The organism is Loktanella sp. SALINAS62 (assembly GCF_018263905.1).
GTDB lineage: Bacteria > Pseudomonadota > Alphaproteobacteria > Rhodobacterales > Rhodobacteraceae > Loktanella.
Genome location: NZ_JAAFZU010000028.1, coordinates 47,731 through 103,413, shown reverse-complemented (window position 1 = coordinate 103,413; position 55,683 = coordinate 47,731). Strand labels below are relative to the sequence as shown.

Below are 55,683 nucleotides of genomic sequence, written 5' to 3'. Positions count from 1 at the left end.
AGCGTGTATCCGCAGCTTGCACGGGATTTCACGCCCTTTCCAATCGTGGCGACAGGCCTGCAGCTGTGGCACTATCGCGGTGGGCCTTGGGTCCATGATCGGACCATCACATTTACTGGACCCTAGACCGAAATCCGCGCCGGCGGGCTGTCCATCAGATCACGCAGTTGCACCATGGCCTGCGCGAATTGGGCGTGCTGGATCATGCCGTTGACCGCGATGCGCACGGCATGCACGGCCCGGCTGTCACGGTGCAGAAAGCTTTCAGACGGCTTAAGGTGAATGCCGCGCGCCTTTGCGCCTTCGACAAAAGCGTTGACCCGCCAGCTTGCTGGCAATGGCAGCCACAGGAACGGCACGCCCGGCACATGGCCGGGGTGACAGTCGGCAAACGTCGCGGCGGCAACTCCGATATCCTGATCGATCCGGCCCCGCACCCGCGCCAAAACGCCAGGCAATTCGGGCGACCGTAAAAGTGCGGCGTATAGATCCGTCAGCATGGGTGATACGCCAAACGACTGGCCCGCCGCCGTGCGCACCAGATCGGCGGTTGACGGTTTTGGCGCGACAACAAAACCGATCCGCAACGCCGGAGAAATCGTTTTGGACGGGCTGGCGACATGCCACCCCAGCGTTGGTAGCAGCGCGCGGTAACTGGGCCCCGTGCGGACGATCCGCGCATAGCAATCATCATCGATCACATGCAGGCCGTGGCGCACCGCAATGTCTGCGATAATGCGCCGCCGGGCGGGGCTGGTGGCCTGCCCGGTCGGATTGTTCACCTCTGATGCGGTGCAATAGACTTGGGCGCCATGCTGGCGCAGCAGCGCTTCGAACATGCGCGGGTCGGGGCCTTCGGCATCCCAAGGCACAGGGATCAGTTCGGCACGGCACAGATCGGCCGCACTGCGAAACCCGTTATAGCTGATCGCGTCCCCCAAGATCACCGGATTTGGCCCACGCAGAATGGCCTGCAGGATCATCACGATCCCGTTCTGCCCCCCGTTGGACAGCACCACGTCTTCGACGTCCGCAGGCCCGATGTCCGGGGACAACGTCGCGTGAAACGCGACGCGGGCGGCATGGTCCGATGTCCGGCTGGGATAGCGCATCAAACGGCTGGACGGCATCGCCGCCATGACCTGCGCCAGACAACGCGCCATCAGGGCCGATTGTCCGACCTCTGGCATGCGGGGTCCGATCAGGTTGACCTCTTCGGGGCCATCGGGTCCGGAATCGGCGGTCAGCACGGCATCGGGCACCGCTGCCAGTTGCGCCACATAGGTGCCGCGCCCCACACCTGCGGTCAGCACACCTGCGTCGATCAGCAGACGGTACGCGCGCGCCGCCGTGCCGGGCGTCACCCCCACCTTCCACGCCAGATCGCGGACCGGGGGCAGCTTTTGCCCCGTTGCCAGATCGCCAGAGGCAATTCCATCGCGGATCGCGCCCGCCAGACGGTCGTACTTTGGCCGTCGGTCTTGCCCATCCGGCAGCGACGGACTCCACTTTGTATCGGTCACAATGTTTCTCTGGCGAATAGGATTTACGGATTGTATCCACTCAATAGGCAATTACGCCGATTGTGTCAATACAATAGGAAGGCACCCCATGTCACACGCCCTTCATCCCGCACAACTTGCATGGCTTGACGGCCAGGCCGTCCTGCCAAAGGCCGCCCAGATTTGCGTGGCGCTGGCGGTGATCCTGACCGTGTGGGATTTGCGTCGCCGCACCCGAAAGCATTTGCAGACACTAGAGCCCGCGCAACTGCGCGACGTGGGCCTGACACAGGGTCAGGCCGAAAAAGAGGCTGCAAAGCCGTTCTATCAAACCTGATTTAGCGCGCGGGCGGGATCGCATAGGTCAAGGTCGCCCGTGCCACCGGGGCATCCATGCCTTTGGAAAACAGCAGCGCGTCACCGACGGCCAGTGACCTGCCCAGCTTTAGCAGCCGGGTCTGGCACAAAAGGTCGACGCCCGCCGCTGGCTTGCGCATGAAATCGATGGAACAATTCGTTGTCACCGCCAGCGCCACGGGTCCAAGCCGTGACAGCACGGCCAGATAAACGGACACATCCGCAAGCGCAAACATCGACGGCCCCGATACCGTGCCACCGGGCCGCAAGTGTCGTTCAGCCACTTTCAGCCGGACCGTCAGTTCAGCGTCGGACAAGGCGTCGATGGCAAAATCCGTGCCGACCTGTGGAAATTCCCGGATCAGAAAACCCTCCAGATCCTGTTTCGTCATCCGCAGTGTCATGCTGACAGCCCTTCCTCGTGATCGACACAGGGAACCACGCGGCATGCGACGTGACAATCGCAAACGCAGGCACAGGACAAAGTCGACGCCGGGGCAACTGCAAACAAGCGCACAGAAAAAATGATTTTCGCAAGTCCGGCCCTAAGTGGCTGTCAATCGAGACATAAAGGACGACACAATGCACGCGCTTGCAAAACGCCTTGGGCTTCGCACCGATCCGGTTATCTTTTTCATAGCGGCTGGACTGATGGTGTTCTTCGTGGCGGCATTGGCCATCGCGCCCGGCCCTATTGGCGCTGCGTTTGCCGTGGCGCGCGACTGGATCGTGCGGAATCTGGGCTGGTTCTTTATTCTGGGCGTCAACCTGTGGCTTGGCTTTTTGCTGTTCGCGGCTTTTTCAGCCTATGGTCATATCCGCCTGGGCGAACCGGACTCGCGGCCCGAATATACCAACCTAAGCTGGTTCACGATGCTGTTTGCGGGCGGCATCGGCACGGTTTTGATGTTCTGGGGCGTGGCGGAACCGATTTCGCACTTTTCCAACCCCCCCCTGCCGGGTGTCGCGCCCTATTCACCCGATGCCGCACGCGATGCCATCGCCATATCCAACTATCATCTGGCGCTGCACACCTGGACGATTTTTGCGCTGCCCGGTCTGGCGTTCGCCTATTTCATCTATCGCTACCACCTGCCGGTGCGGGTCAGTTCGGTGTTTTGGCCGCTGCTGGGCGACCGTATCCATGGTCCCATCGGCAAGACCATCGACATCTTCGCCATACTTGGCACCGTTTTCGGTGTTGCGGTATCGCTGGGGCTGGGCACCAGCCAGATCGCGGCAGGCCTGCAAGAGCTGTTCGGCTGGACCGACGCCCTCCCCCTGCGACTTGGCATCCTGTTTGTGCTGACTTGTGTGGCGGTGCTTTCGATCGTGGCCGGGCTGGATAACGGGGTGAAACTGCTGTCGAACATCAACATCGGGCTTGCCGTCGGCCTGATGCTGTTCGTGCTGGCGACGGGATCGACCCTGTTTCTGCTGCGCGGGATCGTTGAAACCTTTGGTATCTATCTGTCGAACCTGCCGCGTCTCGCGTTCTGGAACGACATGATGGCCAGCTACCGCCCGGATACCGAAGATTGGGGCTGGCAAGGATCGTGGACCGTCTTTTACTGGGCGTGGACGGTGACGTGGTCGCCGTTCATCGGGCTGTTCGTCGCGCGCATATCCAAGGGGCGCACGATCCGCGAATTCGTATTGGGCGTGCTGTTTGCGCCGTCGCTGTTCACGGTGGTCTGGTTCGCCATTTTCGGCTGGGCCGCAATGGGTATCGACGGGATCGGGGATGCCGCGCGTGCGGAACTGGGCGATCAGGCCGGACGCATTTCCGACGCCGTGGCGCAAAGCGTGCCGCTGGCCATGTTCGCATTCTTTGAAAGCTTTCCGTTCACAACGCTCGTTCAGGGGCTGGCAGTAGTGATTGTGGCGATCTTTTTTGCCACCTCATCGGATTCGGCGTCACTGGTCGTCGATATGCTGTGTTCCGGCCAGACAGAGGCGGGGCCGGTGCGGCAACGCGCCTTTTGGGGCATATCCGAAGGGGCGGTAGCCGCATCCCTGATGATCCTTGCGGGGGATCAGGCGCTGAACGCGTTGCAACAGGTCATCACCGTGATCGGCCTGCCGATTTTCGTAATGGTCTGCATGATGGTCGTGTCGATGATCGTGGCGTTCAGCCGCGAGACCATCGATCAGGTCGAAATCCACGACCCAAAGCGACCTGACCCCAAGACACAAGATCCCGGCAATACGGTTTAGATCCCGTAGATGTCCCCGAACTTGCGGTCCAGATAGGCCAGCAGCGGCGCCTCGTCAGGCACAGCGCCGGTCGCCCGCGTGATCAGGTCGATGGGTTCGAACAATCCACCGTGCTGCTGGACATGCTGCCGCAGCCAGCCGGTCGCCGCAGAAGGATCGCCCCGCGCCAGATCATCGTCCAGTGCAGGCAGGTCGCGGCGCAACGCGTCGTGCAGACATCCCGCATAAACGTTGCCCAGCGAATAGGTCGGAAAGTAGCCGAACAGACCTTCGGACCAGTGCACATCCTGCAACACCCCGTTCGACGGCCGATCGACGGCAAATCCGAAATCGGCTGCAAAGCGGTCGTTCCACGCGGCTTCCAGATCGTTGACGCCCAGATCGCCGGATACCAGCGCGCGTTCCAGATCGAACCGCAGCAGCACGTGCAGATTGTATTGCACCTCGTCCGCCTCTGTCCGGATGAACCCGGACCGCACGCTGTTCACGCAGGCGAAAAAGTCGCGTTCGTTCGCGATGCCGATATCGCCAAAAATGTCGCGCATCTGACCATATAGCCAGCCTGTGAACGGCTCTGACCGGCCAAGCTGATTTTCGTAGATCCGGCTTTGGCTTTCGTGCACGCCAATCGACACGCCCCCGCCCACAGGGGTCAGCAGATAGGCGCGGTCGATGCCCTGTTCGTAACAGGCATGACCGACCTCGTGCACGGTGGAATAGAAACAGTTGAACGGATCGTCCGCCGCCGTGCGCGTGGTGATCCGCACATCAAGGCCTGAACCGGACGAAAACGGATGCACGGCCTTGTCGATGCGGCCCTGTGATAAATCGTAACCGAATGCCAGCGCCAGTGTCCGGCTTAGCGCCAGTTGACCAGCCTCTGGGAAATTGCCCTGTAACGCAGGCGGCGCCGGACGGTCCAGAATGGCCGCGCGCAGGGCAGACAGCCGGGGTCGCAACGCGCCGAACATCGCGGATAACTGCGCGCCGGTGGCCCCCGGTTCGTAATCGTTCAACAGTGCATCATAGGGGTCGGCATCCCCCGCGATGCAGGCCGCTTCTTCGCGGCGCAGGTCCAGCACGCGCGACAGCGCTGGCAGAAATGCAGCGACATCTTCGTCCGCGCGTGCGCGCGCCCAGATGCGATGTGCACGCGATGTTTCACGCGCCAGTGCGGTGGCCAGTTGTGCTGGCACTTTGGCCGTCCGGTCGAAACTGCGCTGGATCAGCCGTAGCTGGGCATCGCCCACGGCGTCCGGCGCTGTTGCGGTTTGCAACCATTCACCGATGCGCGGGTCAATGCGCCGGGCGTGCAGCACGGCCGCCATCGCCCCGTGTTCCTCGGCGCGCTGTTCGGTGGCTCCGTCGGGCATCATGGTTTCCTGATCCCAGCCCAGCCTGCCAGCCACCTGTGACAGCGCCTCTGTCTCGCGCTGGTGGTCCATCAGATCATCAAAGGGGGTGGTCATGCGCGCGCGCCTCTGACGGATTGGGTAAATGGATATTGCGCCACGAACCGCGCCCGCAGGACCAGCGCCCACAGGACCACGGCCCCGAACTGATGGGTGATCGCGATATAGGGTTCCGCCATGGTCATGACGGTCCAGATCCCGATCAGCATCTGCACCACCAGCATCCCCATCACAAAGACATACGCGCGGCGGGTGCGCAGATTGGCGCTTTGACGGCTGCGCCACCAGACGAACAAGCCATAGGCAAACAGGATATAGCCGCTGACGCGGTGAATGAACTGCACGGTGCCGTTGTTTTCAAACAGGTTGCGCCAGACCGGCGTCAGCCCCCACATATCGGGCGGGAAAAAACCCCCTGCCATCAACGGCCAGTCCGGATAGGCGCGGCCCGCGTCGATGCCTGCGACAAGCGCGCCCAGAATGATCTGAACGAACGTCAGCGCAACCAGCACGGTGGTCAGCGTCACCAGCCGCGCATCGCCCGCGCGCCGTGCTGTCAGCAGATCCGCACTGCGACGGCCAATCCTGAGGATAAACCACGTGATGAAACCAAAAATGACGAACGCCAGCCCCAGATGCGTGGCCAACCGGTAGGACGCGACATCCACCCGATTGTCGGTCAGGCCGCTGGCGACCATCCACCAACCGATTGCCCCCTGCAAACCGCCAAGTGCGCCGATGAACAACAGACGCCCCGTCCAGCCCTTTGGAATTTTTCGCATGACCAGAAACCCGAAAAATCCGATGGCCCAGACCAGACCGATCACGCGGCCCAACTGTCGGTGGCCCCATTCCCACCAATAGATCTGCTTGAATTCGGCCATGCTCATGCCGACGTTCTGCAACTGGTATTCGGGGATTTGGCGGTACGCATCAAATTCGGCCTGCCAGTCCGCCGCATTCAACGGAGGAATGGCACCGGATAATGGCGCCCAGACGGTGATGGCCAGACCGGAATCGGTCAGCCGGGTCAGCCCGCCAACCGCGATCATCACCACCAGCAGCGCAAACAACAGCATCAGCCAGAGGCGGATTGCACCGCGTGCGCCCTGGCCTTTGGAATCGATGCCACCGGGCGTCGCTGTCTGCTTTTGCGTGGTCCCGACGTCTTCGAAAATGCTGCGCGTTTTGGTCGGCATGTGGGGTCTCCTGTCGCTTGCGCGCAACCTATGCCCGGCATCGGTGCGCCGCAAGCGTCAGGGTGTCACGGGCCGACCGATCCCTATTTGACAGTCAACACCGCACAAGGGGCCAGATGCCCGATCTTCAGCGACGTCGATCCCATCATCAGGCTACCGAACCCGCCACGCCCGCGCCGTCCGACCACGATCAGGTCCGCCTTCATTTCGTCGGCAAGCGCGATCGTATCTTCTGCCGCACTGCCGGGGCTGATCCGCGTGGTGGTGGGTGTGATGCCGCATTCCTTGGATTTGGCGACAGCCGCTTCCATTGTGTCGGCGCCGGTTTCCTGCACCATCTCGGGCGTAGGATAGGACACGAACGCCCCTGCACCCACCGCCATGGCGTCGGGCGGAATTTGCGGTGCGTGCAGCAGATGCAGCTTGCTGTTGTATGTCTTGGCCAGTTTGCAGGCCGTTTCGATGGCATGCATAGCATGGGTCGACCGGTCGACCGCGACAACGATATTTTCAAACATGATCAGAATCCTTGTGCCTGTTGCGATAACCCAAGGGTGCCACTACTGGCAGGGTTCCGCGTTGACACAGATCAACGGGGTGCGTTTTTTTCAGTCACGCCCACGGATCAACTGCCGCAGCATGCCGTGCAACATCCGCACGTCATGGGCCGTCAGCGGCATCCTGCTCCACATGTTGCGCAGGTTCAGCTTCATGCTTTCGGCCTTGTGGTCGGGGTAAAAGAACCCCGCTTCGTCCAGCCGGTCTTCGTAATGGCGGGCCAGTGCTGCAATGTCCTGACCTGTGGCCTGCGACGGCTGCACAAAGGCGTCGCGCAACGGATCACCCTTTGCAAGTTGCCATTCATAGGCCGTCAGCAACACGCATTGCGCCAGATTAAGCGACGCGAACTGCGGGTTCACCGGGACAGATATGATCGCGTTCGCCTGCGCGATATCACTGTTTTCCAGCCCGGCACGTTCGGGGCCGAACATCACGGCAACACGTTCGCCGCGCGACAACCGGGCATGGGCGTCGGCCATCGCTTCGTGCGGGGTCAGCACCGGTTTGGTCAGCTCGCGCGGGCGGGCGGTCGTGGCATAGGTATAGTGGCAATCGTCCAACGCGGCCTCTGTCGTGTCAAAGACACGCGCCGCATCCAGCAGGCGGCCCGCACCCGACGCCATCGCATTGGCAGCCGGGTTGGGCCAGCCGTCGCGCGGCGCGGTCAGACGCATCCGATCCAGTCCGAAATTCCACATCGCACGGGCGGCAGCACCTATGTTTTCACCCATTTGCGGGCGGATCAGCACAAAGGCGGGTTGCAGGTCGGTCATGGCGGTCTTTCATCAGTGTCGCGCCGATGTAGAATAAGCGGACCGCCGGAACAAGACGACGGACGCCGCGACACCCGATGTCCTGCGACAGCCGCCCCGAAAGTACGGTGGCACCATGGACAGACCCCTGCGATTGGCCCTAAGTGTGGCCGATATCCGCAAGGGACGCTGAACATGGACGACGCCGACGACATTCCGCAGATCTATCTGATCTCACCGACTGATTTCGATCTGACGATCTTTCCCGACCAGCTTGCTGCCTGTCTGGATGCGGTGCCGGTCGCCTGTCTGCGCATGGCGCTTGCTACACGGGACGAAGACCGTCTGGGCCGTGCCGCCGATGCGTTGCGCGGTGTGACCGAGCAACGCGATGTGGCATTGGTCATTGAACGGCATACCGGGCTGGTCACACGCCATGGGCTGGACGGCGTGCATCTGCTGGACGGCTCGCGCGGGGTCGCCGCCGCGCGCAAAGCGTTGGGCGAAGACGCCATCGTCGGCACCTATTGCGCCCAATCCCGCCACGACGGCATGACCGCCGGAGAGGTCAATGCCGATTACGTCAGTTTTGGCCCCGTCGGACAAACCGCGCTGGACGACGGCGCACAGGCCAATCTGGAATTGTTCGACTGGTGGAGCCAGATGATCGAAGTCCCGGTCGTGGCCGAAGGCGCGCTGGACGCGGACCTGATCCAGCAGATCGCTCCGCATACCGATTTTTTCGGCATCGGTGACGAAATCTGGTCCAGCGATGATCCCGCCGCAGCACTGCAATCCTTACGCGCTGCGTTCAGCTGACGAAACCGTCGCGCACTGTCGTTTCGATCGTGCGTGCCAGCGTTTTGCGGTCTGAACCGGGGCCAGCCTGCACGGGCGGATGATAGTTAACCACCACGCGGCCCTGCCGCTGCAGGGCCAGTGTTGCGAGCAGATGCGGCGCAAAATCCATATCGCCCCACCAACCATAGGTGCGCGGGTCTGTGCCTGCCGGGGGGTAAAATTGCACGGTGACCGGTTGCAACAGCGCCGCCGACCCGATGAACGGCGCAAACAGCGTCGGTTTGAACGGCAGCACGCGTCGCCCGTCGCTGGACGTGCCTTCGGGAAAGAATACAAGCGTTTGATCGTGCTGCAACCGCTGCCCGATGGCGTCGACGTGATGGCGCGCCTGGCCCCGGTTCCGCGCGATGAACAACGTGCCTGTCGCACGGGCCAACCAACCGATACCGGGCCAATCGGCGACCTCTGACTTGGCAATGAAGGTCACGCAGCTACCGGCGTTCAGGGCAAAGATATCAAGCCAGCTTGCATGATTTGCCACGATGGCCCCCGCACCCGTCAATGGCGTACCGTGCTGTTCACGGCGCAAGCCCATCAGGGCAAGCGCCATGATGCAAACGATCCGCGTGATATGCGGTGTCCATGGGCGGTTTTGTTTGAACAGCGGTTTTTCGATCACCCGAACGACCAACAGCAAGGCCAGACCGCCAAAGACGACAATCACCATCGGCACAGCACGTCGGATCACGCGCAAGCGGTCAGACCATGTCAGGCCGCGGATCGGCGGCGCGGGCTCAGCCGACCAGGTCATGACACTGCCCGAATTGCCGCGCAAGATCGGGACGCATGCGCGCCACATCCAGAATCATACAGACGTCCGTAGTACCGAAATCGGCATCGACACAGGCACCCTGCCCCACAACACCACCCAGACGCAGATACGCCTTGATCAGCGCGGGAATGGCCCGCAGCGTGGCCTTGCGGTCGGCGCCCGCGTCCGGCGTCACGTCGACGGCACCCGGACCCCGGGCTTGCGTCCGCAGGTCGGGCGGTGCCAGATGTTGTGCCATCAACAGCCCCAATGGTGCGCGCAATGCGGCACTGTCGGTCCCGGCAAAGGATGCCGCACCGAACAACACCTCTGCTCCGGTGCGGCGCAGATGGCTGGCCAATCCTGACCACAGCATATGCATCGCCTGCCCGCCCCTGTAATCAGCACGCACACAGGATCGGCCGACCTCGATCACCGGGCGGCCACTGTTCAGCAGTGGTGCCAGATCAAATTCGGCCGCCGCCGAAAACCCGCCAGCGGCCTGTGCCTGCGCGCGGTCCATCAAACGGTAAACCCCGGCAAGCTGGCGCTGGCCATGTGCATCATGTTCCAGCATCAGATGACTGGCAAAGATGTCAAAGACATCCGATTCCCGCCCCGTTGCATGGTCGACAGAGGGGCCGCCAGCCCCCATTTCCTTGACGAAAACGTCGTAACGCAAGCTTTGCACTGACCGCAGATCGCTGTCGCTGCGGGCAAATCGCGCTGTAAAACCAGGGGCAATGGCAAGCATCCGGTCGGGTCAATCCTAGAATTCAAGTCAGGCGCAAAGCTATACGCGAGGCTTAATCAGTTTGAAACCAATTGCCCGCAACGTGTGGGTGGCAGGTTTGACGCATTGGTACACCCTGCTATGAAAGATTGATTATTCAAACACGGGGATCAGCATGACCTGTCGCGCGTCGATGACAACCTTGCCTTCCTCGCGGAAATTCACCGTGACCTTGCCGCCAATATTGGATTGCACCTGTCCCGTTCCCCAATGCGGGGCGTCCGGATTTTGGACCAGCATTCCCGGTTCAAGCATATCGTTCATGTCATGGGGCATGTTCGGCGGTCCTGTCTGGGGGGGAATGCGCCGTGGCTGATAATCTTGCAGCGCTGGTTGCATCCCGCATTTGCCATGACCTTATCAGTCCAATCGGCGCAATCGGCAATGGGGTCGAATTGCTGGCGATGTCCGGCGGCAGTGGATCGCAGGAAATGAAACTGATCACCGGATCGGTCGGCAGTGCCAGCGCACGCATCCGCTTTTTCCGGATCGCATATGGATCGGCACGGCCAGATCAGTGGCTGGTCAACGCCGATATCGTATCCGTGCTGGCAGACTTGGCTGATGGCGGGCGCATCACGTACGATTGGACAATCACGGGCGAAATCACGCGGCCGCTGGCGCAGATCGCCCTGCTGGCGGCGCAATGCATGGAATCGGCCCTGCCAACGGGTGGTGCCGTCGCGTTCCATCAGGTCGGTGACATTTTGCAGATCACCGCCCGATCGGATCGGATTGCCGCCGATCCCATCATCTGGGGGGCATTGATGGCCGACGCCCCGCCGCCGGATTGCACGGCATCGCAGGTCCAGTTTGCGCTACTGGTGCGCGCATTGAAAGATGCGCATTGCAACCTGTCCTGCCAGATCGAACCGACGCTGATTGCCATCCGTGTGACGGCTGAATCGGTCTGACGTCAGTCGCGGATCGTGCCGTTGCCGGTCACAAGGTATTTGAAACTGGTCAGCTGGGTCGCGCCGACAGGACCGCGCGCATGCAGTTTGCCCGTCGCGATACCGATCTCTGCCCCCATCCCGAATTCGCCGCCGTCGGCAAACTGGGTCGATGCGTTGCGCATCAGGATCGCGCTATCCAATCCGCGAAAGAACGCATCTGCCGTTGCGTCGTCTTCGGTCAGGATCGCGTCTGTATGGCCCGACCCGTAGCGGCGGATATGATCCATCGCACCCTGCACGCCGTCCACGATGCGCGCGGCGATTACCATGTCCAGAAATTCCTTGCCAAAATCATCGGGCTGCGCCGCTACGGTTCCGGCAAGGGCCGCATCGCCATCGGCACGCACCTCTACCCCGGCATCCAGCAATGCCTGGATCAGATCGGGACCATGTGCGTCCCAATACGTCCGATCAATCAGCACACATTCCGCAGATCCACAGATACCTGTGCGCCGCGTTTTCGCGTTCAGCAGCACGTTGCGCGCCTTGACCGGATCAGCCGCGCCATCCACGTAGACATGGCAGATACCTTCAAGGTGGGCGAACACGGGAACGCGCGCATCCTTTTGCACCAAGCCCACCAACCCCTTGCCGCCGCGCGGCACGATCACATCGATGTGGTCGACAGCCTGCAACATCGCTGAAACAGCCGCACGGTCCCGCGTTGGCACAAGCTGGATGGCAGTATCCGGCAGCCCGGCTCCGCGCAATATGACCGCATTGCCGGATTTCAGGCACAGCGCGCCAGCATCCGCCGTCACATTGGGTCGCGATTCATAAATCACGCCGATGACACCGATCGGGGTCCGAACCCGGCGGATATGCAGGCCAGTCGGCTGGTCCCATTCTTCGATCACCTGACCGACAGGATCGGCCTGCCCGGCTACGGCACGCAGGCCCGTAACGATGCTGTCTATGCGGTCTTCGTCCAGCATCAGCCGGTCCAGCATCGCGTCCGACAGCCCCTTGCCCCGGCCGAAATCCATATCCTTGGCGTTCGCGGCCATGATATTCGCGCGCCGTGACCAGACTGCATCTGCGGCTGCGTTCAACGCGGTTTGCTTTGCTGCGCTGCTGGCCATGGAGAGCGTTTGCGCCGCAGCACGGGCCGCTGTGCCGATACGGGTCATCATGGCGGCTGCGTCGTCGGTCATGTCGTTCCCCTGTCGGATAGCACCATATCATCGCGGTGGATCAAGGCGGGCCTGCCCTTGTAGCCAAGCAGTTCAGCGATATCCCCGCTGCGGTGCCCCGCAATCGTCCGCGCCTCTGTCGATGGGTAGCCGGCAAGGCCGATCCCCAGATGCGCACCTGCTGCATTCGCGATCTGCACCGGATCGCCGCGTTCGAAATCGCCCAATACCGCCGTGACGCCCGCCGGTAACAGGCTTTTGCCTTGGGTCAGTGCCTGCACTGCCCCCGCATCCACGCCCAGAACCCCGCGCGGTTTCATCGCCGCGATCCAGCTTTTGCGCGCGGCCTGCGGTGTAATCTGCGCTGTGAACCACGTGCAGCGCGCGCCTTCTTCCAGCTTAGCCAATGGGTTCAGCCGCGACCCTAATGTGATTGCAAGCGCGCAGCCTGCTTCTGTCGCAACACGCGCGGCCATCACTTTGGTCTTCATCCCGCCTTTGGACAGGCCAGAGACAGCATCGCCCGCCATCGCAAGGATTTCCGCAGTCAATGTATCGACGGTCGGGATATGGCGTGCATCCGGATCGGTATTCGGATTAGCCGTATAGAGCCCGTCAACATCCGAAAGCAGCACAAGTTGATCGGCACCCACGGTCACGGCAACCTGTGCGGCCAGACGGTCATTGTCGCCATAACGGATTTCATCGGTCGCGATCGTATCGTTTTCATTCACAATGGGTACAACACCCAGCGACAACATCGTCGCCATCGTCGCGCGGGAATTCAGATATCGCCGCCGATCACTGCTGTCGTCGAGCGTCACAAGCACCTGCCCGGTCGTGATCCCAAGCGGCCCCAAGGCGTCCTGATAGGCCCGTGCCAGCTGGATCTGCCCGACTGCCGCCGCCGCCTGGCTTTGCTCCAGCGGCAAATCACCCTTTGGCAGCCCCAAGACCCCCCGCCCAAGTGCGATGGACCCCGACGACACAAGGATCACATCGGTGCCGCGCGCGCGCAGCCGGGCCACATCCTGTGCGAGTGAAGTCAGCCAGTCGGACCGCAGCGCGCCAGTGTCACGATCCACCAACAGGGCAGACCCGATCTTGACCACCAGCCGCTTGGCATCGGTCAGGGTTGCCACTGCGCGTCCTCTTCGGGGGCGGCTTCTTCGATTTTATGGCGCAGACGGCCATCGTCAATCTGGGTCCGTAGCGCGCGCAGCACGTCCACGACGCCTTCGCCCGTGACGGCGGACATCAGCATGACGGGTGTGCCAAGTGCTGCTTCGACCTCGTCTTTTAAAAAAGCGCGCTCTTCGGCGTCCAGCGCGTCGATCTTGTTGATGACCGTCACACGCGGCTTGTCCGCCAGTTCCGTGGCATAGGACTGGATTTCATGGATGATCGTCTTGCCATCCTGCATCGGGTCGCCGCTGGTGCCGTCGATCAGGTGCAACAACACGTTGCACCGTTCGACGTGGCCCAGAAACAGATCGCCCAGTCCGCGCCCTTCGGATGCACCCTCGATCAGGCCGGGAATGTCGGCGACCACAAATTCCACACCGTCGACGCCCACCACACCAAGGTTCGGAACCAGCGTGGTGAACGGATAATCGGCAATTTTCGGACGCGCGTTCGATGTCGCGGCAAGGAACGTCGATTTACCGGCGTTCGGCATCCCCAAAAGCCCCGCGTCCGCGATCAGTTTCAGCCGCAACCACAGCGTCCGTTCGACACCTTCCTGTCCCGGATTGGCGCGACGTGGTGCCTGATGGGTCGCCGATTTGAAATGCAGGTTGCCCCAGCCGCCATTGCCGCCGCTGGCCAGAACGACGCGCTGGCCGACCTCCGTCATGTCGGCGATCACGGTTTCCTGATCTTCGTCCAGAATTTCGGTGCCGACGGGCACGCGCAACACGACATCCTCGCCGGATTTACCGGTTTTCTGACTGCCCATGCCGTGCTGGCCGGATTTGGCGAACCAGTGCTGCTGATACCGAAAGTCGATCAGCGTGTTCAGCCCGTCCACGGCCACGGCAATGACAGACCCGCCGTTGCCGCCATCGCCGCCGTCGGGGCCGCCGTATTCGATGAACTTTTCACGCCGGAACGACACGCAGCCCGCACCGCCACCGCCGGACCGGATATAGATCTTGGAGAGATCGAGAAATTTCATGTCAACAGCGCCTTTTCGGGTTTCGCCTGCACGTAATCTATTGTGCGTCGCCTCTCAAGGTGTGCCAGCGTGCGCGGGTCAAGCGAAAACAATATGTCAGACACGGATAACGCACAGCACCGCGCATCAACACCGTCTGCCAATGCACAAACCCCAGTTTCGTCAGCACACGGTAGGACGCGGGGTTATCATACCAGACCGTGGCGTTCAGCGCGTCCCAATCATACTGGTCAAAGGCGTGGTCCACGGCCATTTGCCCGTAACGGGTCGCCAGCCCCCTGCCCGCGGCATCCGGATGCAGCATATATCCCAGCTCTGCCCGCGTGACAGCCATGCTGCCGACGATGCGGTCGTCCAGCGGGATCGCCCAGACAAAGCCCTTATCAGCAAAAGGTTTACACCTGCTGCGGGTAAAGTCGCGGTCCGCAGGCCAGGGCCAGGCGCCCATCTGCCGCACGCTGGGCCAATGGCTGGCAATGGCGTGAATGTCGTCGACATCCTGCGGTGCGATCGAACGCGGCAGACCGTCAGCCATGAAAATCATCCTGCGCCAGCCGCATCCGCTGCACGGCGACATCCATGCCAGTCGCGACCTGACGTTCAGTATCCAGCACGGTGTCAGCAAATCCAAGCCGCACCAGCACCGCGCGGGACGCCGCGTTCGCGGGATAATGTCCCGATTCCAGATCGGCGTCCGATGTGCAAAAATAATCCGCGACGACCGCGCGGGCGGCTTCGGTCATGAACCCTTTGCCATGATGGTCCGAGGCCAGCCAATACCCCAGATCCGGTTTGATCGATACGGCACCGATCAATCCATCGCCTGCGTCGATGGCCCAATGACCGGGCTGATCCGCGTGACCGATCCACCATGCCGCATCACTGGCTGTATAGGGAAATGGCACCACCGACAGCCAGCGCGTCACATCCCAATCATTCAGTGCCGCGACGATGGCACCAGCGTCAGACGGCACAACAGGCCGCAAAGTCAGACGGTCCGTCTGGATATGCCGCGCTAAAGCCCGGTTTTCAGCATATAGGTCCATGTCGGCACCACAGCGTTACGGGCAAGGCTAAACGCCTCTGCATCGCCCAGATAGTCGAAACCACAATTTGTCAAAACGCGGGCCGAACCGGGGTTGTCCTGAAAGCTTTCGGCAAAATACTGCCGTGCGGCATGGGGATTTGCCGTCAGCAGTGTGCGCAGCGCTTCGGTGGCGAAACCAACGTTCCAGAATCCGGGGGCCACCCAGAAAAACACTTCGGACTGGGCGCGGTCCATGCGCACCAGACTGACAAGGCCCAGCACCTCTGCATGGCCAGCATTCGATCCGTCCATCGCCCAGATATCTTCGGTCCGATCAGCCTGTGACGCACGCGCGATCATGGCCTCGATCACGCCAGCGGGCAGCGGATGAGGAATGGATCGTGCGCCGCGTGCCAATACCGGGTCGGACGCATACATGCTGATCAGACCAGTATCTGACGTCCGCAAGGGGCGCAGGATGAACCGTCCGGCGTGATAGGACGACTGCCCGACTGGCTGCATCGATGTCACGGGGCCAAACTGCATCACATCTCCTCCCAAAGATGCGGCCCGAAGCGCGGGCCTGAAACGAAAAAGGGGACCGACGGTGCGCCGGTCCCCTTAAATGTGTTGCGGGTCAGGCGCTTACTCTGCGGCCTCGGCCATCGGCAGGACGGAAATAAAGGTGCGACCCTTCAGACCCTTGTGGAACTGCACGTTGCCTTCGACGGTTGCAAAGATCGTGTGATCCTTGCCCATGCCGACGCCGTTGCCCGGCCACATCTTTGTGCCGCGCTGGCGCATGATGATGTTGCCCGGAATGACGACTTCGCCACCGAATTTCTTGACGCCAAGACGACGACCTGCTGAGTCGCGTCCGTTACGGGATGAACCGCCTGCTTTTTTGTGTGCCATGTGTCGGTCTCCTTACTTCGAAAGTTCTTTAGCTTGCTCGATCCAGCCTTCACGCTCGATCCGGCCCTTGAAGCTCAGCTTTTCACCGAACTCCTCGACTTCTGCGTCAGTCCAAGCGGCGATCTGTGCAAAGGTTGTGATACCTTCAGCATGCAGTTTCTTTTCCAGTGCAGGGCCAACGCCCGACAGCAGTTTCAGATCGTCTGCGCCTGACGTTACCGATGCCTCCTTGGCGGATTTCGCCTTGGGCGCTTCTTTCTCGGTGGCAGACGGCTTTGCCTTGGGGGCGGCTTTCGCGGTGTCGCTGTCGTTCCCGCGGGTCGCGGCATAGGCAGCGGCGGCACCTGCAGCAGCAGCCACACCGGCCACGGCGAATGCGATACCACGGCCCGAAACGGCGGCACGAATGCCGGATTTATCAGCGCCGGATTCCAGAATGTCGCCAATCCGAACCAGCGTCAGTTGCTGACGATGACCCTTGCGACGCTGCGAACCGTGCTTACGGCGACGCTTGACGAAGTTGATCGTTTTGGGGCCTTTGATCTGGTCGATCACGGTCGCCTTGACGCCTGCGCCTTCGACCAGCGGTGCGCCGACAGTGTCGCCGACCATCAGGATATCGTTGAACTGGATTTCGTCGCCAGCTTCGGCGTTCAGCTTTTCGACACGCAGCACATCGCCCGACTGGACGCGATACTGTTTGCCACCGGTTTTCATAACCGCAAACATAGGGTCTTCCTTTTGTCTTTCGCGTCGGTAGGGTTCCCCGCAGGGCATTCGCGGCCAGTGCCACCCGTCAACAGCGCGCCCGTGGGCGAATTCATGTCATTACCGCAACAAGGGACTTGTCCGGATGGCGGCTTATCTGACCAACTGCGATACAAGTCAACCCCTGCGAAACAAGGAAAACCCATGCGCCTGACCCTGTCCTGCCTGATCATTCTGGGCGCCTGTGCGCCCGCCGGTGTCGCCCTGCAAAACCCGTTTACCGGGGTGTTGTCAAAGCCATCCCTGTCCGATCAACAGCGCGGGGCCGTCGAACTGGCGGTCAAATCCGAACTGCCCGCCATCATGAACGATGTATCGGCGGGCGGCGGCCCTGCCCTGACCCGTGCATTTGATGCCGCTGGCGTGCCGGTCGCAGACCGTCCGGCCCGGATCATCCAGTTGCGATCCGATAGCGGGCTATATGCCGCAAGCCCCGGTGCGCTCGCCAGTGCGCTGCTGATCTGGGGCGGCTGACTACAGGTCTGCCCCCTGCATTTGCGCTGCTGCCGCCAGTGCAAGCTGGCGCGAGGCGTCGATATAATAGCTGTCGAACGCATCATACATCGCCGCATTCAACGCCTGACCGGACGCTGATTGTGCGAAATGGATGTATTGATCCAACTGTGCATCTGACAGCGGCCGATAGGCCAGAAACAAATAAGCATGGATTCGCGCCATCACATCGTCGCGGATGTCATCCTGACGGCTGTAGACATCATTCAGGATGTCCTGTTCCGTAACCGACGCGGAAACGGCACCGCCATCCAGCAATCCAACATAAAACGCGACGCTGGCGTTCATGTTCGATGCGACCTCTGCTTCGATGATGCCGTTATCCTTGATGTAGCTTTTCATCATTTCGATGCGCGGACCGCCTGCGACCACGGCTTCTGTTGCAGCCTGCATCGCGGCTTCTTCGATCGACGGATCCAGCATCGCCTTTCGCGCAGACATTTCCAGCGCAACCAACTGCTGGCCGAGCTCGCTTTGGTAGAACCCGGCAATTTGTGCAATTTCGGCTTTATCCAGACCATCACCGATACGCGCACGCAGCGTTTCGGCCATCGTTCCCGCATCGAAAATCGCGTCGACCGCGGCGGCCCACGCGACACTGGGCGGCCCGGTAAACATCTCTTCTGCGATGTCGGTCCCGTAGTCCAAGCCTTCATCACGTAACAGATCGACCATCTCGTCCATGCGCATGGCGTCGAACATGGAATCAATCGTGTCAGCGGCGGCCGTCGTTGCCACGAAACCGATGATAACGGCGGTTAGCTGTCTGCGTAGGGCACGAAGCATCGGCGGCATCCTTTTGCGTGTGCAATCGACAGTGACCGCAAGCCCGCACGCAAGCAACCCCAGCCGGCGAATCTTGGGGCTTGCGGACCGGGCGCAGGCCGATTAAACGCCGCACCGTTGACCCTTGGTGCGGAGAGGTGCCGGAGTGGTCGAACGGGGCGGTCTCGAAAACCGTTGAGCCTTCACGGGTTCCCAGGGTTCGAATCCCTGTCTCTCCGCCAACCTACCATTATGATCGCAGTGACTTGGTCGCCTCTGGCGGCCTTTTTTTATTGTTTTCTTGGGTTTAAGGCATTCCGTAATCACACTGAATTTCGTTCGATTTTACTGATATTCGTTCCTTGCGTGGTATAAATAGTGTTATGAATGGTGGCACTGTCCGGCAAGCTGACAAGAAAATTGATCGAGAACCTTGGCGCTGGTCGGCACGGGGATGGCAACGGCCTTTACCTGGTCGTCGACCCTTCGGGTGCGCGGCGCTGGATCGTGCGCGTCACGGTGAAAGGGCAAAAAAACAAAATGGGTGCGCCGCTGCGAACCGACTTCGGTTTGGGCGGTGCGGACGTCGTCACGTTGAATCAGGCGTAAGCATCCGGCGTAGGCCACAGCGAGGTCAACGCGCGCCGTCACGATCCATTTCGATGAGCTCTTGCAGGTTTTCGATGCCAAACGGAGTGAAGGCGATGACGCTGTCGTCGCAGGGGCCGTAGACCCAGATCACGCCATCTTCGGTTTCCATATCGATGGCCAGATCGAAGATCCTGTCGACGGTTTCGCCCAGTTCGGCTGCAACGCGGTCAATGGTCTTGACGGAATGCACCTTGTTGAGTTGCATGATCATGCTGCCTTGGCGAGGGACTGAGTTTTCCAATGCCAGGGCAGAAGTTCATGGATGCGCGAGACGGGTATATCGGGCAGCCGGGCGAGAACATCGGCCAGCCAGGCCTGTGGGTCGATGTCGTTCATTTTGGCCGTGACGATCAGTGTATACATGGCAGCCGCTCGCTCACCGCCGCGCTCGGAACCTGCGAAGAGCCACGACTTTCTGCCCAGGGCCTCGCCGCGCAGGGCGCGTTCGGCCGCATTATTCGTCAGGCAGATACGCCCGTCCTCGAGGAATGCCGTGAACGCCTGCCAACGGCCGTCTTTCTCGAACATGTAGTTGATCGCCTTGGCCACCTTGTTGTGCTTGGACAGTTTTGCGCGCTCTTCCTGCAGCCAGTCATGGAGGCTGTTGACCAAAGGCCGAGACAGGTCCTGACGGATGGCAAGGCGGGCATCGGCATCCAGCCCACCCAACTCGCGCTCGATGTCGAAGATGGCATCGATCCGTTTCACCGCCTCCAAGGCGACCGGTGAGATCTGATGGGCGGGTTTGCCCTTGCGGACGTTGCCCGCGATGTCGGCCAGCTCGAAGAACTTCCGGCGCGCATGCGCCCAGCACAGCGCACTGGTCACGGGCCCCGCATCACGGTCGGTGCGATAGAGATCGTTGTATCCACCATAGGCGTCCACTTGCAGCACGCCTTGCCATCTGGCCAGGTGCTGATTGGGATTGGTTGCCGCGCGATCGCGAGAGAAGCGGAAGAACGCGGCCGGAGGCGCTCCGCCATTCCAGGGCCGGTCATCACGCACATAAGTCCAAAGCCGAGCCTTCTTCGCGCCACCACGCGCCAGAAGCGGCACAGTCGTGTCATCACCATGCAGGCGGTGACCGGCACGCACGTGGGCCTCGATAAGGGCATGGATAGGCTGCAACGCGACGGTTGCGTGACCAACCAGGTCTGCCAGGGTCGACAGGCTCAACGCGACGCCTTCACGGGCGAAGCGTTCGGCCTGCCGGTTCAGTGGCTGGTGCTGGCCATACTTTTCGAAAACGAGCATGGCGGTCAGGCTGGGCCCGGCCCAACCACGCGGGATCGCATGGAACGGGGCTGGCGGCTGGCTGATCTTCTCGCAGGCCCGGCACGTGAACTTCTCGCGCACGGTCTGGATCACCTTCCACTGACGGGGGATCACCTCCAGCGTGTCGGTGACATCTTCGCCCGTCTTCACGATCCGGTCCGAGCCGCAGTAGGTGCAAGCGGCTGGTGCCTCGACAACAACCCGCTCGCGCGGCAGGTGATCCGGGAACGGCTTGCGCACTGGGTGGCGGCGCGCGAAGGCGCGCACCGTGCCGGCCTTTGCAGCCGCCTGCTCTGCGGCCAAGGCATCCTCGGTGGCCGCCGCTTCCAGTTCCTCAAGCTGCAGTTCCAGTTGATTGATCAGCCGCGCGCGTCGTTCTGACGAGATACCGTATTTGTCGCGGCGCAGTTTGGCGATCTCGAGCTTGAGCTCTTGGATCATCGCGTCCGAGCAGGAGACAACGGCGCGGGTCTGTGCCAGCTCGCTTTCCGCAGCATCTGCACGGGCCTCGGCGGCGGCCAAGGCAGCGCGTAATTCGGCGAGTTCAGAGACGGCATCAGACATAGCCAATATTTATCAGCCGGGGCCGCAGAACAGCAATAAAAACAGGGTGCTCAGCGCGATTTACCCAGCCTTCGCAGGGCGTTGCGTCCAGCGTGGGTTGCGCCAGTCAATGCCCTCCAGAAGATAGCCCAACTGCGCCGCCGAGATCTGCACCGCGTCGCCCGTCCGGCTCACCGGCCAGATGAACTTGCCTGCTTCCAAGCGCTTCAGGTAAAGCGACATGCCCACACCATCATGCCACAGGATCTTGACCAGATCGCCCTTACGGCCGCGGAAGCAGAAGATCTCACCCGCATGGGGGTCGCGGCCGAGCCCTTCCTGCACCTGTAGCGCCAGCGTGTTCATGCCCCGCCGCATATCGGTGACGCCGCCCGCAATCCAAACCTTCACGCCTGCCGGAAACGCGATCATTGTCCGTCCACCACGGTCAAGATCCGCGCAAGTGCTTCGGGCTCCACGCCAACAGACACAATGAGCCGGCGCCCATTTGGCAGGGCTATCTCGACCTGACAGTCCGGAGGCGGACAGGGATCAACCGAATTGGTCTGCGGCGCTGGCGCGTTCGTCACGGTTACCGGCGCGAACGATACCGGCGACAAGACCCAAGTTCACCGTTGCGATACTGTCGCCGCCAAGTTGTCAGTAGTGACCGGCAAATGCCGTGCCGCCGCGCCGTGGCTGCCGCCTGGCGGTGGCCAATGAAGCTTTCCTTCACAATGTGCAGTTTGTCATCATCCGACCAATACCGACGGCGTTCACCGTCAGCCGCGGAAAGAACTTCGATTTGAGGGCGGTTGAAAAAGTCGGACATAAGGTCGGACTTACCATCGGATCGATCCCAAGATCAGACGGCCGCCCCCGCAGGCTTACAATCAGGCGCGCGACCGGGCACTGGAATATCGCCGGATGGCGCAGCAAGGTCTGAACCCCCGCTTTAATGCAAGACGCGGGATACCGACGTTCGAGGAAGTGGCGCAGCAAGTTCATCTGGCACACATGCCGACCTGGAAAAGCGCCAAGCATGGTCAGCAATGGATCAATACATTGCGCGACTATGCATTCCCCAAGATTGGCCGGATGCCGATCGAAAGTATCAACCAGCCTGAAGTATCGATGTCAACGGCAGAGTAAAAGTGAGCCAAAGGGCTCCTGTTCCCGATGGATGAAAGTTCAGTGGCAGGTCACATCTCCTCTTGGTTCTTTGTTTGGATTGCATCTTTGGCCGGGAACTTCAAACGACCGCTTTTACGATGTGACCTGCCCCCCGTTCGTCCCTCGTTCATAGCGAGAGTCCTTGGGTTTGATATTCGTCGGTTTCGGGTTGTGGCAAGCGCGCCGGGCGCGGTGCCATCAAGTAGCTCAGGCGCTCGGCGCGCGTCGGACTTATCCGATGGGGTGGACGCCCCCCGGCAGCATCCAAGAGCATTGTCCCGATAGACCAAAGACCGACCGTGCATTAACATTGAATCTGGACCACTCGATGGGGGCACTCCACCGCTCCCTGAGAGCCTAACCTAATCCGAACAAATGTTTGCACAGCCTTCGCGTACAACGGGCCTCATCTAAACCCGTCTGGTTTGTTTCGAAAACGATGCCGTCGCAACCGCACTGATCACGATCAGTCCGACAAGGATTTCGCGAATATAGCTGTCGACACGCAGTTGTGTCAGACCGTTATCAAGCACACCTAGCATCAGAACGCCGATTAGCGTGTACATCACCCTTGGTTCTCCATAGCGGCTCATGGTCATACCAAGAAACACAGCCGCGATTGCATCAAGCATCAAACCCGACCCCTGCGTGGGGTTGGCCGATGCAACACGTGCGGCGTACATCAGGCCCGCGCCTGCGGCACCAAGCCCAGTCAGAGCGAAGGCGACTAATCGCAGCCGCTTTACTCGGATACCTGCAAGGTATGCCGCCTCACGATTGCCGCCAATTGCGTAAAGCCTGCGTCCAAAATTTGTTTGCTCCAGAACAAACCAGCAGACGGCGATGACTGCCAAAGCGGCCAGGGTCAGAAACGGAACTTTGACATTGTTGATATCGATCCCGGCACGGGCAAAGCCGGAGAAACCGGCTGGTATATCGCGCCCAAAGATCGTCTTTCCATCACTGATTAGGAAGGCGGTGCCGCTGAATACGGTTAACGTGCCTAGCGTTGCTACAAATGGCAAAATCCCGAGGACGGAAACGAGAAACCCGTTAAACAAACCGCCTATCAATCCAACCCCCAATGCTGCCAGCAAGCCAAACCATACTGGAAACCCCATCGAAAAGAGGACCGCGGCGACGATCCCGGAAAGACTCGCCATTGAGCCGACGGATAGATCGAAGTCGTTCATAACCATTACGATGGTCATCGTTGCTGCCACCACGGCCAGCATCGAAAGTTGTTGCGTTATGTTGATCAGGTTTTGTGTCGTCAGAAACGTACCTGGCAGTTGAACTGTCAAAAAGACCAGGATGGCGGCAAAACCCAAAAGAGTTCCGGATTGTCGGAGTGTATGGGTCATGCGGCCTTAGGTGCGTAAAAGTAAGAAAGAAGGTCAGAACTTGATAGACCGTCGCAGTCAAGCATATGCGCCTGCCGTCCGTCCTGAAGGACGAGGATGCGGTCGCACATACCCAAAAGCTCTGGCAAGTCCGATGACGTCATGAGAACAGCGCAGCCTTTGGAGCTAGCCTCACGTACGGTGCAATAGATGTCGTATTTCGCGCCCACATCGACGCCGCGTGTTGGCTCATCCAGCAGCACCAGATCAGGTAGACCGTGCAGCGCGCGGGCAAACAGTACCTTTTGCTGGTTGCCACCGGAAAGTTGCGCGACGGGTTGGTCAAGATGTTCGCATTTAAGTCGCATCTGACGACCGAGTGTCTCTGCCATCTGCCGTTCTCGACGAACGCTGGCTTGCACGCCCGTCAGATGGGGCAAAGCGATGTTGGAGCGGATCGACATATTCAGCATCAATCCTTCCGAGCGACGCTCTTTGGGAAGATAAGCCACGCCACGCTTCCATGCATGTTCTGGTGAACGCGGCAGTGCGCCACCTTGCAGTTGCGCATGGCCACTTGTGATCGGATTCAGACCCATGAAGGTCTCTAGTAGTATGCTTTGTCCTGCGTTGGCCAAGCCGGCAATGCCGATGACTTCACCAGCGCGTAACTCGAAGGTTATATCTGATAAAGGCCCAGCTGAAACGCCAGCCATGCCAACAATCAAATTTGGTCGAGGTGCCGCGGCCGCCGTCGGATAGGCGTCAGCCACGTCGCGCCCGGTCATATCGCGGATGATCTGCGCCTTGTTTGTTTCGGACGTCGGGCCAGACGAAACCAGTTGCCCATCGCGCAACACCGTCACTGAGTCGCAGATGCGCAAGACCTCATCGATACGGTGAGAGACATACAGCACCGCGGCCCCCGTGGCCGCCAAACGGCCGATTACATCAAACAGTAGTTCTGACTCCGCGCTGGTAAGGGCGGCTGTGGGTTCATCCAGCACATAAAGGACTGCGCGTTCATCAGTGACAGGATCGAAAACAAAGGCGGCGGCGATCTTCATTAACATGCGGTCGCCGGTGTTTAGGTCACCCGCAGGCGCCCCTACATTGATATGATCCGCGCCAAGAAAGGCTAAAGCGTCTTGCGCACGCGCATTCACCTTGCGCCAGTCTACCGCCAAGCCAAAGCGGCGCGGAAAAGTCCGGCCCAACAACATGTTCTCTGCTACAGAAACCTGCGGTACGATATTCAGTTCTTGATGGATAAAACGAAAGCCCACCCGCTGTGCTGCTTGAGCAGAGGTTAACGTGATTTCAATACCGTCAACCTTCGCAGTTAGTGCGTCAGCATGCACGACACCTGCCAATACCTTGATCAGCGTACTTTTGCCCGCCCCGTTTTCGCCCATAAGCGCATGGACCTGTCCGCCCCTGAGGGACAGGTCCACACCGTCGAGGGCTTTGGCAGACCCATAGGATTTGCAGATGTTGCGAAATTCAAGATGGTTCACCGCGCAAATTACTCGGCCGCGTTGGCGGAGGTCACGAGCTTGGTGGGCACATAAATCACACTTCCGCGCAGCTCTTCACCGGCCAAAAGACGAGCAACAACATCTGCTGCAGTGGAACCGATCCCTGCAAAGTCCTGCGCAATAGAGGCCTCAAAATTACCCCCCGCAGCAATCGCATCACGTGCCTGTGGGTTCGCGTCAATCCCCGTGATAACAATGCCTTCATCCGCGCGACCTGCATCTTCAATGGCCTGCAATGCACCCAATGCTGGCTGGTCCCATGCGGCCCAGACAGCGGCGATGCTGCCGGTTTCAGGGTTCGCGGCAAGGATGGCTTCCATCTTTGCACGGCTATCGGCGATACCGCCATCAGATACGTCTGGTGTGATACGGTCCAGCACATCGATGTCTGGAAAGTTGTCAAAGACTGCATCTGCAATCACACCCCGGATTTGAACGGGGGGGAAAGCTTCAAAGACGAACATCACCACATTGCCTTCACCGCCAATGCGGTTGGCCACATAGACGGAGGTTTCCGCCGCCATCGCGTAGCCGTTTGATGTCACGTTTGCCGCGATCAGTGGGTCGGAGCCTGCATCCATCCCCACAACCGGAATGCCGGCATCGCGTGCAGCCAGAAGCCCAACATTTACCTGAGCAGGATCAACATTGATAACGATGGCATCGACGTTCTGTGTGACGGAATCCTCGAGTCGGCTGATGACGGCAGCGACATCGCCAGCTGTGTCGATCACGTTCACGTCCCAGCCTTTTTGGGCCGCAGCCGCTTCGAACCCTTCGACGTAAGCTTGCGTACCGGGCTGTGAAAGGTAAGGCGTGATCACCGCCACGGTTTCAGCCCAGGCGCCGGCCGCCAAAATTGCAAGCGCGGCGGCAGTCGATAACAGTTTTGCCATTTTTTTCTCCCTTGTTTAAAATATCCTTACCGCGTTGCCGCCAAAGGGCAAGTTTAACGGGCATTTATCTGTGTCAGTCGTTTTCCCAGATCACCGGTTTGCCGGATCGCATCGCAATAGAGCGAATGTAGATCTTCAGTCCGGAAACGCTGACTAGGATCAGGCGTATACGTGCGATCATATGTAGCCAAAGCCCCGAGCGCTTCGGTGATATGCGTAAAATGACCTGCGCCGACACCGGCCATCATAGCAGCCCCCAAAACGCCGGGTTCGCCCAATTCAAGTACGCGTAATTCTGCCCCAAGTATGTCTGCACGGATTTGATTCCATGAGGCGGATCGAAACCCGCCTCCGCCACAAAGGATCACATCGCTTTTGACGCCAGCGGAGGCTTGTAGCGCCTCGAGGGCCATGCGTGCGGACATGGCGACGCCTTCGTAGACGGCGCGCGCGAAGTCACCTCTTGCGGTTGCCCGGCTGACGCCCAAGAACGCAGCCCGCAGATCCGCATCCCAAAGCGGGGCGCGTTCTCCTTGTAGCTGGGGCAGGAACAAAGGGGTCGCGGTGCTGGGTGATGTCTGGGCGACCAGCGCTGACATCTCATCCAGTTTTAGGCCGTTGGATTGCGCAAACCACATTTTCGCGTCGCCCCCTGACTGCGTCGGAGCAGCGTGAAGGCGGATACCGTCATAATCGGGAAAGACGATGACACCAGAAGTTGGCGTGACGGTTTGCGACGAAATTCCCATAATCTCGCTCGTACCGCTGAGATACATCGATGTGCCGTCTTGTGCTCCGCCGGTGCCGACCAGACCGGCCCAGGCATCCATCGTACCACAGATCAGCGGCACACCCTTGAGCGGGCCCTCTTTGATCAGTCCAATCGATTGCATGATCCCGGCGATCGGCGCGACCCGGTCACGTGCGCCGGGCACGAGATCAAGTATATCCAGCACATAGCCTAAGGTCTGATCGACCAGCCCGATGCTGGACACGGCGTCTGTCGCGACCACTCCCGTCAGATGAAACGCAACGTAATCTTTGGGCAACATGACCCAGCGTGTCTGCTGCCATATATCCGGCATGTTTTCGGCAACCCAAGCCATCCGCGAGCATGCATGACTGGCATCGATTGGCATTGGTGCGCCCCACCATTTCAATTTGTCTTCTGTGGTGACACGAGCATCCAAGGCGATTGCGACAGATTGCGCGCGCCCATCTTGCCAAACGATAGCGGGCAAAAGTGCCGTACCGTCGGCGTCTGCAAACACGTGCGTATTTACCTGACTGGTCAGCCCTGCTGCCACAACACCGTCTAGGTCCATCTCGGCTAGGGCCAGATGGACCAGACGCACCCAGTCTTGCGGATCTTGTTCAACCGCGCCGCCAGTCTGCCAATGGGTCGGATAACTATGCGAAAAACGTGAGATCACCTGCCCTGCCTCATCTATGACCGCGGCTTTTACGGATGTCGTGCCAACGTCAATCCCCACAATTCGAGCATTCTTCATGTCTTACTCCTAGTTACCCATAAGTTAACCCGATGGCCGATTGGCGTTCCAGACATGGTTATTAAAATGAATGCCGACAGTAGTCTTGAGAATTGTCCGTGATTGACGCTCAATGAAATTTTGCGTCCGTCAAGGGTTGGAATGTGACGGTCTAGAATGAATGGTTTCCCCCTTTGAGAAGATCCCCTTTTATAAGCTCAATCGAAGTGTTGGCAGGGGATAGAGGTGCACAGCTGCGTCGAATGATGCGTTGCCAGGTAGGCACATAACCCATCGACGACTAGCGGGTTTGTTCGGTTCGCTGCCGCCTTCAGCAGGGACGGATTCCGGCATTCGCCGCACATGCAGGCTGTTCGAGCAGAGCTGGCCGTAGCGGACAGATCGTTTCAATCCCAGAGAGTTCACTGCACCAACGGATAACCTTAACGACCCTTTACGCGACATTCGCCCCTTCAAGCTGAGATCGTATGGGTTTACGGAAGTCTTCACTAATCCACTGACATTGCGCATGGAAGCGCTGCCGGTATTCTCCCGGGGTCAGGCACACGATCCGGTGGAAGATTTTGCGGAGGGCTCCGGCGTCGGAATTGAGCCACCCCCGGATCAACGGTCAGGTTCCCGGGTGATTTAAGCTCCTGCCCTCCCCTTCTGATTGGCCGACATGGCGCGCGGGCTCAGCGGTCAGGCAGCCGTCCTATGTCGCCTTTGGCACATATCTGCCAAGCGTCGGAACAGTTTTGCGGCATCACTATTCAAACTGCCATCGCACACCTACCTGCGCAGCAGCAGTGGCAGTGTCGGCAAGTGGGGAAGCGTCTTGGATTACATCTACATCGTGGCCGGGTTGATCGGCCTCTTCTTCGGCGGCGAAGCGCTGGTGCGCGGCAGCGTCGGCATCGCCAAACGGCTTGGCATGTCATCTTTGCTGATCGGCCTGACAGTCGTGGGCTTTGGCACATCGACGCCGGAGCTGCTGGTATCGGTGCAGGCGGCGCTGAACGATGTGCCGGCCATCGCCATCGGCAATATCGTCGGATCGAACATCGCCAACATCCTGCTCATCGGTGGCCTGACCTGTCTGGTCTGGCCAATCCGCGTGTCGGGCGCCACGCTGAAGCGGGACACAGGCGTGATGATCGCGGCGGCATTGGTGCTGGTCCCGATTTTCGTGACCGGGCAGATGGGACGGCTGACGGGTTTCCTACTGCTGGCGGGCCTGATCGGCTATCTGGTCTGGGCCTATCTGCAGCCGGGTGATGCGGCCGAGGATGATGTGGACGGCGCGGTGCCCAAGTCGATACCGGTGTCTGTCCTGTGGGTGGTCGGCGGTCTGGTCGTGCTGATCTTCGGTGCGCGCTTCCTCGTCACGGGTGCCACAGACATTGCGCGGGACTTTGGCCTTTCCGAAGCGTTTATCGGCCTGACAATCGTGGCGGTGGGCACGTCGTTGCCGGAACTGGCGACCTCGATCATCGCAGCCTTCCGCAAACAGTCCGAAATCGCGATCGGCAACATCGTGGGGTCGAACATCTTTAACGTGCTGGGCATCCTCGGCGTCACGGCGCTGATCGCGCCCATCCCCGTCGAGGCGCGGTTCCTGACGTTCGACCTGCCGGTGATGATCGCGGCGTCCGTGCTGTTCGCTGCTCTGCTGCTGACGCGACCGATTGTCGGACGCGGTCTGGGTGTGGGCCTGCTGATCCTGTATGTCGTCTACGTGTATGTCGCGCAATAATCTGCTCGACGCGGACGTGCTGCACGGGTTGATCGTCAGGCTGGCATGAGCAGACCCGCGCCATGATCAGACTGGCCACCTCGCGGATCGACAAACTGTGTTGGCGATGCGCTTCAGCTCTCTTGCCGACATCGCCAACCGGCCCGATCTGGCGTGATAACGCTGGACGGGGTCGTGCTGCGGAACGCGAGCGGGTGGAAAGTGTGAATTCGCTGCGCTTATCGCCAGTGTCAGATATGCGGGACATTGCAGGCTTTCGCTGCACTTTGCACGGATGTCCATTCAATTTGAACGTACGCTAACGAGCAAGATCGATACCTCGTCGGGTGGAGCCGAAATCTTGCACGGGGAGGATCATGCGTTGTCGAGTGCCGTCCCTCGTCTCCGGGCGTCTGCCTATGCCGCGGCCGCCCTGATATCGTCCACGAGAACGGCAAATCGGGTGGCCCTCCGGTCGAATGCGCGCCGCTTCCGGTCTTCGCGCAACTCCTTGGCTGGTCCGGTGGGGCGGTTGTTGACGTCGACGACGTAGTGCCGCCCGTCCCAGTCGCGAAGAGCATCCACCTCGCCGAAGTCGAGGCCGAGCCGGGCTGCGAAACGTGACAGCTTGTCGAGTTCGTCAACCGAGTAGACCTCCTGGGGCTCGTGAAACCGCAAGCCATCCTGATAGTTCTCGAAGCGGCGTTTCAGCGGCCGACGCATCTTGATCACGATGAGGACCTCACCGCCCTTCAACGACGTGCGTAGGTCGACGGCCTGCGACCCCTCCGCTGCGTCGACGAGGCGCTAGTAGACGTGCCCAGCAAGAAGCTGGTCCGGCGAGCGGACCTTTCAGGATAGTCCGTCGAGGGCGAAGTTCTTGTATTTCGTGGATACACAACGTTTGTGAAGACAGACTGCATGTTGTTGCCCTGCCCATCTGCACACTGGCAAGATTCTCATCTGCCAGTTTGTTCCGGCAAAACATGTATTTTTGGAAAATCCTGCTACTTCATGGGTTCGCGCGGGGGAAGTCGTGCTCATCCACGCCCAAATAATCGACAAGGAGGCCGCCATCCGCTTTTCAGTCACCATCGCTCTCATCCTCGTTCTGTCCGCCGTGGGGCTGACCTACGAGATTGCCGCAGGCCGCGTATTGGCCCCTTATTTTGGCACATCGCTGCTGACTTGGACGACTGTGATCGCGACAGTTTTAGGCGGGTTTTCTCTGGGCAGCGCCCTTGGTGGAATCGTGGCGGACCGACCTCGCAGCGTTGCGTTAGGCAATGTCCGCAGCGCGCTTGTCGCGACGGCGGTGCTGATGGCCGTATCGCCAACGGTGCTCGGTCTGGTGTATTCTTGGGGCGCGCGCGGCACCGATGGGATGTTGCTGAGCGTGTTTCTCGTGTTCTTTCCAGCATCCGTATTTGTGACGCTTCCGTCACCCTTGCTTGCAAAACTCGCAATGGAGGCGCGACCGGACCGGGAGGGATCGTCGCTGGGCTTCGTGCTGGCCGCAGGGTCGGTCGGGGCGATCTTCGGGGCCATCCTCGCCGGGTTCGTGACCCTGCCTCTGATCGGATCGACGGCTACTTTCGCCGCCTGTGGGGCCATAGCCCTGCTCTGCCTGCCTTTCGTGCGTGGCGGGCCGCCCGGCCACCCCGGCGTCATCGTCGCAGCGGCGGGGTTCGTCGCCTTTGCCGGCCTCGCCGGGTCCCCGGCCTGCCAATACGAATCCGGTCTGTCATGCTTGCACGTCGTCCAGCGAGGTCCGGAGGTGCGCCTTGTTTCTGACGGCACAGTGCAAGCCGCTGAGCGGCCCGCGTCGGCAGAGGGCGACGATGACACGGTCGGCCTGGCGCTTAGCTATACCGAGTGGGTCTGGGAACGCATGGACCGCGACCTGGGGCCTGAGGCATCGGTTCTGTTCATCGGCGGCGGCGGCTACACTCTGCCGACCAAGCTGCTCGCTTCGCGACCGGACGCAAATGCAAGGGTTGTCGAAATAGATCCCTTGGTGACCGACGTGGTGCGCATGCACATGCCGCGTGCCGCGGAGATGATCGCGCAGACCGGCTATGACGCTTCCGAGGCAGTAGATGCAGACGGTCGGCTCGGAATCGTTCATGCGGACGGACGGGTCTACCTGAATGAAACAGATCGACGCTTCGACGCCGTCGTGATGGATGCGTTTTCCTCTGGTTCGGTCCCGGCGCATCTGGTCACGCGTGAAACCTTCGCCCGGCTGCGTGAGATCGTCGACGGCCCAGTCTATGTGAACCTTTTGGATCGTCCCGACGGTCCCCTCGCGCGCGGCGTCCAAGCCATCCTGCAGGAGTTTTATCCCCACGTTAAGGCCGTGCAGGGTCACGTGTACACGTCGGGCCGCACCAATATTCTCTTCGCTGCTTCCCTCCGTCCGCTTGAGCCTCTCGTCCGGTTGTCAGGCGGCTACATCCCTACCCAAATCTCCGACGCGCGTGCTTTCACCGATGATCGCGGCTGGGTCGGGCATCGGTAATTCGAACAAGCTACGCGCGTAATTTGGCTGCCCCTATTCAGAGGTCGAGCTCCCGTTGAAATCACAGTCAGACAGTGAACAAGGGAGATGATTGATGGAATATTTTGCCGGTTTGGATGTGTCACCTCGCTCGTGTGCCATCTGTGTGTTTGATGTCAAAGGCAAGGTTATGCTCGAAAGTGAGCTATCGGCGAAATGCTTTGTCTGTCCGCCCGAAGCTTGATCCGTTCATTCCGATCATCGATCAGATTTTTACGATTATTAACACACCATCAAACCGTGGGAACAAACACCTCGTCCTGGGGCCGTTGCGGTTTGTTGTCAGCTTCGCCCCAACATCCTGCGCATCTCGGTGATTGTAGCATCCTTATGCCTTCAATGGATCATCGAATGGAAATTTGGACAGACTAGAAAAAGGTCAAAGTCAGGCAAGGGTCCGGTCATGATGTACCTGCCAATACGAAGTCATGTTTCACCTCAAAGAAAGGCGCTTGCGCGCCCTTGGCTTCGATGCGGGCCTTGTCTTCTACCAGCTCGAACTCCGCCATCAAGGACTGCTTGACGCCAAAGACCGCGTCGGAATGGATGTACTCGTCCCGCGGGTCGAAGATATGCGTGACAAGCGTTTCGAAGCCCTCCGCCTCTATGATGTAGTGCAGATGCGCGGGCCGGTAGGGGTGCCGCCCAAGGGCTGCTAGCATCTTGCCGACAGGGCCATCGTCGGGGATCGGATAGGATTTCGGCTTGGCCCCCCAGAACCAATACACTCCGTCCGCACCGGTGCGGAACACGCCGCGAAAGTTGAAATCGGGTTGGATGCCCTTTTGTTGCACGTCGTAGAACCCGTCGTCATTGGTCTGCCAGACGTCGATCCTGGCGCCTGCGATCGGGTTCCCGTCCGTATCAAGAATGCGCCCCTTGACCAGCATCCGGTCGCCCTTGCCGTCAAGACAGATATCCGCTCCCATTGGTCGTTCAGGTGCATCGGGCACGTGGAACGGGCCCAGAACGGTGCTTTCCGATGCGCCGCTTGGTTTGCGATTATTGATGGCATCGACCAGCATCGACACGCCCAGCACGTCCGACAACAAAATGAATTCCTGCCTCCAGTCATCACATTTATGGCCGGTCTCTGTCAGGAACATGATCGCCTTGAACCACTCCTCCTGCGTCGGTTCGACTTCCTTGACCGCGGCGTGCAGGTGGCGGGTAATCGCCTCCATCAATTCGGCTAAGCGTGCATCTGACGCGTTGGCATTACGACTGACAACCACCTCGGCCGAGTTCTCCTCGGTGAAATAGCCCTGTTCGGTCTGGTTGCTCATGCCGCACCCTCCATTTTTCTTGGTACGCTTGGTTGCAAGATTTCCGTCAGAACGCGTCGCAATTCAGTCGTCGGGTCGGCGACCATCTCGTCGGTGCGCCATGCGACGTGGTGATCGGGACGTACAAGGACGCAACCGCTGTCGCGCACTTCAGACGCGCGCGACCAGTCGCCGGTGTGGTCCTGAACCCTGCGACGCGGCCCGATTAGGTGGACGTTCACCGATAGCCCGAGCTCTGCGCCCACGATGCGCGCGGCGTCCTCCCAAGCCTCGCCGCCTATCCCGGTCAGCAGCGAAAACGCCCCGTGCCCGACAAGATCAAGGGTCGATAGCTTCTCGCCCTCTGGCGTGAAGACCCAGACATGTGGCAGGCGCGCGCCGGGCCAAGTGGTCGGATGGTAATGCAGTTCCTCGTCCATTGAAAAAGCGGGCTCCAACTGCCCATCCGTCACGACCGCGTCCGAAGCGTATCGCTGGTTCATCTCCACTCCGTGGCAGTCAAACTCGTATTTCTTGAAGGCGATGGCGTCCCGCAGCGCAGCGCGCTGCTTCTCGGCGGCGCTGTTGGCTTCGGTCCTAGCATCCATGTTTTGCTGCATCTTTACCGGGTCGACAGACCCGCTCAGCCCAAGCGCATCGAAGATCGGCCCGAACTCTCCGATCGACTGGTTGGCGCGGGTCACGATCTGTTTGGCGACAGGCGCACGTTCTGCGGTGTAGCTGTCCAGAAGCCCCGGACCCGCCTGCCTTTTCAGCACGGCGGCCAGTTTCCAGCACAGGTTGAACGCATCTTGGATCGATGTGTTGGAGCCGAGCCCGTTGGACGGTGGATGCCGGTGCGCGGCATCGCCCATAATGAACACACGGCCCTTCTGCATCTTGGTTGCATAGGCGTTGTTGACCGTCCAGGTGCTAGCGCTGATCAACTCGATCTCAAGCTCGGGATCGCCAACCAACTGGCGCGCGACCTCGGTCGCATAGGCGGGCGTCACGTCGGGGGCCGCTTCGTTGATGTCGTAGCCCCAGACGATCAGCCATTCATTCCAGGGCCGGATCATCCGCACCAGCCCCATTCCGATGCCGCCGACGTTCGCGCCGGGCTGCATCACCCAGTAAAGGACAGACGGGCGATGCGCGACGAAGCGGGACAAATCGGCCCGGAACAGAATGTTCATCGACCCGCCGACGCCCATTTTGCCTTCGATCGGCAGCGCCTCGTTCTCGGCCACACGTGAATTGCCGCCATCCGCGCCGATCAGGTATTTCGACCGGATCGTCAGGTCCTGCCCCGTCAGTCGGTCGCGCACCGTCGTGGTGACGCCATCGGCATCCTGCACATGGCTAAGGTATTCCGTGCTCATCCGGGCTTGGGTGCCACGACTGGCGGCCGTCTTGAACAGGATCGGTTCCATGAAGGTCTGCGGCAGATCGTTCATGAATGTGGGCGACGACAACAGGTGCTCCGCCTTCGACATCGGATGTGTGCCCCAGCTTTTCATCCGGCCGATTTCTTCACCGGCAAGGCTTTCGCAAAACACGTTCTCGCCCATCAGCTCCTGCTCGGTCGCGTGCAGGTAGGCCTCAGCCTCGACATCGCGGCCAAGGTCGCGCAAGACCTCCATTGTGCGCTGGTTTGTGATGTGCGCGCGCGGCGTGTTGGCGAGCCAGCGATAGCGGTTGATGGCGATGTTTTCGATGCCGTAGGTCGACAGCAAGGCGGCACTGGCAGAGCCGGCAGGCCCGGTGCCAATGATCAGAACGTCGGTTTCCATGTCTGCCATGGTGTCCTCCCTATTTCTTCGGTGTTGGGTAAAGGCGGCGCCGGATCGGGAACAATTGCAACCCGGTCTTGTTGGAAATCAGGCCCCAAAGCCCGCGCGGCGCGAACAGCATCACGAGAATGCCGAGCCCGCCAAGAACCATCAAGTACCAGCTTCCGAAATCAGCCAGCAGGCTTTGTAGCGCGAAAAACACCAGGACGCCGATGATCGGGCCTTCGATGGTGCCGATCCCGCCGATCACGACGATGAAGATGACATAGGCGGTCCAGTCGGTGACGCTGAACGCGGCATCGGGGCTGATCCTTGCTTTTTGCAAGTAGATTAGCCCGCCCGCGACCCCGGTGCCGAAGGCCGATACGATGAAGACAAGCCATTTCATGCGACCTGCGTCCACGCCCACGGATTTCGCAGCCTCGATGTTGTCACGTACTGCCGCAAGCGCCAGCCCGCGCTTGGTGCGCAGCAGCCAGTAGATGCCGCCAACGGTGACAACCGCCAGCGCCAGTGCCAGCCAGTAGGTGACGATGTCGCGCGCGGCACTGGCGCGCACGTCGAACAGCGACTCTACCGTTGCGACGCCCCAGAAGTCGCGCGCATCGGGCGGCAGCGATGTACCTGTTCCGCCGCCGACGGCCTTCCATTGCGCAACGCTCAGCCGCACGACCTCTGCCACGACCCAGGTTCCGATGGCAAAATACGCGCCTTGCAGGCGAAAGGCGAAAAAAGCCGTCGGCACCGCGACCACGGCGGCGGCGATGCCAGACAACATCAACGCGGCGACCGGGTCCATGCCCCACAGGATCGCGGCCCCGAACAGCGCGTAGGCACCAAGCCCGACGAAGGCCTGTTGCCCGACGCTGACAAGGCCGCCGTATCCTGCCAGCAGGTTCCAGAACTGGGCCAATGTCAGCATCGTCAAGATGAAGAACAGATCCTGGATCAGGCTGCGGCTGGCGAACAGCGGGACCGCAACCGCCACAATCAACAGAATCGCTGCACCGATTGCCGCCAGTTGCGAGGCGGGCGTTCTGGTCTGCACCGTGTAGGTATGCGTCTGGATCATGCTCAGCCCTCTAGTCGTAAGCGCGCGGGAACAGCCCGCGCGGCTTGATCAGCAGCACCACCAGAAAGGCGACATGTCCCGCCAGGATCTGCCATTCGGGGTTGATCGCAGCCCCGACCGTCTGCGCTACGCCGATGATGATGCCACCGACCAGCGTCCCCCACAGCGACCCAAGCCCCCCGATGATCACCGCCTCGAACGCGTAGATCAGTCGGGCGGGGCCGATTGTGGGGTCGAAGTTGGAGCGCATTCCAAGGTAAAGCGCCGCAATCGTCACCACGATCATGGCAATGCCGGTGGCCACCGCGAAGACGCTTGCCGGCTTGATCCCCATCAGGCTGGCGGTCACCGGATCGTCAGATGTGGCGCGGAACGCCCGCCCCAAAGCGGTGCGATAGAAGATCTGGTTCAGCGCGACGATCACCACGATAGCCGATGCGAAGGTCAGCATCGGCATCACGCCAAGCGTGACCGCACCTAGATCGACCGATGCGGTCTCAAGCGGGCCCGCGCGCACCCGCTGGCTGTCTGCCGTAAACCCCTCCAGAAGCGCGTTTTGTAGCACGATGGACAGCCCAAAGGTTACCAGAAGCGGCGGCAAGATATCCTCGCCCAGCACCCGGTTCAGGACCAAGCGCTGCAAGACCCATCCGAAGCCGAACATAACAGGCATCGCGATGGCGGCGGCAAGAAACGGGTTGATCCCGAGAATCGAGACGACGAGCAAAATCAGGTAGGCGCCCAATACGATCAGGTCGCCATGCGCAAGGTTCACCAGCCGCATGATCCCGAACACCAGCGACAATCCTGCGGCGAACAGGGCGTAGAGCCCGCCCAGAAGAATGCCCTGCGCAATTGTGTCGATCCAGATCATGCCGCCGCTCCGAAATAGGCATTGTGGATGGCATCGCGGCTCAGGTCGGATGGCGCGCCGCTCAGCGTCACGCGCCCCTCCATCATGCAATGCACGCGGTCCGCGACCTTCATCGCCTGACCGATGTCTTGTTCAACCACGATCACCGCAGCGCCCGCCTCCTGGATCTGCGGCAAGGCGGCGTAGATGTCGCGGATCACGACCGGCGCAAGGCCAAGGCTGATCTCGTCGCATAGAAGCACGCGGGGGTTACTTATCAACGCGCGCCCGATGGCGACCATCTGTTGCTGCCCCCCAGACAGCGAAGTTCCGGGCACCCTGCGCTTTTCCTTGAGGATCGGAAACAGGTCATAGATGCGCTGCAAGGACCAGTAACCATTGCCGCTGCGCCCATGCGCCCCGATCAAAAGGTTCTCTTCGACGCTGAGTGACGGGAACAGTTTGCGCCCCTCGGGCACCATCGCGATGCCTAGGCCTACGATCTCGTCCGCGGGCAGCGCGCCGACCTGCCGTCCCTCGAACGTCACCATCTGGGGCGCGTTCCGCAAAACCCCTGCGATGGACCGCATCAGGGTGGTCTTGCCTGCCCCGTTCGCCCCGATGATTGCGATCGTCTCGCCCTCGTCCAGCGCGATGTCGACACCGAACAGCGCCTGGAAATCGCCGTAACCAGCGGTCAAGTCGTGGGTTGCAAGCAGGCTCATATATCGATCCCCAGATAGATTTCCCTGACCTCGCGGCTCTCCATGATCTCTGCGGGCGCGCCAAGGCCGATGACCTTGCCAAAATCCAGCACCAAAAGCCGTTCCACCACAGAGTTGAGCGCGTGCAGCACATGTTCGATCCAGATGATCGTGATGCCGCCCGCGTGGATCGACTTGATCGTCTCGATCAGCGACCGGCATTCACCCTCTGTCAGGCCGCCTGCGATTTCATCAAGTAACAGCAGCTTCGGCCCCGTCGCCATGGCGCGCGCCAGTTCCAGCCGCTTGCGTTGCAGCAGGCTTAACGTTCCAGCGGTGGTGTTGGCGACCGCCATCAATTCGGTCTGTTCAAGAATGGCGGCGCACTCTGCCGTAACCTCGCGTTCCGACCGCCCTTGCCCGTGGGTGGCCGACACCAGCAGATTCTCGAACACCGTCAGATTGCCGAACGGCTGCGGGATCTGGAACGACCGCCCGACGCCCGCCAGACAGCGCTGCATCGGTGGCACCTTTGTCACGTCCACCCCATCAAAGGTGATCCGTCCGCGATCGGGCGCGAATTTTCCGTTGATCAAGTTGAACAGCGTCGATTTCCCGGCTCCATTCGGCCCGATGATTCCCAACGCCTCGCCCTTGGGCACGTCAAAGCTGACGTCATCGGACACCGTAAGCGCGCCGAAGGATTTGGAGACGTTTTGAAGGCTCAAAATGGACATCGGATTTCCTGAAGGGTTGCAGGCCCCGCCAAACGACAGGGCCTGCGGGTTCAAAGCTCTAGGCCAGCGCTTCCATGGTGCCGCCGGTCGGGATGTTCGGCGCGGTGGTGTTGTCGACCACCACGAGCTCGAACGATCCGTCCTCCTGCCGCCGCCACTGGCCACCGACGAGGGGCGTCTTGCAAACGTTCTGCGCCGCGAAGGGCGGCACGCCCGCACCGTCCCAGGCGATGCGGCCGACCATCGTGTCCAGTTCGGTCGCACGGATCGTCTCGACCACGCCTTCGGGATCAGTCGGGTCTTCCGCCCGCTTGATGACGTCCGCCGCCATTTCGAACAGCGAATGAACGAACCCGATGGGCTGTGTCCAAGGCCGCCCCGTCGCCTCGGTGAAACTGGCCGCCAGATCGGCGCAGCTTTCGCCGGTCAGGGACGAGGTGAACGGGTGGCTTGCAGACCACCACACCTCGGACGACAGATTGTGGCCCGCCTCGCCAAGCGTTTCGACTGACTGCGGAAACAAGATCGCCTTGGCCACCGTGATCGCCTTGGGGCTGAAGCCCTGCTGGATCGCCTGGTTACGGAAGGTGGTGAAGTCGGGCGGGATCACAACGCCGGTGACGATCTCGGCATTGGCCGCCTTGAACGCGTTGATCTGAGCGCTGAAATCGTCGGTCAGGTTCTGGAACCGGCCCGGATCGGTCGTCGTGTATCCCGCTTCGGAGAATCCCGGTGCGACGCCCACATTGGGGTCGCCCCAAGCGTTACCATCCGCGTCGTTCGGGAACAGCCCGCCAACCTGCTTGTTGGTGTCCAACTGGTTCCACATATTGGTGAAGACGCCGATCACATCCTCTAGCCCCCAGAAATAGTGGTAGGCAAAGTTGAACGGCTGCCAGCTTTCCGGATCGCCCGGATTGCCCTGCTGCCCAATGAAGAACGGCTGCCACGGTGCTTTGGTCGAAATCACGGGGATCTCTTCGCCTTCGCAGACAGTCGCCACGGGATTGGTCGTTTCCGGCGTGGAGGCGACCAGCATGAAATCGATCTCGTCATCGATGATCAGTTCCTGCGCGACCGCCGCCGCCCGGTTCGGGTTCGACTGGCTGTCCTTCACGATGACCTCGACCGCGATGCCCTGCTCGGCCATCACGCGGTTGAACATCGCGATGGTAAAGCTGTCGGCCTCCGCAAAGCCCGCCAGTGGCCCAGTCTGCGGGCTGACATAGCCGATGCGCACTGCGCGGCGTTGCGCAATCGCTGGCATCGCCAGCCCCGTCGCCCCGGTGATCAGCCCGGTTGCCGCTGCCGTCTTGAGTAGTCTACGTCGCGTAATCATCTGAGTTCCTCCCTCTATATGATTGCAGTTTGGTCAGGTTTCCGGCCGATCCCCCCGCCAGGCTGCGCCCAGTATCGACCTTATTTCCTCCCGCCCGAAGGGGCGTGGGTTGTCGTATGGATTGCGGGTCGCGATCTCGGCGGCGCGGTCCAGATCGGCTTCGGTTACGCCAAGATCGGCAAGCCGCAGGGGCGCGCCGTTGGACTTGGCAAAATCCCATAGCCCACCGCCCACGCTGCCGCCGAAAATCTCTGCCACAGGGGCCAGCTTGTCGGGTACCGCCACCCCGTTGAACCCCGCCGTATGCGGCAACATGATCGCGTGCGTATCGGCGTGCGGCAGGCCGAAAGACCCGCCAAGCACGTGGCACAGCTTGTGGTGCAGCGCCATCGAGACATGACCAAGCGCGGTGGAACACAGCCATGCGCCGTAAAGCACCTTGGCGCGCGCGTCGTGATCGTCGGGCGCGGCAACGACCTTGGGCAGACCGTCCCGAAACGCACGCATCGCATCTAGCGCCATCATGTCCGTGATCGGGTTCGCGTCACGGGCATAAAGCCCCTCTACCCCATGCGCGATGGCATTCAGCGCAGATGTGACGGTCATGGCCACCGGCAGGCCAAGCGTCAAATTCACATCGTAGATTACCACTTCGGGCCGGATCGATTCATCGCGGCGCGTGGTTTTTTCGCCCTGCGCCGTTTCGCCCAGAATATCGGTCATCTCGGACCCGGCATAGGTCGTGGGGATCACAATCTGATCCGCCCCGGTGCGCGTTGCAATGGCCTTGGCCAACCCCACGGTGGACCCGCCGCCGATAGCCACGACACAGGCCGCGCCGCTTCGGAGAAACGCGTCGACCGCGCGGTCCGTCACCTCGATTGGGGTGTGCATCGCCGCTTTGGTGAACAGACCGGCGGCGGCGGTGCCAAGCCTGTCCGCGACTGCGCGCGCTTGATCGGCCTGCTGAGGCGTGGACACTACCAGTGCCGCGCGGTGGCAAAGTGCGGCCAGTTCATCCGCGACCAGATCCAGTGTGCCGCTGCCGAACACGACCCGCGTGGAGATCCCCGGAAAGACGAACGGCGCAGTCATGTGTCGCCCGCCATAGGCACATGCCCCAACGCCAGGTCGATCAGCATCCCGGACAGAACGGCAATCTCGGTGTCGTTGACCGCATGTGGGCGACCCGGAAACATGTCGGCGCGCAGTCGTGCGCCCGCGCGGGTCAGCGTCGCCAGCATTTTGTGATGATCGCCCGCCGGTATCCACGGGTCATCATCTCCGCAGCTTGCATAAACCGGCACGCCGTCCAGCCGCGCGAACGGCAGATCGTCAGACTCAACTCCGACACGGCAGCCGGTCAACAGGCAGGCGGCATCGGCCAGATCGGGCCGCCGCATCAACAGTTCGACCGCCATGCACGCGCCCTGTGAAAAGCCGCATAGCAAAACTGGGCGGCCCGGTGCATTGGCGCGCTCCGCCGCGATCACGGCGGCGATCTGCGCAATCCCGTGATCCAGCTCTGCCGGCGTCCGGTCGCCTAGCGGGTCGATGGCGCGCGCCGCGTACCAGGCTTCGGAGACGGATTTGGGAAGCGCGAACCGGACGTCCGGCAGATCCAGCCGGTCAACGATCATCGCCAGCATGTCGCCTTGCGTCTGGCCGCGTCCGTGCACGACGATGCAAATCACGTTCGCATCATCGGACGTCGCGCCGACATGGATCGGGTTGCCCATCCTTGTGCCTCAGAAGCTCGCGGGTTCAAGACCCGCTTCCATCTCGGCGCGGCGATCCTCGAACCATGGCGGGAACACCAGCGTCTGGCCGATGGCGTCGGCGGGTTCGTCCTTGGCCCACCCCTCGGGCACGGTCCAGGCCAGTTCGAACAACGCGCCGCCTGGGCTGCGGACGTAGCAGGATTTGAAATACATCCGGTCCTTCTGTTCCGAGATGTCGGTGAAACCCAACCCTTCGATATGCGCCCGCAGCGCCATCTGGTTTTCCTCGGTCCCGGTGTTCAGCGCCAAGTGATGCACCGTGCCACCCGCCAGCGTCCAGGTGCCCTGCGGAACATCGGGTTCATGCAGAACCTCCACGATGGATTTCGCGCCATCGTTCGTGGGAACGGCAAAGGCCAGACCTTCATGGCTGTCGGCGATCTTTTCCATCGGCAGCGCGATGGTCAGAAAATCGTCCATCGCACTGCGGTCCATCACAGAAATGGCCCCGCCGTAGATGCCCTTGATTCCATGTTCCGCGCTGACGCCCTGCACCTCGTTGGCAATCGGTGTGCGGTTGTCGCTTGGGTTTTCGACCAGTTCGTGCGGGATGCCGCAGGGATGTTCGAACACCACGCGATCCGCCCCGAAACGCGTGGTCTTGGTGGCCTCTACGCCCATCCCGTTCAGACGGTTGACCCAATAATCTGCTGCGCCCACTGGGATCGACTGCATCACGATCTTGGACTGGTTCGATCCGCGCCGCCCGTAGATGCCGGGCTTCTTGAACGGGAAGGTCGTGATGATGGTCGAAGCGTCGCCATTTTTCGCGCCGTAGTACAGGTGGTAGACCGGCAACACTCCATCGAACAGCACCGTGCGCTTGACCGAGTAAAGGCCAAGCGTCTTGGTATAGAAATCATAGTCCTCCTGCACGCCATGCGTGCTGAGCGTCATGTGATGATAGCCGCTGATCTGAGCCATGGTTTTCTCCTCCCCAAAGTTTATCGACGGTGATGATCCGGGCGGGCCCGGGCAAGCTTGAAGGTAAATCCGGTCGTCTTGTCCCCGAAATCGGCCAGCAGGTCCGGCGCCGCGCACCAAAGAGGGTCGGCGCCGATTTGCGGGTCGGACTTGTCGAACACATGCGTAACAAGTGTCTGGAACCCGGTCGCAGCGACGCGGAACTGTATGTGCGCTGGCCTGACCAGCGACAGGTCAAGCGCGCGAAGCAACGCGGCCACGGGTCCATCGGCGGGCAAGCTATAACCAGCGGGCCGCACCGTCCGGAATGTCACAACACCCTGCGCGTCGGTAACGAACCGCCCGCGCAGGTTGTAGTCCGGCTGGCTATCGGGGTTCTGGTTTTCGAACGTCCCGTCCCCGTTTGCCTGCCACACGTCCACCGTGGCCCCCGGCACCGGGTCGCCATCAAGGTCGGTGACATGGGCGACGAAGCTCAGCGGCACGCCGATCCCGTCGATCGAGATGGTGTCGCCCGATGCCTTGCGCGGCGCGCCGTCCCTGTAAAATGGCCCGAGCATGGTCTGCGCGGTCGCGCCCATCGGCCGATCCACCCCGATCTTTTCGATCAGGTCGGTCAGGCCGGTCGCATCCGACAGCAAAGCCCATTCGTTTCGCCGGTCATCCGTCGACAGCCCGACATCCGTCGCAAAGCACATGGCCACGCTTAATTCGTCGCGCGTGACCCGGTGCTTGACGACCACAGCCTCGACCGCCCCCACAAGATCGGCAATGATGGCGGCAAGGCGCGTGTCGCGGGTTGCGGCATGTTGCGCAAACCCGTTCCCCCGACGATTTGGCGCCTTGCCCCCATCCATGGTCGTCATCCCCCCGTTTGACTTCCACCGTAAACGGCGCGACATTCGATAGTATCGAATTTCAGACCTGCGATATAACGAATTGATATGAAGATTGACGAGAAGCATCTGGCGCAGCTTGCCGCCGTGATCGAGGCAGGCGGCGTGACCGAAGGCGCGAACCTTCTGGGTCTCAGCCAGCCCGCCGTTTCCCGCACGCTGTCAGCGCTTCAAAAGCGGTTGGGCGAACCGCTGTTCATGCCCGGCAGGCGTCCGCTGGTGCCCACGATCATCGGGCGGCAGCTTGCTGCGCATGGCAAGGTAATCCTTGAGGCCGGACGCAAGGCGTCCGAAACCGTGGACGGGTTTCGCAGTGGGTCCGCGGGCACCGTGCGGATCGCTGGCGTGCCGTTCTTCATGGACGCCGTCATTTCCCGCATGATCGGCCAGTTTCAAGTGAAGTGGCCCGATATCCGCGTCGACCAGTCTTACGGCAACCTGCCCGAGATCCAAGCGGGTCTTAGGTCGGGCCAGCTTGACATGGCGATCTGTCCGCTTGGCATGGTCGAACCGGGGTCGGAACTGGACTTCACCGAGATCCTGCCGGGGCGCAATGTTGTCGCCGCGCGGGTCCGCCATCCGATTTTCCGCAAGAAATCCGTCACCTCCACCGATCTACTCCGCTACCCGTGGATCGCGCCGCTGCCGGGGTCGCCGCTTTTGGCGGACATCCACTCAATCCTGTTGTCCATCGGCATGAGCGAGGTGAACGTGCGCTATTCCGGCGGCTCGTTGATGAGCGTGCTGAACTATCTTGAAGAAACCGATGCCCTGACGGTGCTGCCACAAAGCGTGCTGTTCGCCTTCCGCCAAACAGGCAAGTTCAAGACCGTTCCGATGAAGATACCACAACCGGAACGGTCGCTAGGTATCTTACGCCTGAAGAACGCGCCGTCCCTGCCCACGTGCGACAAGCTGGTGCGATTCATCAGCGTGGCGTTCGACGATCTGCGGGCGATCATCCTGCGCCACGAGAACGCGGTGATCTGGAGCGCGTAAGCATGCGCCAAGAAGCAAAGCCTGCGCTGGGGCCGGATCAACCCTGCAAGCAGGTTGCATTCGCGTGGAGCCTGCACAGAACGAACTGGTCGAGACCGGCAGACTGGAGAGCCAAGTCGATCTTCCGCGCCCAGAATTTCGATCCTAGGGGGCAAGTTCAAACCGATACCGAGGCGGAACTGAAAACGCCGTCATGTTGGCTACGCTGTCGCGCGAAATGTTGCATCCTGCCTTCAAGGTTGGATACATCTTAGCACGCTTTCCAAATTTGCCGGACCGTTTAAACGCAAACAAAATTACTTCCTCATGCGGTATTTTATGAGGTATATTTCCATGTGCTTGATAAATAATGCTTTAATAACAGTATTTTGTCGCAAAAATTTGGCGGACTGTCGCTCCGCCACACGCCAAAAGTGTTCATTCCCATACCCAGTGGATACTGAAAGGTTTCGGCTTTTCAGGGCGTTACGCTTTTTGCACCTTCCCGCTATCGTGCAGAAAATGTGGGCGCGAATGTGGATGTAAAAACGAATGTCCAGCAGCGATTAACGCCCGGAAAGTGGCATATGCCGCATTTCGAAAAGCAACCGAAAGCCGTCTTTGTTCGGTCTGCGCCGCCGGACACACATACAGACGGTGGGGGCCAATACGACGGTGCGTCAAATTCCGGTGCTGGCCGATGGGTGTTGCGCATCATGGTGCGTGGCAAGCGCCAAGTCTTCGGACACGGGTCTGCGATGGTTCGAGACTGCGCATGAATCGCATCCTCGCCGCCAAGGGTGGCGATCCAGCGAAGAACATTCACTAATCTCGCAAGAAGACCAAGGCGTTTGAAATCGCAGCCAGCAAACATCTCAAGTTCGACATCCAAGCGGACATTCACTCAGCCGACTCTCCGCTCCGGTCGCAACGCGCGTGGAAGATCAAGGCGATCTCTTCCTCACTCAGCAGCTTCCACTGACCGGGTGCGATGCCATCAGGGAGCGACAGACCGCCCATACTCTCGCGATGCAGTTTTTCGATGTGGTTGCCGGTGGCAGCAAACATGCGACGCACCTGATGGTATCGGCCCTCGGTGATCCTCAGCAGGGCTTCGGTTTCCGAGACCACCTCCAGTTCCGCAGGAAGCAGCGGCTTGTCCTCGCCTTTCAGCATCAACTGACCCGAGGAGAACAGGCCGCCTTCGCTGCCATTAAGCGGGCGGGCCAGCTTGACACGATAGATTTTTGCGACGTGGCGCTTTGGGCTGATAATACGGTGCAGCAGGCCGCCATCATCTGTCAGTAACAAAAGACCCGTCGTCAGCTTATCCAACCGGCCGATGGACGAAACCGCCGGATCACGTCTTTTCCAGCGCTCCGGCAGGACGTCATAGACCAATGGCCCGTCTTCCTTGTGCGAACACGTCATGTCCAAAGGTTTGTTCATCAGGATGACCATGCCCGGAAGGGGGTCAAGCGCCTCGCCGTGGATTTTCATGCGGACCGGCAAATCCGAAGTCACAGGAATGCGTTTGGTGACGTCCCGGATGTTCGCAGCGTCCAGACGAATACCGCCCCGCCTGGCCATTTGCGCGATTTCGTTGCGTGAACCATAGCCCATGGAAGACAGGAGCTTGTCTATTCGGGACGTTGGAGTTTTAGCCACAGTCTGGTTCCTTTTCCGCCTATAGCTGCCGTGGAAAACAACAGTGACCAGCCCCGCTAAAATATTTATGTTGCGCTGTTCAGTGTGCGGACAAAGCTGATAACGACGCTTGTCGCAGACGCTGCCCGATAAATACAGCCTTGGACGATCAGTCCCACCGTTTGGCGGATCGGATCGGTGCTGAAACTGTCTTGCTTTGATGTCCAGATGGTTGATCTTATCGCGGATCAACAGATGCGGCGCCAGTGCGCCCCAGTACGGCGATACGGTCATCCTGATCGATCCGCAGGTTCAGGCGCTGCAGTAGCGGTCGTAAACCATAGCCGACGGCGCGATCGGTCAGACTGACAATGGACTATGACACCTCTGATCCAATGCGGTAGCGCCCTCAGCTCGCATTGACACGAGTCAGCTATGTGACAAGCACGCGCGCCAAGGCGCAGCTACTTTCCAAACGAACTGCCGGGATTGAGGCCGTTGAAACGCTGGTTTGCGCCTAATTCTCTGACCCACGACGGGCCTTTTGCCAGCTCGCGACACGCGCCACCTGCGGGTCGCGATTGCGTTCGCGCCGCATAAGAGCCTCCGTCGACGGATGACGGAACTGACCGCGCAGCATGCGCAGGAACTGCTTCAGCCGGTTATTCGAATTATAAGTGCGGGTTTGGTCTAACAGGTGTAGCTTCATGGTGGTTTCCTCCTATCAAAATAATACCAATGGCCGAACACTTCGTTGCATCACAATTTCTTGCAGCGTATTCTCGGCGAGAACTCTCCGATCTCTTACGCGAACGCCAGCGAGACCTGCCCTTCTGCTTTCGGTTTAACGAAGGCCTTCAAGTGCAATCATTTTAAGTTGTAGGCCCGGGTTCAGTTTTGCCGCTGTGCTGTTTGCGTTGACCCTTTCGACGAAGACCGGCGTTTGTGGTTACGGATATACTCGCGGGAATTGCAACTGCATCCGTAAATCCAGACTCTGCAATAGCCTCCTTTTGAGTTGCCGCTTGGATATGTTTCGTTTCCATAAACCGTCCGTCCAAATCTTCGGATGAAACAACGAGAAATGTTGCAGGCATACGATCCTCCTTATTTTAAAAGCTCATGGAATATTTTCAGCTCCCGACTGCTGAACTCTTTGATCCAAATCAAAGTGCCTGCATGAATGTTTCGATTGGTATAACTGGAGCAGGAAAATTATCCTCGCCTTTGCCCATCCAGTGCATTGCGGTCCCGTCAACGTTTATCGATATTGCACGGGGCGTGCGCCAATCGGGGGTGGATTTGTCTCTTTGACAGTACGGCTTTTGATGGTCTCGCTCGCTTCTCGTAGGAACCAATCCCTACAATGGCGCGTTATTCACCAATGAAAAATTTCTGTTTTATAGTCGGCATCTTACTGGCACCCGCCCAAGCTATCGCGCAGCTGAGCCCCGAGGCCATATCCAAGACAAACTATGCCGGAGGGCCACTGCCGGAGGGTCAATCCGCGATCACGGTCGTCGTGCAGGTTCTGCTGGACCGAGCCGCGATCAGCCCTGGTGTGATCGATGGTTTTCGTGGACCCATGTCACGCAGTGCCATCCGGGCATTCGAAGCGCGGGAGGGGTTGGAGGCCGACGGCGTCATGGACAGCGACGTCTGGAAAGCGCTGGACGGTGACGACCGTGGCCAAATCCTGCGATCATACCGGATCACCGAGGAGGACGCCGTCGGTCTGACGGACGGACTGCCAGACGACTACGCCAAGCTCGCCAAGATGGATTGGCTGGGCTATACCAGCGTGGCCGAACGACTGGCCGAAGATTTCCACATGGATCAGGCGTTTCTGCGCAACCTGAATCCCGATGCTGCGTTTCAGGCCGGCGAGACGATCTTCGTAGCGGCAACCGGCGATCCCATTGACGCAACGGTCACTCGGGTCGAGGTTCGCAAGGACGTGGGCCGCGTCGCGGCGTTTTCAAAAGACGACATCATGGTGGCCAACTACCCGGCTACGGTAGGGTCTGCCGAGCTTCCCTCCCCCTCGGGCACGCACGAGATCACCGCCATCGCTATTGAACCGACCTACACCTACAGACCCGACGAGAACTTTCGGCAGGGCGACAACGATGAGATACTTGTGCTTCCGCCCGGCGCAAACGGTCCCGTGGGAATCGTCTGGATCGATCTGAGCAAACCGACCTATGGCATCCACGGGACTTCAGACCCCGATGAGCTGTTTCAGGACCAGAGCCATGGTTGCGTGCGTCTGACCAACTGGGACGCGCGCGAACTGGCCGGTATGGTCGATCAGGGAACCGCGGTAAGTTTCGTCTCGGAGGACAATTAATGCGTTGGCTGGCCGTGCTGGCGTTGATGGCCGCGCCAGCCGTGGCGCAAGAGACATCCGCGCCGACCCAAGCGGGGCCACCGCCCGAGACGACACCTACCCCCAAGATCCGCCCCGAAGGGCTTGGCGAGATGCCAGAGGCGGGCGCGCCGGGCTATGTCGCGGCCGAAAACGATGTGGACGTGGTCGATTCTGGACCACCGATACCGGACCGTCTGGCCGTCGGGGATGCCGAACTGGATGCTTGCTTGGCGGAACTTGACGCACTTGGCGCGAACTACGAGATCATCGACCCAATCGCTGATGCGGATGACACCGCATGCGGCGTTCATAATCCGGTGCGACTGACCAGTGTGCCGGGCGCCGTGGCTTTGGAGCCCGCAGGTGTCATGCGCTGCGAGACGGCGCTAGCCTTCGCAGGATGGGTTGAGCAGTTTGTGATGCCGGCGGCGAAGCATCTTGACGATCGCGGTTCGCTGGACGCGATCGAACAGGGAAGCACCTATGTCTGCCGCCGCCGCAATAACAGCCCAGACGGCAAGCTTTCAGAGCATTCGTTTGGCAACGCGGTCGATGTCATGGCGTTCCGCTTTGCCGACGGCGATCCGATCCGGGTCCAGCCGCGCGAACGCGACGGGACCATGGCCGAGGCGTTTCAGGATGCGGTGCGATCTACCGCATGCCTCAATTTCACGACGGTCCTTGGACCCGGCTCGGACGAGTCACATGCCGATCACCTGCATCTCGACGTTCGTAAACGGCGCGGAGAGTTCCGGCTATGCCAGTAGCAACGGCGGTAGGTAGCTAAACGCACCACCCTTCAAATTCTGAGCTACTCATGGCTTTTGGGCGGCGAAGTAGGTTGTCCCTCTCCTCCTTGAGGATGCGGCTCTCGCGGCGAAGCCGTTCATTCTTGCACGCAATATTCAGATCCTAGTCCGACACCACATCCGTACCACGATGCGCCGTCACCCCATTTGTTCAGCGCCGAAAGGCCAACGGCCAAGTCTGACGCCACCTGACTTCTTGTCAGCCCGCTCGTCAGCACAAACCGCACCGCATCTTGCCGAAATTCGTCCGTTCGTTTCGTTCCATAGTCAGTCTCCATTATTGCAGTAAATGCTAGCAAAGGAGCGGCATCAAACCGTGACAGGTGCAAACTTAGAGTTTATGCGGCAACCCGTCGTGCGACATTGATCGGCCTGCCGTGCCACTTTGCTCTGGCCGGAACCGGTCCTTGAGCCGCAGGAACGGACGCTCAACATATCGCCACGAGAGTTCGGCAAGCACGAGGGTCAGGACGACCCAGATTACCAACCGAACAAACTTCAGGGGGCCATCACCCAGCAGTTCGATTGCGGGTATATAGGAGAAGAGAAACGGCGGAACGAGATAGTGAAAGATGTAGAGCCCATAGGACCGCTTGCCCATCCAGATCATGGCTGGCCGACACAGAAGTCGCAACGCCGTTGCCTGTCCTTCGACGCAGGTACGCACGAGGCAGGCGGCCGCCAAACTCATTAACGAGGGTAGCAATACCCAGCTTAGAAAGGCTGGCTTGTGGTAAAGCGGTGCGCTGACTGCCAGCGTCATCGTCCACAGCACAATAAGCCAAGCCCGGGACAAGAATATTTGGTCGAGCCACCGCAGGTCGGACCGGAAGCGGGCGAGCGCGACCAGCGCACCGGCGGCGAGGCTGTCGACTTGGCCGGGCAGCATGACGTTAATAAACGGACTGGCACCCATAGGGATCAGGCTGCGGAAGGCGGGTGCGAGCGCGAGACAGGTCAAAACGAGCGGCAGCAGCCAGCGGCGGGGCGCAAGTACGACAAGTGGAAACCAAAGGAGGTAGAACTGTTCTTCAACCGCCAACGTCCAGAAATGGCCAGCCCCCGTCCACCGTTCCTGAAGCAGGATCTGAAAGTTTGACAGGTAGAGGCCGTGGATCCACCAGGCGGACCGCATCTCTGCAATGCCCAACAGTGCCGCCAGTGCGATCGCCACGTAAAAGGCCGGCGCCAGTCGCAACAGTCGTCGACCGTAGAACCGTGTCGCGAGCTTGCTGACGGGTGCCGTGCCGATCTCTTTCAATAAGATAGATGTGATGAGAAAGCCTGACAGCACAAAGAACGTTCTGACGCCGATAGTGCCGGGGCCCCAGCCTCGCACGAACTCGTTGTAGGTAAAATGCTCGGCAAACACAGCAAGGACGGCGAGCGCGCGAAGACCGTCCAGTGCCGGAAAATAGTTGAGTGATCCGGTCGCCAGCCCTTTCAACGCTATCTCCTCTTTGTCAGATGTCGGGGCGCAGTCAGCGCATGCGCAAAATAGCCGATAAAACCCATGAGATGGCTCTTGAGCAGTGACCCCCAAGTAAGGCCGAGCCCGTCATTAAACTTTGGGCCGCCCAAGAACCGTTCGATCGCTGCTGCGCGGGCGGTCCAAAAGAAACGTTTAAGAAGCCAAGGCTGGCGTAGAAGGTATTTTGCGTAAATCGCGCCGTTGGCAAAAGCGTACTGGTGATTAAGCTCTTGGACCTGCCGGACCAGTTTTCTGCCGTGTTTATGATAGATGCTCATGTCAGGCACGTACTCAATCCGCATGCCAGCGATATGCGCGCGAATCATGTAGTCGGTGTCCTCTCCGGCTTTGAGCGGTGATCCCGCGCCGAAACGGGTGTCGAATTCGCCGATCTTCTTCGCAGTATCCCGCGCAATGGCCAAGTTACAGCCCTGCAGGAAACCGCCTGGATGTATATGCACCTCGAATAGTTCTCTTTCGGGCACGTTTTTAATGGTGAATTCAAGATCTGTCGCATCGGCAAGCTTGACGCGTCCGCCGATGAACATGTCGCCTGACGCCTCGCAGTCGTGTTTCGAAAGATCGCGCAAATAGTTACGGTCCATGATGCAATCGTCGTCTGTAAAGACGAAAATGCGCCCCCTCGCCATCCGCATGCCCTCGTTCCGGGCTTGCGCCAGACCTCCGCTGGGCAACTGGATCAGCCTGACACATGATCCGCCCGCCTGTCGTACCCCCATTTCGTCCAGTCGCAGTCCGTCGGAACTTCCATTTTCGACGACAACGATTTCGACCGTCAGGCCGGGCGTCTCGTTCATCGCGTTGGCGATGGATTTCAAACACCGCATCAGCGGCATAGGACGATCGCACGTGCAGATGATGATGCTGATGTCGAGTTCAGACACGCCCATTCAAAACATTCTCCGCTGTCGGATCGACCGCCGTACCATGGGCCGCCGCCATGATTTTACCGAACTGCGGAATGACCTGTCGCAGATTGCGCCCCTTCAACCATCTGACGATGCGAGCCTGCGTATTGATTGCGTCGTAACCCAGAGCCGCCAGCCGCGGCGCCGCGCTTGCCGACTTCAGCAAGGAATGTTCGCGCCGGCGGATAAGGTCCCATCGGCCGCTATGCTCGACGAAAGTGTGGGCTAAATCATAACGGCCAGAGCGGCTGATGAGCGCGTAAAGAAAGTAAAAGTTGACTTTGCGTCCCACCTCGAACGCGTCTTGATCCGACTCTGGCTGCGCCTGCGCAAGATGGTCAAGCTTTCTGACAAAAGAGGCGGCGGCATCCACAGTTTCAGCAGAAACCGTATCTGCGATCGCGCAAAAACCGGTCCCTGACGCGTCTGGATAATGCTCCAGCGTATTTTCCTCCACAATTCGCATATGCGAACGTGCCATCATGTCGAAGCGCGTTTCGCTTACGCTGCCGGGATGGAGTCGGTACGCAAGAAGCGGCTGCGGAAGTTGAGCGACGGTGCAGCGGCTCGCAATACGGCGGAAGATGTCGAAATCTTCGGCGCAGGGATAGCTGGCATCAAAGTGGAACAGGTCGTCTGGGATCCGGCTGCGACGGAACATCACCGACGGGTGGCGCAGGATCGTGCAGAACCGGGATAGGACGCGCAGATTGTGTGAATCCGTGAATTCCGGCACATGGGGCTCGGCCAACCGCTGGCCGCTGATGATGGTGTCGAAGTTGCAGCCGCACATCGCGAGGCTAGGGTCTGCGTCAAAAGCCTGCAGCTGCGCGGCAATCCGATCGGGATAGGAAATGTCATCAGCGTCCATTCGTGCGACAAAGTCACCGCGCGCCAGTCCGATGCCTTCGTTCAGTGTATCAATCAATCCTAGATTGTTTCGCTCGATCAACCTGATCCGATCGTCCAAGGCTTCGAATCTGCGAAGGACAGACGACGAATTGTCCGTGGACCCATCATTTATAATGATGATCTCCAGGTTTCGGTGAGTCTGGGCCAAAATGCTGGCGATTGCGGGCGCCAAAAAACATTCAGCATCGTAGACAGGAATGATGATCGAAACTAATGGCAACGTTAATCCTTGGGTTGCAATTTGGTTATCGCATCAAAATCTCAGTGTTCTAGTATTTCGCGATGTGGAACGTACGATTGCAACAAATGTTCCAAACTTGGCAACGAATTCTATCCTGACGCGTTACTGCCATCTTGGTCGTAGCAATCGCTTCAGCTTAGGATACAGATGCGGATATCCACTTACGTTCATCCCTGCCTGAAAAAGGTAATTTGGCCATTGCGGGCCTATGTTCCCGCTGTCGTGCTTCTGGGCCTCCTTGCGACCGCCTTCGAGGGTATCGGCATCGGGCTTGTGATCCCGCTACTTGACGTCGTCATGTCCGGAGAGACGAACACGCAAGGCTGGATGCCCGGGATTCTAATTTCGGTCGGCGAGTCCATTTCCGAGGACCAAAGAGGTATCTTCTTGGGCGGTGCGATCCTGCTGATGGTTGTCCTCAAAAATATCGTGGCCTACTTTAATGGTCTGCTACAGGCTTGGATCTATGGGCAGTCCGGCCATCACCTGCGGAACCTGTTGTCGGATCAGCTGGTGTCGATGGAATCCGGCTACTGCATGACGCAACCGCCGTCCCGGCTGCTCAACATTGTGTCCAATGAATCGTGGCGCGCCTCGGACGCGGTCGCGGCCCTGCTCTCCGTCCTCGTCAGTGCCGCGGCGACGCTGATTTTCCTGCTTTTTCTGTTCGCCCTGTCACCACAGCTCACCATCGTCGTGCTGGTGGGGCTGGCGATGATCCACGTTGCCCACGACCGCCTTTCCAGGCACTTTTCACGTCTGGGAAGCGAAATCGCACAGCAAAACCGCTGGCTCGCCGGTCGCATGCTTCACGTTGTGAACTCATGGCGGCTCATCCGCCTGTTCAATCGCGAAAAGGCCGAAAAAGAGAATTTCGAGGACGCGTCAGAGCTGGTCCGGCGCGCCGCTTTACGCCTGCAAAGTCGCCAGGTTGCGGTCGGGCCGATGATCGAAATCGCGCATGCCATTCTCTTCATGATCGTGATCTTCGTCGCTTGGGGCGTCAGCGTTTCTTTTGGGACAGCCGCCGCTTTCATCCATCCTGCTCTATCGCCTGCAGCCGCAGGTCCGGCAAATCCAAAGCGCGCTATCCTCCCTCCGCGGCTGGAACGGATCGCTGGACGAGGTACAGTGGCTCTTGACTACGTCGTCGGGCAAACCGTCGATGTCGGATGCCGTTCCTGCTCCCAGCCTGCAGAATGGCATAAAGCTGAATAACGTCAGTTACCGTTACCAGGGCGACGGACGTTCCAGTTCTGCGCTGTCGGGCGTGTCACTCGATATTCCTGCCGGGTCGTCGGTCGCGATCATTGGCCGATCGGGATCGGGTAAATCGACGATTGCAAATCTGATATGCGGTCTCCTTGTGCCAACTGACGGAAAAATTTTGGTCGACGGCGTGCCTATGACAGCCATCGACACAATCTCGTGGCTGAACTCTGTCGCGCTTGCCAGCCAAGAGCTCGAGCTGTTCGATGGCACCATCGCCGAGAACATCCGTTATGGCGCGCCCGAGGCGCCCCACGATCAAATCATAGAGGCGGCCCGTGCCGCCGATGCGCATGACTTTATCTCCGCGCTGCCACAAGCCTACGACACGGATGTCGGCGACAAGGGCGTCAGCCTTTCCGCAGGTCAGCGTCAACGCATTTCGCTCGCCCGCGCCTTGGTCAGGGACCCGGCATTGCTGATCCTCGACGAAGCGACAAACGCGATGGATATTTTGTCAGAGACTGCCGCGCTGAAGATTCTTGATGATCGTCGAGGCCGGGGCACAACCATCGTGATAAGCCACCACCTCTCGTCGATCCGGCTGTGCGACCGTTACGTCAAGATTGAGGCAGGCCGCGTGGTCGCCAGTGGTTCGATCACAGATTTCGATGACGGAACGCTCGAGGATATGCTCAAGGAGTCTGCATAGGCACTCTGTCTGGATCGTCCAGATCATCGCGTCCCAGTCGATTTCGATTTACGTTAAAATTAAGTCTGTACGCCGGCCCACAGAGACAACCGATTGCAACGGAAGACACCGGTCAGGTGGCATGCCTTTCCTCCACTATATCTCTTTGCCACCCTTCGGCAGCTTGTTCTGTTCGCCCCGTCTGGCGGTCAGAATTTGTTCAACGGGATTTTGACGTAGTGGTGGCCGTCGTTTTCTGCCGGTGGCAGGTTGCCAGCACGCAGATTGATCTGAAGTGCTGCCAGCATGCGGTCGGGCAGCGGTAACGTGGCATCGCGGCTTTCGCGGGTTGCAATCCAGTCGTCACGATCCGCATCCGATGACACGTGAATGTTCTGCGCCAGATGATCAGCGATGGTCGCTTCCCACTGGGGGTCAGACCGTGTGTCATCGGGATAATCATGACCGACGAACAGACGGGTGGTTTCACCCAGCGCAAGGATATCCTGAATGGATCGCCACAGCGCGGCAGCGGACCCGCCGGGGAAATCGCAGCGCGCCGTGCCACGGTCGGGCTGCATCAGGGTATCATGGACCAGCGCGCAGTCATCGCCGATGACATAGGTGATCGACCCCAAGGTATGCCCCGGTGACAGCATGACCTTGACCGGCAAATTGCCGATGTTGAACGTGTCGTCATCGGCAAACAGCCTTGCATAGTGTTTGGACACATCGAATGCGTTTGGCAGGTTGTAATACTCGCGCCAAAGCTCTGCGATGTCACTGACCCGCCTGCCGATCCCGTTGGGCACATCATAGTGGTCCGCCAGCAGGGCAGAGGCCGTCAGGTGATCCGCGTGCGGATGCGTATCCAGCACCCATTCGACGGTCAGGCCCTCGCGTGCGACCAGCGCTTTGACCTGTGCGATCGCTTTATCGCCGGTCGCATAATGCTGTGGGTCAAAGTCCTGCACGATATCCACAAGCGCCGCGCGCTTTGTGACGGGACAGGCGACGACAAACTGGGCCGATCCGGTGGGCGGATCATAGACGCCCCAGACATCCGGTGAACCTGCGCCTTTGGACGGTGAATGGCGTTCGACACGATCTGTCATGTTAAGTCTCTCTTTGTGTTTCGTTTCAGAACAACGCTTTCAGACGTCCACCAATGATCAGGCCGATGATCATGGCGGGGAGAA

Annotated in this window: 59 protein-coding genes, 1 tRNA gene and 1 pseudogene (1 of these 61 only partly in view); 16 read left to right on the top strand and 45 right to left on the bottom strand. The window is 60.1% G+C overall.

The features are described 5' to 3' along the window. Positions 1 to 126 carry the 3' portion of a 2'-5' RNA ligase family protein gene (locus tag GZH79_RS10685; RefSeq protein ID WP_249219111.1) on the top strand. Its footprint begins 363 nt before the window's first position, so 126 of the gene's 489 nt are visible here — the last part of the coding sequence; its start codon lies beyond the left edge, outside the window; its stop codon occupies positions 124 to 126. Here GZH79_RS10685 and GZH79_RS10680 read toward each other — a convergent pair. After that, positions 123 to 1,523: a PLP-dependent aminotransferase family protein gene (locus GZH79_RS10680; protein ID WP_211643770.1), complete on the bottom strand. Its 1,401-nt coding sequence runs from the start codon at positions 1,521 to 1,523 to the stop codon at positions 123 to 125. The two genes, GZH79_RS10685 and GZH79_RS10680, sit on opposite strands and share 4 nt — an antisense overlap. 88 nt (positions 1,524 to 1,611) lie before the next feature. Between GZH79_RS10680 and GZH79_RS10675 the strand changes: the two genes are divergently transcribed. Further along, on the top strand, positions 1,612 to 1,839 hold the full coding sequence (locus GZH79_RS10675; RefSeq protein ID WP_211643769.1) for a DUF1127 domain-containing protein: 228 nt from the start codon (positions 1,612 to 1,614) through the stop codon (positions 1,837 to 1,839). Position 1,840: 1 nt separating this feature from the next. On the opposite strand, the gene GZH79_RS10670 is transcribed toward GZH79_RS10675, so the two are convergent. Beyond that, positions 1,841 to 2,263: a PaaI family thioesterase gene (locus GZH79_RS10670; RefSeq protein WP_211643768.1), complete on the bottom strand. Its 423-nt coding sequence runs from the start codon at positions 2,261 to 2,263 to the stop codon at positions 1,841 to 1,843. 178 nt (positions 2,264 to 2,441) lie between these two features. Between GZH79_RS10670 and GZH79_RS10665 the strand changes: the two genes are divergently transcribed. Continuing rightward, positions 2,442 to 4,076, top strand: coding sequence for a BCCT family transporter (locus GZH79_RS10665; protein WP_211643767.1), 1,635 nt, complete (start codon positions 2,442 to 2,444; stop codon positions 4,074 to 4,076). Here GZH79_RS10665 and GZH79_RS10660 read toward each other — a convergent pair. From GZH79_RS10660 to GZH79_RS10645, 4 genes are all read right to left on the bottom strand, one after another. After that, positions 4,073 to 5,545: a carboxypeptidase M32 gene (locus tag GZH79_RS10660; protein WP_211643766.1), complete on the bottom strand. Its 1,473-nt coding sequence runs from the start codon at positions 5,543 to 5,545 to the stop codon at positions 4,073 to 4,075. The genes GZH79_RS10665 and GZH79_RS10660 overlap by 4 nt on opposite strands. Further along, a complete protein-coding gene (ctaA, locus tag GZH79_RS10655; RefSeq protein ID WP_211643765.1) occupies positions 5,542 to 6,687 on the bottom strand; it encodes a heme A synthase in 1,146 nt (381 codons plus the stop codon). The genes GZH79_RS10660 and ctaA overlap by 4 nt, the downstream gene beginning before the upstream one ends. A gap of 83 nt (positions 6,688 to 6,770) precedes the next feature. Continuing rightward, a complete protein-coding gene (locus tag GZH79_RS10650) occupies positions 6,771 to 7,205 on the bottom strand; it encodes a universal stress protein (protein WP_211643764.1) in 435 nt (144 codons plus the stop codon). Positions 7,206 to 7,295: 90 nt separating this feature from the next. Then, entirely contained in the window at positions 7,296 to 8,021 is a 726-nt protein-coding gene (locus GZH79_RS10645) for an RNA methyltransferase (protein WP_211643763.1), read from the bottom strand. Positions 8,022 to 8,195: 174 nt separating this feature from the next. Here GZH79_RS10645 and GZH79_RS10640 point away from each other — a divergent pair, with 174 nt between their 5' ends. Continuing rightward, positions 8,196 to 8,819 (top strand): thiamine phosphate synthase, encoded by a 624-nt coding sequence (locus tag GZH79_RS10640; RefSeq protein WP_211643762.1) that lies wholly within the window; start codon positions 8,196 to 8,198, stop codon positions 8,817 to 8,819. Here GZH79_RS10640 and GZH79_RS10635 read toward each other — a convergent pair. The 3 genes from GZH79_RS10635 to GZH79_RS10625 all read right to left on the bottom strand — a co-directional run bounded on the left by GZH79_RS10635 (position 8,812) and on the right by GZH79_RS10625 (position 10,681). After that, the gene (locus GZH79_RS10635; protein ID WP_211643761.1) at positions 8,812 to 9,612 is read right to left on the bottom strand and encodes a lysophospholipid acyltransferase family protein; all 801 of its coding nucleotides are present in this window, start codon (positions 9,610 to 9,612) and stop codon (positions 8,812 to 8,814) included. The two genes, GZH79_RS10640 and GZH79_RS10635, sit on opposite strands and share 8 nt — an antisense overlap. Beyond that, positions 9,596 to 10,366, bottom strand: coding sequence for a GNAT family N-acyltransferase (locus GZH79_RS10630; protein WP_211643760.1), 771 nt, complete (start codon positions 10,364 to 10,366; stop codon positions 9,596 to 9,598). Before GZH79_RS10630 ends, GZH79_RS10635 begins: the two co-directional genes overlap by 17 nt. Positions 10,367 to 10,498: 132 nt before the next feature. Then, entirely contained in the window at positions 10,499 to 10,681 is a 183-nt protein-coding gene (locus tag GZH79_RS10625; protein ID WP_211643759.1) for a DUF3553 domain-containing protein, read from the bottom strand. A 32-nt stretch (positions 10,682 to 10,713) separates the two neighbouring features. On the opposite strand from GZH79_RS10625, the gene GZH79_RS10620 reads away from it, so the two are divergent. After that, complete coding sequence (locus tag GZH79_RS10620) at positions 10,714 to 11,319, top strand: histidine phosphotransferase family protein (RefSeq protein WP_211643758.1); 606 nt, start codon at positions 10,714 to 10,716, stop codon at positions 11,317 to 11,319. Between the two features lie 2 nt (positions 11,320 to 11,321). Here the strand turns inward: GZH79_RS10620 and GZH79_RS10615 are convergent, their stop codons facing one another. The 8 genes from GZH79_RS10615 to GZH79_RS10580 form a co-directional block, all read right to left on the bottom strand. After that, positions 11,322 to 12,515, bottom strand: a complete 1,194-nt coding sequence (locus tag GZH79_RS10615) for a glutamate-5-semialdehyde dehydrogenase (protein ID WP_211643757.1) — start codon at positions 12,513 to 12,515, stop codon at positions 11,322 to 11,324. Further along, positions 12,512 to 13,636, bottom strand: coding sequence for a glutamate 5-kinase (proB, locus tag GZH79_RS10610; RefSeq protein ID WP_211643756.1), 1,125 nt, complete (start codon positions 13,634 to 13,636; stop codon positions 12,512 to 12,514). Before proB ends, GZH79_RS10615 begins: the two co-directional genes overlap by 4 nt. Then, positions 13,624 to 14,670, bottom strand: a complete 1,047-nt coding sequence (gene obgE, locus GZH79_RS10605; RefSeq protein WP_211643755.1) for a GTPase ObgE — start codon at positions 14,668 to 14,670, stop codon at positions 13,624 to 13,626. The genes proB and obgE overlap by 13 nt, the downstream gene beginning before the upstream one ends. Before the next feature lie 37 nt (positions 14,671 to 14,707). Next, positions 14,708 to 15,205 (bottom strand): GNAT family N-acetyltransferase, encoded by a 498-nt coding sequence (locus GZH79_RS10600; protein ID WP_211643754.1) that lies wholly within the window; start codon positions 15,203 to 15,205, stop codon positions 14,708 to 14,710. Then, positions 15,198 to 15,716 (bottom strand): GNAT family N-acetyltransferase, encoded by a 519-nt coding sequence (locus GZH79_RS10595; protein ID WP_211643753.1) that lies wholly within the window; start codon positions 15,714 to 15,716, stop codon positions 15,198 to 15,200. Before GZH79_RS10595 ends, GZH79_RS10600 begins: the two co-directional genes overlap by 8 nt. Continuing rightward, the gene (locus GZH79_RS10590) at positions 15,686 to 16,243 is read right to left on the bottom strand and encodes a GNAT family N-acetyltransferase (RefSeq protein WP_249219110.1); all 558 of its coding nucleotides are present in this window, start codon (positions 16,241 to 16,243) and stop codon (positions 15,686 to 15,688) included. The genes GZH79_RS10595 and GZH79_RS10590 overlap by 31 nt, the downstream gene beginning before the upstream one ends. Positions 16,244 to 16,342: 99 nt before the next feature. Next, the gene (rpmA, locus tag GZH79_RS10585; protein ID WP_211643752.1) at positions 16,343 to 16,612 is read right to left on the bottom strand and encodes a 50S ribosomal protein L27; all 270 of its coding nucleotides are present in this window, start codon (positions 16,610 to 16,612) and stop codon (positions 16,343 to 16,345) included. Between the two features lie 12 nt (positions 16,613 to 16,624). Next, positions 16,625 to 17,341: a 50S ribosomal protein L21 gene (locus GZH79_RS10580; protein ID WP_211643751.1), complete on the bottom strand. Its 717-nt coding sequence runs from the start codon at positions 17,339 to 17,341 to the stop codon at positions 16,625 to 16,627. A 183-nt stretch (positions 17,342 to 17,524) separates the two neighbouring features. Here GZH79_RS10580 and GZH79_RS10575 point away from each other — a divergent pair, with 183 nt between their 5' ends. Continuing rightward, on the top strand, positions 17,525 to 17,854 hold the full coding sequence (locus GZH79_RS10575) for a hypothetical protein (RefSeq protein ID WP_211643750.1): 330 nt from the start codon (positions 17,525 to 17,527) through the stop codon (positions 17,852 to 17,854). On the opposite strand, the gene GZH79_RS10570 is transcribed toward GZH79_RS10575, so the two are convergent. Then, entirely contained in the window at positions 17,855 to 18,679 is an 825-nt protein-coding gene (locus GZH79_RS10570; RefSeq protein ID WP_211643749.1) for a DUF2059 domain-containing protein, read from the bottom strand. A gap of 131 nt (positions 18,680 to 18,810) precedes the next feature. Here GZH79_RS10570 and GZH79_RS10565 point away from each other — a divergent pair. Next, positions 18,811 to 18,900, top strand: a tRNA-Ser gene (locus GZH79_RS10565). Positions 18,901 to 19,045: 145 nt separating this feature from the next. After that, positions 19,046 to 19,267: an Arm DNA-binding domain-containing protein gene (locus GZH79_RS10560; protein ID WP_249219109.1), complete on the top strand. Its 222-nt coding sequence runs from the start codon at positions 19,046 to 19,048 to the stop codon at positions 19,265 to 19,267. 25 nt (positions 19,268 to 19,292) lie between these two features. On the opposite strand, the gene GZH79_RS10555 is transcribed toward GZH79_RS10560, so the two are convergent. The 4 genes from GZH79_RS10555 to GZH79_RS19025 form a co-directional block, all read right to left on the bottom strand. Further along, the gene (locus GZH79_RS10555; RefSeq protein WP_249219108.1) at positions 19,293 to 19,514 is read right to left on the bottom strand and encodes a hypothetical protein; all 222 of its coding nucleotides are present in this window, start codon (positions 19,512 to 19,514) and stop codon (positions 19,293 to 19,295) included. 2 nt (positions 19,515 to 19,516) lie between these two features. Then, entirely contained in the window at positions 19,517 to 21,148 is a 1,632-nt protein-coding gene (locus GZH79_RS10550; RefSeq protein WP_211643747.1) for an IS66 family transposase, read from the bottom strand. 60 nt (positions 21,149 to 21,208) lie between these two features. Further along, entirely contained in the window at positions 21,209 to 21,559 is a 351-nt protein-coding gene (gene tnpB / locus GZH79_RS10545) for an IS66 family insertion sequence element accessory protein TnpB (RefSeq protein WP_211643746.1), read from the bottom strand. A gap of 160 nt (positions 21,560 to 21,719) precedes the next feature. Beyond that, the gene (locus GZH79_RS19025; RefSeq protein ID WP_249219107.1) at positions 21,720 to 21,959 is read right to left on the bottom strand and encodes a transposase; all 240 of its coding nucleotides are present in this window, start codon (positions 21,957 to 21,959) and stop codon (positions 21,720 to 21,722) included. A 95-nt stretch (positions 21,960 to 22,054) separates the two neighbouring features. On the opposite strand from GZH79_RS19025, the gene GZH79_RS10535 reads away from it, so the two are divergent. Then, on the top strand, positions 22,055 to 22,279 hold the full coding sequence (locus GZH79_RS10535) for a hypothetical protein (protein WP_249219106.1): 225 nt from the start codon (positions 22,055 to 22,057) through the stop codon (positions 22,277 to 22,279). A 431-nt stretch (positions 22,280 to 22,710) separates the two neighbouring features. On the opposite strand, the gene GZH79_RS10530 is transcribed toward GZH79_RS10535, so the two are convergent. From GZH79_RS10530 to GZH79_RS10515, 4 genes are all read right to left on the bottom strand, one after another. Continuing rightward, on the bottom strand, positions 22,711 to 23,664 hold the full coding sequence (locus GZH79_RS10530; RefSeq protein WP_211643745.1) for an ABC transporter permease: 954 nt from the start codon (positions 23,662 to 23,664) through the stop codon (positions 22,711 to 22,713). After that, positions 23,661 to 25,160 carry a sugar ABC transporter ATP-binding protein gene (locus GZH79_RS19330; protein WP_349291188.1) on the bottom strand — a complete coding sequence of 500 codons (1,500 nt, stop codon included), beginning with the start codon at positions 25,158 to 25,160 and terminating at the stop codon, positions 23,661 to 23,663. Before GZH79_RS19330 ends, GZH79_RS10530 begins: the two co-directional genes overlap by 4 nt. Positions 25,161 to 25,168: 8 nt before the next feature. Further along, complete coding sequence (locus GZH79_RS10520) at positions 25,169 to 26,011, bottom strand: substrate-binding domain-containing protein (protein WP_349291187.1); 843 nt, start codon at positions 26,009 to 26,011, stop codon at positions 25,169 to 25,171. 119 nt (positions 26,012 to 26,130) lie between these two features. Further along, positions 26,131 to 27,588, bottom strand: a complete 1,458-nt coding sequence (locus GZH79_RS10515; protein WP_211643743.1) for an FGGY-family carbohydrate kinase — start codon at positions 27,586 to 27,588, stop codon at positions 26,131 to 26,133. A gap of 817 nt (positions 27,589 to 28,405) precedes the next feature. On the opposite strand from GZH79_RS10515, the gene GZH79_RS10510 reads away from it, so the two are divergent. Then, positions 28,406 to 29,323, top strand: a complete 918-nt coding sequence (locus GZH79_RS10510) for a calcium/sodium antiporter (protein ID WP_211643742.1) — start codon at positions 28,406 to 28,408, stop codon at positions 29,321 to 29,323. Positions 29,324 to 29,719: 396 nt separating this feature from the next. On the opposite strand, the gene GZH79_RS10505 is transcribed toward GZH79_RS10510, so the two are convergent. Then, positions 29,720 to 30,034 carry a hypothetical protein gene (locus GZH79_RS10505; protein ID WP_211643741.1) on the bottom strand — a complete coding sequence of 105 codons (315 nt, stop codon included), beginning with the start codon at positions 30,032 to 30,034 and terminating at the stop codon, positions 29,720 to 29,722. 304 nt (positions 30,035 to 30,338) lie between these two features. Between GZH79_RS10505 and GZH79_RS10500 the strand changes: the two genes are divergently transcribed. Beyond that, on the top strand, positions 30,339 to 31,823 hold the full coding sequence (locus GZH79_RS10500; protein WP_349291186.1) for a fused MFS/spermidine synthase: 1,485 nt from the start codon (positions 30,339 to 30,341) through the stop codon (positions 31,821 to 31,823). 440 nt (positions 31,824 to 32,263) lie between these two features. Here GZH79_RS10500 and GZH79_RS10495 read toward each other — a convergent pair whose 3' ends face one another. The 11 genes from GZH79_RS10495 to GZH79_RS10445 are packed head-to-tail and all read right to left on the bottom strand — an operon-like array spanning position 32,264 to position 43,187. Then, positions 32,264 to 33,148, bottom strand: coding sequence for an intradiol ring-cleavage dioxygenase (locus tag GZH79_RS10495; RefSeq protein WP_211643740.1), 885 nt, complete (start codon positions 33,146 to 33,148; stop codon positions 32,264 to 32,266). Next, on the bottom strand, positions 33,145 to 34,929 hold the full coding sequence (locus GZH79_RS10490) for an FAD-dependent monooxygenase (protein WP_211643739.1): 1,785 nt from the start codon (positions 34,927 to 34,929) through the stop codon (positions 33,145 to 33,147). The genes GZH79_RS10495 and GZH79_RS10490 overlap by 4 nt, the downstream gene beginning before the upstream one ends. Positions 34,930 to 34,939: 10 nt before the next feature. After that, entirely contained in the window at positions 34,940 to 35,992 is a 1,053-nt protein-coding gene (locus GZH79_RS10485) for a branched-chain amino acid ABC transporter permease (protein WP_211643738.1), read from the bottom strand. 10 nt (positions 35,993 to 36,002) lie between these two features. Next, positions 36,003 to 36,866 carry a branched-chain amino acid ABC transporter permease gene (locus GZH79_RS10480; protein WP_211643737.1) on the bottom strand — a complete coding sequence of 288 codons (864 nt, stop codon included), beginning with the start codon at positions 36,864 to 36,866 and terminating at the stop codon, positions 36,003 to 36,005. Then, a complete protein-coding gene (locus GZH79_RS10475) occupies positions 36,863 to 37,570 on the bottom strand; it encodes an ABC transporter ATP-binding protein (RefSeq protein ID WP_211643736.1) in 708 nt (235 codons plus the stop codon). Before GZH79_RS10475 ends, GZH79_RS10480 begins: the two co-directional genes overlap by 4 nt. Continuing rightward, positions 37,567 to 38,286, bottom strand: a complete 720-nt coding sequence (locus GZH79_RS10470) for an ABC transporter ATP-binding protein (protein WP_211643735.1) — start codon at positions 38,284 to 38,286, stop codon at positions 37,567 to 37,569. Before GZH79_RS10470 ends, GZH79_RS10475 begins: the two co-directional genes overlap by 4 nt. A 58-nt stretch (positions 38,287 to 38,344) precedes the next feature. Then, entirely contained in the window at positions 38,345 to 39,625 is a 1,281-nt protein-coding gene (locus tag GZH79_RS10465; protein WP_211643734.1) for an ABC transporter substrate-binding protein, read from the bottom strand. 33 nt (positions 39,626 to 39,658) lie between these two features. After that, complete coding sequence (locus tag GZH79_RS10460; protein ID WP_211643733.1) at positions 39,659 to 40,720, bottom strand: maleylacetate reductase; 1,062 nt, start codon at positions 40,718 to 40,720, stop codon at positions 39,659 to 39,661. Next, a complete protein-coding gene (locus GZH79_RS10455; RefSeq protein WP_211643732.1) occupies positions 40,717 to 41,364 on the bottom strand; it encodes a dienelactone hydrolase family protein in 648 nt (215 codons plus the stop codon). Before GZH79_RS10455 ends, GZH79_RS10460 begins: the two co-directional genes overlap by 4 nt. A gap of 9 nt (positions 41,365 to 41,373) precedes the next feature. Then, positions 41,374 to 42,330 carry a VOC family protein gene (locus GZH79_RS10450; RefSeq protein ID WP_211643731.1) on the bottom strand — a complete coding sequence of 319 codons (957 nt, stop codon included), beginning with the start codon at positions 42,328 to 42,330 and terminating at the stop codon, positions 41,374 to 41,376. 20 nt (positions 42,331 to 42,350) lie between these two features. Further along, positions 42,351 to 43,187 carry a dioxygenase gene (locus GZH79_RS10445; RefSeq protein WP_211643730.1) on the bottom strand — a complete coding sequence of 279 codons (837 nt, stop codon included), beginning with the start codon at positions 43,185 to 43,187 and terminating at the stop codon, positions 42,351 to 42,353. An 87-nt stretch (positions 43,188 to 43,274) separates the two neighbouring features. Here GZH79_RS10445 and GZH79_RS10440 point away from each other — a divergent pair, with 87 nt between their 5' ends. Next, positions 43,275 to 44,225 carry a LysR family transcriptional regulator gene (locus GZH79_RS10440; protein WP_211643729.1) on the top strand — a complete coding sequence of 317 codons (951 nt, stop codon included), beginning with the start codon at positions 43,275 to 43,277 and terminating at the stop codon, positions 44,223 to 44,225. A gap of 879 nt (positions 44,226 to 45,104) precedes the next feature. Here the strand turns inward: GZH79_RS10440 and GZH79_RS19325 are convergent. Continuing rightward, positions 45,105 to 46,145: a pseudouridine synthase gene (locus GZH79_RS19325; RefSeq protein ID WP_349291185.1), complete on the bottom strand. Its 1,041-nt coding sequence runs from the start codon at positions 46,143 to 46,145 to the stop codon at positions 45,105 to 45,107. A 223-nt stretch (positions 46,146 to 46,368) separates the two neighbouring features. Beyond that, a complete protein-coding gene (locus GZH79_RS10430) occupies positions 46,369 to 46,560 on the bottom strand; it encodes a hypothetical protein (RefSeq protein WP_211643728.1) in 192 nt (63 codons plus the stop codon). 675 nt (positions 46,561 to 47,235) lie between these two features. Between GZH79_RS10430 and GZH79_RS10425 the strand changes: the two genes are divergently transcribed. Continuing rightward, the gene (locus tag GZH79_RS10425) at positions 47,236 to 48,201 is read left to right on the top strand and encodes a L,D-transpeptidase (RefSeq protein WP_211643727.1); all 966 of its coding nucleotides are present in this window, start codon (positions 47,236 to 47,238) and stop codon (positions 48,199 to 48,201) included. Next, positions 48,201 to 48,989 (top strand): extensin family protein, encoded by a 789-nt coding sequence (locus tag GZH79_RS10420; RefSeq protein ID WP_211643726.1) that lies wholly within the window; start codon positions 48,201 to 48,203, stop codon positions 48,987 to 48,989. The genes GZH79_RS10425 and GZH79_RS10420 overlap by 1 nt, the downstream gene beginning before the upstream one ends. A 70-nt stretch (positions 48,990 to 49,059) precedes the next feature. On the opposite strand, the pseudogene GZH79_RS10415 reads toward GZH79_RS10420, so the two are convergent. The 4 genes and pseudogenes from GZH79_RS10415 to GZH79_RS10400 all read right to left on the bottom strand — a co-directional run. Beyond that, positions 49,060 to 49,309, bottom strand: a pseudogene (locus GZH79_RS10415) (transposase); the annotation flags it as partial. A gap of 53 nt (positions 49,310 to 49,362) precedes the next feature. Next, positions 49,363 to 50,478 carry an acyltransferase gene (locus tag GZH79_RS10410; RefSeq protein WP_211643725.1) on the bottom strand — a complete coding sequence of 372 codons (1,116 nt, stop codon included), beginning with the start codon at positions 50,476 to 50,478 and terminating at the stop codon, positions 49,363 to 49,365. Positions 50,479 to 50,480: 2 nt separating this feature from the next. Next, positions 50,481 to 51,413 (bottom strand): glycosyltransferase, encoded by a 933-nt coding sequence (locus GZH79_RS10405; protein WP_211643724.1) that lies wholly within the window; start codon positions 51,411 to 51,413, stop codon positions 50,481 to 50,483. Further along, positions 51,400 to 52,563: a glycosyltransferase family A protein gene (locus GZH79_RS10400; protein WP_211643723.1), complete on the bottom strand. Its 1,164-nt coding sequence runs from the start codon at positions 52,561 to 52,563 to the stop codon at positions 51,400 to 51,402. The genes GZH79_RS10405 and GZH79_RS10400 overlap by 14 nt, the downstream gene beginning before the upstream one ends. Positions 52,564 to 52,731: 168 nt before the next feature. Here GZH79_RS10400 and GZH79_RS10395 point away from each other — a divergent pair, with 168 nt between their 5' ends. Beyond that, a complete protein-coding gene (locus GZH79_RS10395) occupies positions 52,732 to 53,802 on the top strand; it encodes an ABC transporter transmembrane domain-containing protein (RefSeq protein ID WP_211643722.1) in 1,071 nt (356 codons plus the stop codon). After that, positions 53,750 to 54,505: an ATP-binding cassette domain-containing protein gene (locus GZH79_RS10390; protein ID WP_211643721.1), complete on the top strand. Its 756-nt coding sequence runs from the start codon at positions 53,750 to 53,752 to the stop codon at positions 54,503 to 54,505. The genes GZH79_RS10395 and GZH79_RS10390 overlap by 53 nt, the downstream gene beginning before the upstream one ends. Before the next feature lie 188 nt (positions 54,506 to 54,693). Here GZH79_RS10390 and GZH79_RS10385 read toward each other — a convergent pair whose 3' ends face one another. Further along, positions 54,694 to 55,599 (bottom strand): MBL fold metallo-hydrolase, encoded by a 906-nt coding sequence (locus GZH79_RS10385; RefSeq protein WP_211643720.1) that lies wholly within the window; start codon positions 55,597 to 55,599, stop codon positions 54,694 to 54,696. Positions 55,600 to 55,683 lie beyond the last annotated feature (84 nt).

Bases quoted from the DNA above. Each gene is read 5' to 3' on its own strand.
- GZH79_RS10430 (WP_211643728.1), bottom strand. From the start codon at position 46,560: ATGAAGCTACACCTGTTAGACCAAACCCGCACTTATAATTCGAATAAC.
- GZH79_RS10470 (WP_211643735.1), bottom strand. From the start codon at position 38,286: ATGTCCATTTTGAGCCTTCAAAACGTCTCCAAATCCTTCGGCGCGCTT.
- GZH79_RS10660 (WP_211643766.1), bottom strand. From the start codon at position 5,545: ATGACCACCCCCTTTGATGATCTGATGGACCACCAGCGCGAGACAGAG.
- GZH79_RS10395 (WP_211643722.1), top strand. From the start codon at position 52,732: ATGCGGATATCCACTTACGTTCATCCCTGCCTGAAAAAGGTAATTTGG.
- GZH79_RS10485 (WP_211643738.1), bottom strand. From the start codon at position 35,992: ATGATCCAGACGCATACCTACACGGTGCAGACCAGAACGCCCGCCTCG.
- GZH79_RS10595 (WP_211643753.1), bottom strand. From the start codon at position 15,716: ATGGACCTATATGCTGAAAACCGGGCTTTAGCGCGGCATATCCAGACG.
- rpmA (WP_211643752.1), bottom strand. From the start codon at position 16,612: ATGGCACACAAAAAAGCAGGCGGTTCATCCCGTAACGGACGCGACTCA.
- GZH79_RS10460 (WP_211643733.1), bottom strand. From the start codon at position 40,720: ATGACTGCGCCGTTCGTCTTTCCGGGGATCTCCACGCGGGTCGTGTTC.
- GZH79_RS10420 (WP_211643726.1), top strand. From the start codon at position 48,201: ATGCGTTGGCTGGCCGTGCTGGCGTTGATGGCCGCGCCAGCCGTGGCG.
- GZH79_RS10625 (WP_211643759.1), bottom strand. From the start codon at position 10,681: ATGCCCCATGACATGAACGATATGCTTGAACCGGGAATGCTGGTCCAA.
- GZH79_RS10645 (WP_211643763.1), bottom strand. From the start codon at position 8,021: ATGACCGACCTGCAACCCGCCTTTGTGCTGATCCGCCCGCAAATGGGT.
- GZH79_RS10390 (WP_211643721.1), top strand. From the start codon at position 53,750: ATGTCGGATGCCGTTCCTGCTCCCAGCCTGCAGAATGGCATAAAGCTG.
- GZH79_RS10480 (WP_211643737.1), bottom strand. From the start codon at position 36,866: ATGATCTGGATCGACACAATTGCGCAGGGCATTCTTCTGGGCGGGCTC.
- GZH79_RS10590 (WP_249219110.1), bottom strand. From the start codon at position 16,243: ATGCAGTTTGGCCCCGTGACATCGATGCAGCCAGTCGGGCAGTCGTCC.
- GZH79_RS10535 (WP_249219106.1), top strand. From the start codon at position 22,055: ATGGCGCAGCAAGGTCTGAACCCCCGCTTTAATGCAAGACGCGGGATA.
- GZH79_RS10670 (WP_211643768.1), bottom strand. From the start codon at position 2,263: ATGACACTGCGGATGACGAAACAGGATCTGGAGGGTTTTCTGATCCGG.
- GZH79_RS19025 (WP_249219107.1), bottom strand. From the start codon at position 21,959: ATGTCCGACTTTTTCAACCGCCCTCAAATCGAAGTTCTTTCCGCGGCT.
- GZH79_RS10555 (WP_249219108.1), bottom strand. From the start codon at position 19,514: ATGCAACTCAACAAGGTGCATTCCGTCAAGACCATTGACCGCGTTGCA.
- GZH79_RS10580 (WP_211643751.1), bottom strand. From the start codon at position 17,341: ATGTTTGCGGTTATGAAAACCGGTGGCAAACAGTATCGCGTCCAGTCG.
- GZH79_RS10515 (WP_211643743.1), bottom strand. From the start codon at position 27,588: ATGAAGAATGCTCGAATTGTGGGGATTGACGTTGGCACGACATCCGTA.
- GZH79_RS10635 (WP_211643761.1), bottom strand. From the start codon at position 9,612: ATGACCTGGTCGGCTGAGCCCGCGCCGCCGATCCGCGGCCTGACATGG.
- GZH79_RS10615 (WP_211643757.1), bottom strand. From the start codon at position 12,515: ATGACCGACGACGCAGCCGCCATGATGACCCGTATCGGCACAGCGGCC.
- GZH79_RS19325 (WP_349291185.1), bottom strand. From the start codon at position 46,145: ATGACCGTATCGCCGTACTGGGGCGCACTGGCGCCGCATCTGTTGATC.
- GZH79_RS10600 (WP_211643754.1), bottom strand. From the start codon at position 15,205: ATGGCTGACGGTCTGCCGCGTTCGATCGCACCGCAGGATGTCGACGAC.
- GZH79_RS10455 (WP_211643732.1), bottom strand. From the start codon at position 41,364: ATGGGCAACCCGATCCATGTCGGCGCGACGTCCGATGATGCGAACGTG.
- GZH79_RS10405 (WP_211643724.1), bottom strand. From the start codon at position 51,413: ATGGGCGTGTCTGAACTCGACATCAGCATCATCATCTGCACGTGCGAT.
- GZH79_RS10530 (WP_211643745.1), bottom strand. From the start codon at position 23,664: ATGACCCATACACTCCGACAATCCGGAACTCTTTTGGGTTTTGCCGCC.
- GZH79_RS10675 (WP_211643769.1), top strand. From the start codon at position 1,612: ATGTCACACGCCCTTCATCCCGCACAACTTGCATGGCTTGACGGCCAG.
- GZH79_RS10450 (WP_211643731.1), bottom strand. From the start codon at position 42,330: ATGGCTCAGATCAGCGGCTATCATCACATGACGCTCAGCACGCATGGC.
- GZH79_RS10665 (WP_211643767.1), top strand. From the start codon at position 2,442: ATGCACGCGCTTGCAAAACGCCTTGGGCTTCGCACCGATCCGGTTATC.
- GZH79_RS10630 (WP_211643760.1), bottom strand. From the start codon at position 10,366: ATGCTTGCCATTGCCCCTGGTTTTACAGCGCGATTTGCCCGCAGCGAC.
- GZH79_RS10640 (WP_211643762.1), top strand. From the start codon at position 8,196: ATGGACGACGCCGACGACATTCCGCAGATCTATCTGATCTCACCGACT.
- GZH79_RS10575 (WP_211643750.1), top strand. From the start codon at position 17,525: ATGCGCCTGACCCTGTCCTGCCTGATCATTCTGGGCGCCTGTGCGCCC.
- GZH79_RS10495 (WP_211643740.1), bottom strand. From the start codon at position 33,148: ATGAGCAACCAGACCGAACAGGGCTATTTCACCGAGGAGAACTCGGCC.
- GZH79_RS10650 (WP_211643764.1), bottom strand. From the start codon at position 7,205: ATGTTTGAAAATATCGTTGTCGCGGTCGACCGGTCGACCCATGCTATG.
- GZH79_RS10465 (WP_211643734.1), bottom strand. From the start codon at position 39,625: ATGATTACGCGACGTAGACTACTCAAGACGGCAGCGGCAACCGGGCTG.
- GZH79_RS10570 (WP_211643749.1), bottom strand. From the start codon at position 18,679: ATGCTTCGTGCCCTACGCAGACAGCTAACCGCCGTTATCATCGGTTTC.
- ctaA (WP_211643765.1), bottom strand. From the start codon at position 6,687: ATGCCGACCAAAACGCGCAGCATTTTCGAAGACGTCGGGACCACGCAA.
- GZH79_RS10385 (WP_211643720.1), bottom strand. From the start codon at position 55,599: ATGACAGATCGTGTCGAACGCCATTCACCGTCCAAAGGCGCAGGTTCA.
- GZH79_RS10425 (WP_211643727.1), top strand. From the start codon at position 47,236: ATGAAAAATTTCTGTTTTATAGTCGGCATCTTACTGGCACCCGCCCAA.
- GZH79_RS10550 (WP_211643747.1), bottom strand. From the start codon at position 21,148: ATGTCTGATGCCGTCTCTGAACTCGCCGAATTACGCGCTGCCTTGGCC.
- obgE (WP_211643755.1), bottom strand. From the start codon at position 14,670: ATGAAATTTCTCGATCTCTCCAAGATCTATATCCGGTCCGGCGGTGGC.
- GZH79_RS10440 (WP_211643729.1), top strand. From the start codon at position 43,275: ATGAAGATTGACGAGAAGCATCTGGCGCAGCTTGCCGCCGTGATCGAG.
- GZH79_RS10490 (WP_211643739.1), bottom strand. From the start codon at position 34,929: ATGGCAGACATGGAAACCGACGTTCTGATCATTGGCACCGGGCCTGCC.
- GZH79_RS10560 (WP_249219109.1), top strand. From the start codon at position 19,046: ATGGTGGCACTGTCCGGCAAGCTGACAAGAAAATTGATCGAGAACCTT.
- tnpB (WP_211643746.1), bottom strand. From the start codon at position 21,559: ATGATCGCGTTTCCGGCAGGCGTGAAGGTTTGGATTGCGGGCGGCGTC.
- GZH79_RS10445 (WP_211643730.1), bottom strand. From the start codon at position 43,187: ATGGATGGGGGCAAGGCGCCAAATCGTCGGGGGAACGGGTTTGCGCAA.
- GZH79_RS10475 (WP_211643736.1), bottom strand. From the start codon at position 37,570: ATGAGCCTGCTTGCAACCCACGACTTGACCGCTGGTTACGGCGATTTC.